Source organism: Pseudomonas sp. 86_A (assembly GCF_017491705.1).
GTDB classification, from domain to species: domain Bacteria; phylum Pseudomonadota; class Gammaproteobacteria; order Pseudomonadales; family Pseudomonadaceae; genus Aquipseudomonas; species Aquipseudomonas koreensis.
Window position 1 is genome coordinate 36830 of record NZ_JAFGYS010000006.1, and the last position, 57671, is coordinate 94500.

The 57671-nt window shown below is 61.2% G+C and carries 38 protein-coding genes and 1 pseudogene (1 of these 39 cut by a window edge); 21 read left to right on the plus strand and 18 right to left on the minus strand.

Annotated features, from left to right (window positions below):
- Positions 1-424 precede the first annotated feature (424 nt).
- Entirely contained in the window at positions 425-3058 is a 2634-nt protein-coding gene (locus tag J5M57_RS10645; RefSeq protein ID WP_207848578.1) for an excinuclease ABC subunit UvrA, read from the plus strand.
- A gap of 42 nt (positions 3059-3100) precedes the next feature.
- Here J5M57_RS10645 and J5M57_RS10650 read toward each other — a convergent pair whose 3' ends face one another.
- From J5M57_RS10650 to J5M57_RS10675, 6 genes are read right to left on the minus strand one after another with little or no spacing between them, the layout of a single operon-like run.
- Positions 3101-5023 carry a response regulator gene (locus J5M57_RS10650; protein WP_207848577.1) on the minus strand — a complete coding sequence of 641 codons (1923 nt, stop codon included), beginning with the start codon at positions 5021-5023 and terminating at the stop codon, positions 3101-3103.
- Complete coding sequence (locus J5M57_RS10655) at positions 5013-5888, minus strand: ATP-binding protein (RefSeq protein ID WP_207848576.1); 876 nt, start codon at positions 5886-5888, stop codon at positions 5013-5015. Before J5M57_RS10655 ends, J5M57_RS10650 begins: the two co-directional genes overlap by 11 nt.
- On the minus strand, positions 5881-6891 hold the full coding sequence (locus tag J5M57_RS10660) for an ATP-binding protein (RefSeq protein WP_207848605.1): 1011 nt from the start codon (positions 6889-6891) through the stop codon (positions 5881-5883). Before J5M57_RS10660 ends, J5M57_RS10655 begins: the two co-directional genes overlap by 8 nt.
- Complete coding sequence (locus tag J5M57_RS10665; RefSeq protein ID WP_064587766.1) at positions 6888-7292, minus strand: anti-sigma regulatory factor; 405 nt, start codon at positions 7290-7292, stop codon at positions 6888-6890. Before J5M57_RS10665 ends, J5M57_RS10660 begins: the two co-directional genes overlap by 4 nt.
- The gene (locus tag J5M57_RS10670) at positions 7289-7651 is read right to left on the minus strand and encodes an STAS domain-containing protein (RefSeq protein ID WP_207848575.1); all 363 of its coding nucleotides are present in this window, start codon (positions 7649-7651) and stop codon (positions 7289-7291) included. Before J5M57_RS10670 ends, J5M57_RS10665 begins: the two co-directional genes overlap by 4 nt.
- 4 nt (positions 7652-7655) lie before the next feature.
- On the minus strand, positions 7656-8507 hold the full coding sequence (locus tag J5M57_RS10675; RefSeq protein WP_169841516.1) for an STAS domain-containing protein: 852 nt from the start codon (positions 8505-8507) through the stop codon (positions 7656-7658).
- Between the two features lie 249 nt (positions 8508-8756).
- Between J5M57_RS10675 and J5M57_RS10680 the strand changes: the two genes are divergently transcribed.
- Positions 8757-9026: a hypothetical protein gene (locus J5M57_RS10680; protein ID WP_207848574.1), complete on the plus strand. Its 270-nt coding sequence runs from the start codon at positions 8757-8759 to the stop codon at positions 9024-9026.
- Between the two features lie 64 nt (positions 9027-9090).
- Here J5M57_RS10680 and J5M57_RS10685 read toward each other — a convergent pair whose 3' ends face one another.
- Entirely contained in the window at positions 9091-9612 is a 522-nt protein-coding gene (locus J5M57_RS10685; RefSeq protein ID WP_207848573.1) for a DUF4142 domain-containing protein, read from the minus strand.
- A 204-nt stretch (positions 9613-9816) separates the two neighbouring features.
- Here J5M57_RS10685 and J5M57_RS10690 point away from each other — a divergent pair, with 204 nt between their 5' ends.
- Entirely contained in the window at positions 9817-10059 is a 243-nt protein-coding gene (locus tag J5M57_RS10690) for a DUF465 domain-containing protein (RefSeq protein ID WP_064587756.1), read from the plus strand.
- A 109-nt stretch (positions 10060-10168) separates the two neighbouring features.
- Positions 10169-10333 carry a hypothetical protein gene (locus tag J5M57_RS10695; RefSeq protein WP_198402835.1) on the plus strand — a complete coding sequence of 55 codons (165 nt, stop codon included), beginning with the start codon at positions 10169-10171 and terminating at the stop codon, positions 10331-10333.
- Between the two features lie 133 nt (positions 10334-10466).
- Here the strand turns inward: J5M57_RS10695 and J5M57_RS10700 are convergent, their stop codons facing one another.
- The 4 genes from J5M57_RS10700 to J5M57_RS10715 all read right to left on the minus strand — a co-directional run bounded on the left by J5M57_RS10700 (position 10467) and on the right by J5M57_RS10715 (position 15670).
- Complete coding sequence (locus J5M57_RS10700; protein ID WP_207848572.1) at positions 10467-11522, minus strand: SMP-30/gluconolactonase/LRE family protein; 1056 nt, start codon at positions 11520-11522, stop codon at positions 10467-10469.
- Positions 11519-12664 (minus strand): SRPBCC family protein, encoded by a 1146-nt coding sequence (locus tag J5M57_RS10705; RefSeq protein ID WP_207848571.1) that lies wholly within the window; start codon positions 12662-12664, stop codon positions 11519-11521. The genes J5M57_RS10700 and J5M57_RS10705 overlap by 4 nt, the downstream gene beginning before the upstream one ends.
- A gap of 112 nt (positions 12665-12776) precedes the next feature.
- On the minus strand, positions 12777-13640 hold the full coding sequence (locus J5M57_RS10710) for a LysR family transcriptional regulator (RefSeq protein WP_045122483.1): 864 nt from the start codon (positions 13638-13640) through the stop codon (positions 12777-12779).
- A gap of 311 nt (positions 13641-13951) precedes the next feature.
- A complete protein-coding gene (locus J5M57_RS10715; protein ID WP_207848570.1) occupies positions 13952-15670 on the minus strand; it encodes a hydrogenase maturation protein in 1719 nt (572 codons plus the stop codon).
- Positions 15671-15965: 295 nt separating this feature from the next.
- On the opposite strand from J5M57_RS10715, the gene J5M57_RS10720 reads away from it, so the two are divergent.
- From J5M57_RS10720 to J5M57_RS10765, 10 genes and pseudogenes are all read left to right on the plus strand, one after another.
- Positions 15966-16475 (plus strand): sigma-70 family RNA polymerase sigma factor, encoded by a 510-nt coding sequence (locus tag J5M57_RS10720; RefSeq protein ID WP_083368932.1) that lies wholly within the window; start codon positions 15966-15968, stop codon positions 16473-16475.
- Positions 16472-17419 carry a FecR family protein gene (locus J5M57_RS10725; RefSeq protein WP_207848569.1) on the plus strand — a complete coding sequence of 316 codons (948 nt, stop codon included), beginning with the start codon at positions 16472-16474 and terminating at the stop codon, positions 17417-17419. The genes J5M57_RS10720 and J5M57_RS10725 overlap by 4 nt, the downstream gene beginning before the upstream one ends.
- Before the next feature lie 211 nt (positions 17420-17630).
- The gene (locus J5M57_RS10730) at positions 17631-20552 is read left to right on the plus strand and encodes a TonB-dependent receptor (protein WP_207848568.1); all 2922 of its coding nucleotides are present in this window, start codon (positions 17631-17633) and stop codon (positions 20550-20552) included.
- Between the two features lie 269 nt (positions 20553-20821).
- A complete protein-coding gene (locus J5M57_RS10735) occupies positions 20822-21298 on the plus strand; it encodes an antitoxin Xre/MbcA/ParS toxin-binding domain-containing protein (RefSeq protein WP_207848567.1) in 477 nt (158 codons plus the stop codon).
- Positions 21295-21798 (plus strand): annotated as a pseudogene (locus J5M57_RS10740) (RES family NAD+ phosphorylase). Before J5M57_RS10735 ends, J5M57_RS10740 begins: the two are co-directional and overlap by 4 nt.
- 117 nt (positions 21799-21915) lie before the next feature.
- Positions 21916-24558, plus strand: a complete 2643-nt coding sequence (locus tag J5M57_RS10745) for a TonB-dependent receptor (protein WP_207848566.1) — start codon at positions 21916-21918, stop codon at positions 24556-24558.
- Positions 24559-24782: 224 nt separating this feature from the next.
- Positions 24783-26633 (plus strand): extracellular solute-binding protein, encoded by a 1851-nt coding sequence (locus J5M57_RS10750; RefSeq protein ID WP_207848565.1) that lies wholly within the window; start codon positions 24783-24785, stop codon positions 26631-26633.
- Positions 26620-27684 (plus strand): microcin C ABC transporter permease YejB, encoded by a 1065-nt coding sequence (yejB, locus tag J5M57_RS10755; protein WP_207848564.1) that lies wholly within the window; start codon positions 26620-26622, stop codon positions 27682-27684. Before J5M57_RS10750 ends, yejB begins: the two co-directional genes overlap by 14 nt.
- Positions 27684-28706, plus strand: coding sequence for an ABC transporter permease (locus tag J5M57_RS10760; RefSeq protein ID WP_207848563.1), 1023 nt, complete (start codon positions 27684-27686; stop codon positions 28704-28706). The genes yejB and J5M57_RS10760 overlap by 1 nt, the downstream gene beginning before the upstream one ends.
- Positions 28707-28720: 14 nt before the next feature.
- Positions 28721-30292, plus strand: coding sequence for an ABC transporter ATP-binding protein (locus J5M57_RS10765; RefSeq protein ID WP_207848562.1), 1572 nt, complete (start codon positions 28721-28723; stop codon positions 30290-30292).
- A gap of 51 nt (positions 30293-30343) precedes the next feature.
- Here the strand turns inward: J5M57_RS10765 and J5M57_RS10770 are convergent, their stop codons facing one another.
- A complete protein-coding gene (locus J5M57_RS10770) occupies positions 30344-30658 on the minus strand; it encodes an SCP2 sterol-binding domain-containing protein (RefSeq protein WP_103302367.1) in 315 nt (104 codons plus the stop codon).
- A gap of 49 nt (positions 30659-30707) precedes the next feature.
- Positions 30708-31418 (minus strand): histidine phosphatase family protein, encoded by a 711-nt coding sequence (locus tag J5M57_RS10775; RefSeq protein ID WP_207848561.1) that lies wholly within the window; start codon positions 31416-31418, stop codon positions 30708-30710.
- Positions 31419-31623: 205 nt separating this feature from the next.
- Here J5M57_RS10775 and sohB point away from each other — a divergent pair, with 205 nt between their 5' ends.
- Both sohB and J5M57_RS10785 read left to right on the plus strand, forming a co-directional pair.
- Complete coding sequence (gene sohB / locus J5M57_RS10780) at positions 31624-32655, plus strand: protease SohB (protein ID WP_083368942.1); 1032 nt, start codon at positions 31624-31626, stop codon at positions 32653-32655.
- A gap of 250 nt (positions 32656-32905) precedes the next feature.
- Positions 32906-37684 carry a DUF6543 domain-containing protein gene (locus J5M57_RS10785; protein ID WP_243435155.1) on the plus strand — a complete coding sequence of 1593 codons (4779 nt, stop codon included), beginning with the start codon at positions 32906-32908 and terminating at the stop codon, positions 37682-37684.
- A gap of 68 nt (positions 37685-37752) precedes the next feature.
- On the opposite strand, the gene J5M57_RS10790 is transcribed toward J5M57_RS10785, so the two are convergent.
- Both J5M57_RS10790 and J5M57_RS10795 read right to left on the minus strand, forming a co-directional pair.
- Entirely contained in the window at positions 37753-38247 is a 495-nt protein-coding gene (locus J5M57_RS10790) for a DUF934 domain-containing protein (RefSeq protein ID WP_047598609.1), read from the minus strand.
- Positions 38231-39889, minus strand: a complete 1659-nt coding sequence (locus tag J5M57_RS10795; protein WP_207848559.1) for a nitrite/sulfite reductase — start codon at positions 39887-39889, stop codon at positions 38231-38233. Before J5M57_RS10795 ends, J5M57_RS10790 begins: the two co-directional genes overlap by 17 nt.
- A 524-nt stretch (positions 39890-40413) precedes the next feature.
- Between J5M57_RS10795 and J5M57_RS10800 the strand changes: the two genes are divergently transcribed.
- On the plus strand, positions 40414-41487 hold the full coding sequence (locus J5M57_RS10800; RefSeq protein WP_207848558.1) for an ABC transporter substrate-binding protein: 1074 nt from the start codon (positions 40414-40416) through the stop codon (positions 41485-41487).
- A 6-nt stretch (positions 41488-41493) separates the two neighbouring features.
- On the opposite strand, the gene J5M57_RS10805 is transcribed toward J5M57_RS10800, so the two are convergent.
- The gene (locus tag J5M57_RS10805; protein ID WP_064587742.1) at positions 41494-41712 is read right to left on the minus strand and encodes a DUF2970 domain-containing protein; all 219 of its coding nucleotides are present in this window, start codon (positions 41710-41712) and stop codon (positions 41494-41496) included.
- A 176-nt stretch (positions 41713-41888) separates the two neighbouring features.
- Between J5M57_RS10805 and J5M57_RS10810 the strand changes: the two genes are divergently transcribed.
- Entirely contained in the window at positions 41889-48929 is a 7041-nt protein-coding gene (locus J5M57_RS10810; protein ID WP_207848557.1) for an NEL-type E3 ubiquitin ligase domain-containing protein, read from the plus strand.
- Between the two features lie 67 nt (positions 48930-48996).
- Here the strand turns inward: J5M57_RS10810 and metH are convergent, their stop codons facing one another.
- Complete coding sequence (gene metH / locus J5M57_RS10815; RefSeq protein ID WP_207848556.1) at positions 48997-52707, minus strand: methionine synthase; 3711 nt, start codon at positions 52705-52707, stop codon at positions 48997-48999.
- A gap of 155 nt (positions 52708-52862) precedes the next feature.
- Here metH and J5M57_RS10820 point away from each other — a divergent pair, with 155 nt between their 5' ends.
- From J5M57_RS10820 to nfuA, 3 genes are all read left to right on the plus strand, one after another.
- Positions 52863-55145, plus strand: a complete 2283-nt coding sequence (locus J5M57_RS10820) for a fatty acid cis/trans isomerase (RefSeq protein WP_207848555.1) — start codon at positions 52863-52865, stop codon at positions 55143-55145.
- A 187-nt stretch (positions 55146-55332) separates the two neighbouring features.
- A complete protein-coding gene (locus tag J5M57_RS10825) occupies positions 55333-56358 on the plus strand; it encodes an acyltransferase (protein WP_207848554.1) in 1026 nt (341 codons plus the stop codon).
- Positions 56359-56415: 57 nt separating this feature from the next.
- A complete protein-coding gene (nfuA, locus tag J5M57_RS10830; RefSeq protein ID WP_007946504.1) occupies positions 56416-57000 on the plus strand; it encodes a Fe-S biogenesis protein NfuA in 585 nt (194 codons plus the stop codon).
- Between the two features lie 170 nt (positions 57001-57170).
- On the opposite strand, the gene cobM is transcribed toward nfuA, so the two are convergent.
- A protein-coding gene (cobM, locus tag J5M57_RS10835; RefSeq protein ID WP_064587736.1) for a precorrin-4 C(11)-methyltransferase crosses the window boundary here: on the minus strand, positions 57171-57671 show its 3' portion. Its footprint extends 246 nt past the window's final position; 501 of the gene's 747 nt are visible here — the last part of the coding sequence; its start codon lies off the right edge, out of view — the gene reads right to left on this strand; the stop codon is at positions 57171-57173.

Genomic DNA, 57671 nt, shown 5'->3' on the forward strand with positions numbered 1-57671 from the left:
CTTGCTCCCGCTCGGCTGCGCAGCAGTCGTAAATCCGGGAACCGCGGTTTATCTGCCGGGTTGATTCGACCGGGATTGGGGCCGCTTCGCAGCCCAGCGGGAGCAAGCTCCCTCGCCACAGGTTTTTTGTTCAACTCACATCACCAGTTGAGTGCGGACACGCACTTGCTGGGCAAACCGTACGGACCGGAAGCGTTGTTGCAGATGATTCGGTCGGTGCTCAGTGCCTAGCTGGCTAATTCCCAGGCCCCTGTGGCGAGGGAGCTTGCTCCCGCTCGGCTGCGCAGCAGTCGTAAATCCGGGAACCGCGGTTTATCTGCCGGGTTGATTCGACCGGGATTGGGGCCGCTTCGCAGCCCAGCGGGAGCAAGCTCCCTCGCCACAGGTTTTTGTTCGACTCACATTTTCCGATCAAGGCCCGCCAATGACTACCAAACGCACCTCCAAAGCACCCGCCGGCATGGTTCGGGTGCGTGGCGCCCGTGAACATAATCTGCAGAACGTCGACGTCGACATCCCGCGCGATGCGCTGGTGGTGTTCACCGGGGTTTCCGGTTCGGGCAAGTCGTCGCTGGCGTTCTCGACCTTGTACGCCGAAGCCCAGCGGCGCTATTTCGAATCGGTGGCGCCGTACGCGCGGCGGCTGATCGATCAGGTCGGCGTGCCGGATGTCGACTCCATCGAAGGCCTGCCGCCGGCCGTGGCCCTGCAACAGCAGCGCGGCACGCCGAGCGCGCGTTCGTCGGTGGGCAGCGTGACCACCTTGTCGAGCCTGATCCGCATGCTCTATTCCCGGGCCGGCAGCTATCCGCCGGGGCAGCCGATGCTGTACGCCGAGGACTTCTCGCCGAACACCCCGCAAGGCGCCTGCCCGCAGTGCCACGGGCTCGGACGGGTGTATGAGGTGACCGAAGCGCTGATGGTGCCCGACCCGAACCTGACCATCCGCCAGCGCGCCGTCGCTTCCTGGCCTCTGGCGTGGCAAGGACAGAACCTGCGCGACATCCTGGTGACCATGGGCATCGACGTCGATATCCCCTGGAAGAAGCTGCCGAAAAAACAGCGCGACTGGATTCTGTTTACCGAAGAAACCCCGACCGTGCCGGTGTACGCCGGGCTGACCCCGGAAGAAACCCGGGTCGCCCTCAAGCGCAAGATGGAACCGAGTTATCAGGGCACCTTCACCGGCGCCCGGCGCTACATCCTGCACACCTTTACCCATTCGCAAAGCGCGCTGATGAAGAAGCGTGTTTCGCAATTCATGCTCGGCAGCCCATGCCCGCTGTGTGACGGCAAGCGCCTCAAGCGCGAGGCGTTGTCTGTGACCTTTGCCGGTTACGACATTGGCGAGCTGTCGCAGATGCCGCTGCTGCAAGTGGCCGAAGCGTTGAAGCCGGTGGCAGCCGCAACCTACCTGGAGCACGCCGAGGAAACCGGCGAAACCTTGAGCCATGCGCAAACCCGCGAGGCTCGTCAGCAACGCGTCGCCCACGGTGCCAGCGGCCACGCCAGCGCGCCGGATGTGCGCCATACGCCGAACCTGTCGCTGGAGAAACGTCTGGCGGCGCAGCGCATTGCCGAAGATCTGCTGGAGCGGGTCAGCACCCTGACTGACCTGGGCCTGGGTTATCTGGCGCTGGAGCGCAGCACGCCAACGCTGTCATCCGGCGAGTTGCAGCGTTTGCGTCTGGCGACGCAGTTGGGTTCGCAACTGTTCGGCGTGATCTACGTGCTCGACGAACCTTCTGCCGGCCTGCATCCGGCCGATGGCGAGGCGCTGTTCGAAGCCTTGCAGCGCTTGAAGGCCGACGGCAATACGCTGTTTGTGGTCGAGCATGATCTGCAAACTATGCGCCGTGCCGACTGGCTGATCGATGTCGGCCCGGCGGCGGGCGAGAAGGGTGGCCGAGTGCTGTACAGCGGTCCGCCGGCAGGCCTGGCCGAGATCGACGAGTCGCAGACCCGCGCTTACCTGTTTGCCGACACCCAGGGCCCTTCGCGCAGCGCACGCCAGCCGAGCGGCTGGCTGAAACTCGAGGGCATCAGTCGCAACAACCTGAACCACCTCAGTGCCGAATTTCCCTTGGGCTGCTTCACCTCGGTGACCGGGGTCTCCGGCTCCGGCAAGTCGAGTCTGGTCAGTCAGGCGTTGCTGGAACTGGTGGGCGCGCACTTGGGGCGTCCGGCGGTTGAGCAGGAACCTGAAGAGCTCAGTCTTGAAGACGATGCGCCGCAGGCCAGCAGCGGTCAGGTGACGGCGGGGCTGGAGTCGATCAAGCGGCTGGTGCAGGTCGATCAGAAACCGATTGGCCGTACGCCGCGTTCGAACCTGGCGACCTACACCGGGCTGTTCGACAACGTGCGCAAACTGTTCGCCGCCACCCCCGAGGCGCGGGTGGCGGGATACGACGCCGGGCAGTTTTCCTTCAACGTCGCCAAGGGCCGTTGCCCGACCTGCGAAGGCGAGGGGTTTGTCAGCGTCGAGTTGCTGTTCATGCCCAGCGTGTACGCGCCGTGCCCGACCTGCCATGGCGCGCGCTACAACCCGCAGACGTTGGCGATTCAGTGGCAAGGCTTGAGCATTGCGCAAGTGCTGCAACTGACCGTAGACGAGGCGGTTGAGGTGTTCGCCGAACAGCCAGGGATTCGCCGTTCATTGGAGGTGCTGCGTGATATCGGCCTCGGTTACTTGCGTCTGGGCCAACCGGCCACCGAGCTGTCCGGCGGTGAAGCGCAGCGGATCAAACTGGCCACCGAGCTGCAACGCAATCAGCGCGGTGCGACCCTGTACGTGCTGGATGAGCCAACCACCGGACTGCATCCGCGAGATGTCGATCGGCTGCTGGAGCAATTGGACAACCTGGTCACGGCGGGGCACACGGTGATCGTCGTCGAGCATGAAATGCGCGTGGTTGCGCAGAGCGACTGGGTGATCGACATCGGCCCGGGGGCCGGGGATCAGGGTGGCAAGATCGTTGCCGCCGGTACGCCGCAGAAAGTCGCGGCGAGCAAGAAGAGCCGGACGGCGCCGTTTCTTGCTCAGGCATTGAGGCGATAGGCGAGCTGCCCCCATCGCCAGCAGGCTGGCGATGGGCGGCTGTCAGGCACCATCCAGGGTGCGGCGGACCTTGTCCAGCAGTTCGCTGATCTGGAACGGTTTGATCAGCATTTCCATGCCGTCGCCCAGGAACACCTGACGGTTGATCGCGTTCTGCGCATAGCCTGTCATGAACAGGATCGGCAGCTCTGCGCGCCAGCCACGGGCTACATCGGCCAGTTCGCGGCCGCTCATGCGCGGCAGACCGACATCGGTCAGCAGCAGGTCGATGGAGGGATCGTTCTGCAAATGCTTCAGCGCCGTTTCGATATCCGCCGACTGGGTGCAGCGATACCCCGCATCCTCCAGTACTTCGGTGACGAACAGCCGCACCGCAGGCATGTCCTCGACGATCAGCACATGCTCACCGCAACCCTGCGGATCGACCAAGGCCGGCGAAAGATCGACCGCCGTCGGATCGCTGGTGGCCGGCAGCATGATCGTCACTTCGGTACCGCGTCGTGCCACGCTGCGGATGTGCGCATCGCCTCCAGACTGCCGGGCGAAGCCGTAAATGGTCGACAAGCCGAGCCCGGTGCCCTGGCCCAGTGGCTTGGTGGTGAAAAACGGGTCGAAGACCTTGTCGATCACGTTGTGTTCGATACCGGTGCCGTCATCGCGCACGGACAAGGCCACATAGGCGCCATCCGCCAGATTCGGATCGCCATGGGAATACGCCGCATAGGTGTTGACCCAAATGTTGCCGCCCTTAGGCAAGGCATCGCGGGCGTTGATCACCAGGTTGAGCATTGCGCTTTCAAGTTGACTCGGGTCGACCAGGGCGATGGCCGGTTTGCTGGTCAGTTCAAGCTTGAGGGCAATCCGTTCACCAATGGTGCGCACCAACAGCTCTTCCAGCGAACGTACATGCTCATTGATGTCCACGGGGCGCGTGTCGAGTGGCTGCTGGCGCGCGAACGCCAGCAAGCGATGGGTGAGAGACGCCGCACTCATCGCCGAATTCAGCGCCGATTCGGCATACAGCCTGACCTTTTCCGGACGGTTGTCGGCGATGCGTTTCTGGATCAGCTCAAGGCTGGTGATGATGCCGGTCAGCAAATTGTTGAAGTCGTGGGCGATACCGCCAGTGAGTTTGCCCAGTGCGTCCATTTTTTGCACTTGCAGCAATTGCGATTCGGCGCGGGCCAGTTGCGAGGTGGTGTCGTCCAGCCGCGCCAGATGCGAGCGCTCACGGTGGCGATGCTCAGTCACGTCTTCGACGAACACCAGGCTCAAGTGCGGCGTGCGGTAAGGTGAAATCTGCCACAGGGTTTCACGAATCTCGCCCTGCACCCGCATGTTCAGCGTGCCTTTCCAGCGCTCGCCATCGACCAGGCGCAAGCGTAGTTCATTGAGGATGGCGCTCTGCTCGTCGGCGAAGCACTCCTTCAGGCCCTGCGGATCTCGGTTGTCCAGAATCAGTTGGGTAAAGGCGTGGTTGCATTCGTGCACTTTGAGGTTGGCGTCGAGCACCGCAATCGGTGCGGACACATTGACGAAAATCTCGCGGAATCGCGCCTCGCTCTCTCGCAAGGCATTTTCCGTGTCACGCACCCGCAGCAACGTGCGCAGGGTCGCCAGCAATACGTCCGGGTCCACCGGGTGAATCAGGTAGGCATCGGCGCCGGCGTCGAGGCCGGTGATGATATCGCCGGTCTGGATCGAGGCGGCGGACACGTGGATCACCGGCAGCAATGCGGTGCGCGCATCGGCGCGCAGGGTGCGCACGATGTCGAAGCCGCTCATGTCCGGCAGGTTGACGTCGAGAATCAGCGCATCGGGCGCCTCGCTCTCGATCAGTGCCAGGCCCTCGGTGCCGGTGCCGGCCTCCAGCACCCCATAATCGTGGCGTTCCAGACGCTTGCGCAAGGCATAGCGAGTGGCGACGTTGTCATCGACGATCAACAGGCGAATGTCACGTTTCATCGACGTTCTCCAGAGCGATCGCCAACGGAATGATCACGAAAAAGTTCGAACCGATCCCCGGCGCGCTGTCCATGCCGACCTCGCCACCCAGCAGGGCGGCAAAGCGTTTGCACAAAGACAGCCCCAGCCCGGTGCCGCGTAAGCGTTTCTGCAGCGGCGAGTCGACTTGGGAAAAGTCCTCGAACAATGCGCCATGCAATTCCGGCGCTATACCTATTCCTGTGTCGCTGACGGCAAAGCGCACCTTGTCGGCGCCTTCGAGTCGCGCAGAGACCCGCACTTCGCCACGGGTGGTGAACTTCAGCGAGTTGGAAATGAAGTTGCGCAGGATCTGCGCGAGCTTCTTGTCATCGGTATACAAACGCGGCAGGCCGACCGGCTCTTCGAAAATCAGATCGACAGCGCTGGCGTCGACAATCGGCCGAAACATCCCGCGCAGGGCAGAGAACAGATCGAACATGTCGAACCAGGCGGGTGAGATGCTGATCCGTCCGGCCTCGATTTTTGCCAGATCAAGCAGGTCATCCACCATGTCGCTGAGTTCGCGGGCGGCGCTGCTGACGAATGCCACCTGCTTGTGCTGCTCGGGGCTCAGCGGGCCGTCGATTTCGTCGGCGAGCAGGCTGTTGATGCTGAGGATCGAGCCCAATGGCGTGCGGAACTCATGGCTCATGTACGACAGAAAGCGGCTCTTGAGGTCCGACGCCTGGCGCAGCTCTTCGGCCTGGGTGTCGAGTTCGGCATACAGGGCCAGCACGCCCTGATTGGTCTCATCGAGTTCTTCGCGCAAGGCGGCGGTTTCGCTTTGCAATTGAGCGATAAGCGCGGCCTGTTCGGCACTGCTCAGGTCAGGCAATTCAGCCATGGGCGGCCTCCAGAGCGACAACCAGTACCGTGACATCGTCGCGCCCGCGACAGAAATCGCGGTGCAGGACGCTGGCGATGACGGCAGGATGGCGGTGCGCCAGCCCCGGGTAGTCTTGAAGGTTCCAACGGGACTGCAAGCCGTCGCTGTACATGATCAATAGATGTCCGTTCACGTGAGCGTAGTCAAAGGGCTGGGCTTTCCGGTACTGGCCACCGACGATACCCGGGTGCGAGGCCAGACCGCGGGATTTGCCGCCGGCAATCAGGCTCGCGCCAATGTTACCGACACCGGCGAACGTCAGGCTGGCCCGATCGGCGCGGAACTGGGCAAACGCCACCGCGCCACCGCGGGTGCCGATCATGTCGCGGTGCAAATCTTCCATCAACAGCGTCGGTGCGCTGAACGGTGCCCGGGCAAACGCGTCCTCTCCGGCTCGAGCCGCACGCTCGGCGTCTTCACCGTGACCGAGGCCGTCAATGATCATGGCGCTGATATCACCATTGTGATACGCCAGATGCCAGACATCGCCGCAAGCCGGGTCGTTATGCAGCGAATGCTGACTGACGCCATAGGCCAGATCCGGTTGACGGTCGCTGCGCGGATACAGACGAGCGAGGAGGACGGCGCCACGGTGATCGGCAAATGCGTCGAACACATCGGCCTGTCGGGCTACCGCACCCAGACCGATGCCCTGGGTGCCGCCAGTGGAAAAACCGTCGGTCAGACACGCGTCCAGATCGAAGCCTTGCGCCCGGTCGATCGCGATCATCTCGATACCGTTGTCGCCCTGGCGTGGCAGCACGCGCAAATGAATTTCACCGCGAAGGGCATGCTTGAGCACATTGCTTGCAAGCTCCGTGGCCACCAGGGCCACGCGGCCGGCATCACTCTCACCAAAGCCATTCTGTTCGGCGAGCCGCTGTGCCGTGCGCCGGGCAAAGCCGATCTGGCTGCTGTCTTCGATCAGCAGCACCTGGGTCAGTGACCCTGTGATATTCATGTCCATCGGGTGATCGTAATACGTGTGCCCTTGCCGGGCTCTGTGTCCAGTTCGAATTCTTCGACCAGGCGTTTTGCCCCGGTCAGGCCCAGGCCCATGCCGCTGCCGGAGGTCCAGCCGTCGGTCATCGCCAGTTTGATGTCGGCGATGCCCGGGCCTTCGTCGCGGAACGTCAAGCGCAGACCGACCTTGTGATCTTCATCGAGAATCTGCCAGTCCATGTCGCCGCCACCACCGTAAACCATGGTGTTGCGGGCCAGTTCACTGACCGCCGTGACCATTTTGGTCAGGTCGATAAGGCGCATCCCGCACTCGGTGGCCAGCTTGCGGGCGGTCTGGCGTGCGAGCACGACATCCTGCTCGATATTGATCGGTTGAGTACCGCTGCTGCGTACGGTCATTGCCGGTTCACTCGTTCCTGCAGCAGTTTCATCCCGCGCTCGACGTTCAGTGCGGTGCTGACACCCGGCAGGGTCAGGCCGAGTTCGACCAGGGTGATCGCCACCGCCGGCTGCATGCCGACCAGCATGGTTTCGGCGTCCATGATTTTCGACAGGCCGGAAATCGTGCTGATCATCCGGCCAATGAACGAATCGACCATGTCCAGCGCCGAGATGTCGATCAGCACGCCACGCGCCGAGGTCGTGCTGATGCGCTCGGACAAGTCGTCCTGCAACGTCAGGGCGAGCTGGTCATGCATGTCGACCTGAATGGTCACCAGCAGGAACTTGCCCATTTGAAGAATCGGAATGCGCTCCATCGGCTCAGACCGCTTTGCCGAGGCTGATGCCCAGGCGGGTGAGGGCGAGTTTCAGGGCGTCGGCCAGGTTGGCCTTGGTCACTACGCCTTGCAGGTCGAGACCCAGGTGCACGATGGTCTGGGCGATTTGCGGACGCACACCGCTGATGATGCAGTCGGCGCCCATCAGGCGGATTGCGGTCACGGTTTTCAGCAGGTGCTGGGCGACCAGGGTGTCGACCGTCGGTACGCCGGTGATGTCGATGATGGCGATTTCCGAACCGGTGTCGACGATACGTTGCAGCAGCGACTCCATCACCACCTGAGTGCGTTGCGAGTCGAGGGTGCCGATCATCGGCAGGGCAAGCACACCGTCCCACAACTTGACCACCGGCGTGGACAGCTCCAGCAGTTCTTCCTGCTGACGCTTGATCACCGCTTCCCGGGATTTCTGGAACGTGCGGATGGTGTGGAGGCCGAAGGCGTCGAGCAGCTCGGAGACTTCCCACAGCTGTTCGGCCAGCAGCGCTGGCTGCTCGCGATAGTGATTTTGCAGCAGTGAAAACAACGGGCCCTTGAGCGAGAAAATGAAACTGGCGGTCTGTTGTGAATCCTGACCAAGCTGTGCGCGGCTGTGGGACAGCTTTTCAAGGAACTGGCGAGTCTCCTCCCAGCCTGGTGCATTGACGTTATTGCCGTTGTCGTTTTCCAGACCGCTGACGATCAATTGCAGGAACTCGCTGGTCTGTTGCTGCAGGTCGTGATCCTTGAGGTTGCGGCTGGCACCGCTGGATTGCAGTCCGTTGATCCATTCGCCCAACAGTTGCGCCTGTTTGTTTTTCATCGCATCTAGTGTGCTGTTCTGCAATGCTGCCATGTGTCTGTTGCTCCGTAGCGAATTGGGGCCGGTTCTGCAAAAAATGACCGACGCGGAATCAGTGACATTTGCCGTTCGAAATAGTTGTTCGTGCCCGAAAGGATATTTTGATCGGGCACAAGGAACGCCCCGGTAACTGTAGTAGGCGTGTTTGAAAGCCGTGATGTTTTGAACGTTGGCGCCGCACGGGCTTCGAATCTTCAAGGCCGGACGGTATTGGTCTCGCCGGTTTTGAAAAACGAGGTGAGTATGAACGAGCAAACGAAACAGCAACAGAACCAGAGCACAGAATCGATCAATCGCAATGACCCGGCGATCGACCCGCAGGTGCCGGGGCAGAGCCCGGCCATGCCACCCTCGGGCAACACCGAACAGGCACAGAGTGCCGATCCGGCGGTGGATCAGAAGAACAAACACACCGACAACGACAACGAGTTCAGCCCGGGTTTCGAACCTGAGCCCGATCGTCCGAAGCCCGGTGAAGAAACCGATGCCGACATCGACACCGATGGCGGTTAGGTTGCACTGAAATGGAAAGAGGCCGCATTCACTGAATGCGGCCTCTTTTTATGCAGCGCCCGGTTTATTTGCTCGGGTGCTTGGCCTGCAGCTCTTTGGCGGCGGTCAGGTGTTTTTCCAGCGCCGGCAACATTTTTTGCGCGAAGGCTTTCAGTTCGGGAGCGCCTTTGACCTTGTCATCGGTTACGGTATTGGCTTCTTTCTTGAACAGTTCGATGGTCTCTTCGTGGGCCTTGACCTGGTTGTTGGCGTAGGCCGCGTCGAAGGAATCATCGCGCAGGTCGAGGATCTTTTCCTTGGCCTGCTTGACCAGGGTGGTGGTGTCCGGAACCTTGATGTCATTGGCCTTGGCAATGCTGGCCAGTTCATCGTTGGCCTTGCTGTGGTCGGTGATCATCATGTTGGCAAATTGTTTGATGTCGGCCGACTGGCTTTTCTCCAGGGCGAGGCGACTGGTCTCGATCTCCGAGATGCCACCGGCCGCTGCGTTGTCGACGAAATCGTTCGAAGTGGCGGCGAAGGCACTGCCCATGCCGCTGCTCAAAGCGACAGCCAGAACCAGATGACGCAGGTTGAATCCGTCCATTGGTGTTTCTCCACACAGGTTTTTGTTGACGATATTCAATGGAGGGAGCGAAGCGGGCAAAGGTTTGATCGCGTTTCCGACAGGGCGACGAACGGCAACCGCTGGTCTGACAGGTGGTCGACAGAACGGCGCAAGCAAGGCCATTCTGATACTGGCTGACGCCATCGGTCGCGTCGGCTGCCGATCAACTGACGGAGGTGTTCCATGCCGGTTTCCCATGACCTGTTTCAGGACTTGAGCTGCACGAAGGAAGAGATCCAGCAAAAACGCACCCAGGATCCACGACTGGATTCACTGATCAACAAGTACTCCCAGGCTGACGCCGAGGTGGTCAAGGCCGAAACGGCCAGCTCGGATGCACCCAGTGACGACGAACTGAAAAAACTCAAAGAGAAGCGTCTGAGGGTCAAGGACGAAATTGTCAGCCATTTGCAGGCGCCGTCCTGATAACCGGATGATCCGCCGACCCACGGTTGCGGATTGATTGGAACGACAACCACCCTCGGCACCTCGAATGTTCAGAGTCTTCATTCAGCGACTCTTTGCGAGGTGCCTCATGAACAAACCCAGATTCCCCAGTGAAGAGCAGGGCGCATTTGACCCGGTGCCGACGCATCCGGAGCCCAACAGCCCGGCGCACACCACGACCCTGCCCGAAGAGCCGGACCAGGATCTGCCTGACGACGAAGATCCCGACAAGTTCGACAGATCCGGTAACTGATAGTCCGCTATCGCTGGCAAGCCAATTCCCACGAAATTCTGGGTGTGCCCAAAAAATATCAGGCACTCGCAAGTCCTTTGGGAGCTGACCTGCCAGCGATGACGTCAGTCTATCCAGCAGCCATTTTGCGGCCTCACTTCAACGCATCCGCCAACGGCAACCGTGCCATGTGCGATGCCTTCAATGAGCCCAGATACAACCAGTCCCCATACTCGCGCGCCGTGGTGATCGGCGAGTAATTGCCGCTGCTGGCATCCTGCAGATTGGCAATCACCTTGCCCTGCAGATCCAGCCCGAGCACAAACCCGCGTTTCTCCACCGGTTTGGGCAGCACGGTCAATGCCCGCACGATCATCTTGCGCACCCACGGATGCCCGGCGGTGCCATCGAGCAAGGCACTGCGCGGTGCATAGAGCGCGACCCAGAAGCGGTTGCTGCCATTGAACGCGAGGTTGTCCGGCAGGCCCGACAGGTCGTGGGTGCCCGCCTTGGGGCCGCTCAGCCAGTAACGGCTGATACGGTAGGCGCCGGTTTCGTTGACCAGCACATAGGCGTCATCCGGGCCCAGGGTCACGCCGTTGGCGAACTCCAGCTTGTCCAGCAGCACGCTGGTCTTGCCGCTCTGAAAGTCGTAGCGCAACAGACGCCCGTCGCCACCGTGCTCGATGATTGCTTCGCCGTCATGGCCGTAGCCCCAGCGGCTGCTGGCATCGCTGAAGTAGGCGTAATGCCCGGACTGGTCGATGGCCACATCGTCGGTGAAGCCGAACGGCACACCGTTGGCCTCGGTGGTCAGCGCGGTCAACCGGCCCTGGGCGTCGAGCGACAACAAGCCCTTGACCCCGTCGGCGATCACCAGCAAACCGTTGGGATGCCGCGCCAGGCCCAGAGGGCGGCCGCCAGTGTCGCTGAGGACCTGGCGCTGCTTGCCGTCGAGGCTGCTGCGAAGCAGGCGTCCGTCATGCAGGCCGGTGATCAGGAAATCGCCTTCCAGCAGCAGGGCTTCCGGGCCATCGATGTCGCCCGGGCCGACCTGTTTGGCCGCCTTGAGCCGTTGGTTTTCGGCATACACCCCTTCACTCAGTGACGGTGCCGGTGGCGGCTTCCAGGCCACCGGTTGCACCTTGGTCGGCATCAGCAACAGAAAGCCGGTGACCAGAATGACCAGCAGCAACAGCACGCGCTTCATGGGTGTTGCTCCGTCAGCGCCAGGTGTTTGAGCGCCATCTCGCGCAGGGCTTGCATCGACGTGGCCGACTCACGCTCGATGCGGCGTTTGAGCAGCAACCGATTGGCAACGCGCATGCCCAGTCCGTCGAACTGATAATCCAGGGTACGTACGAACCGCGTGCCATCGGCTTCGGCCGCGCATTCGTAGGTCAGCAGCAGCGACAAACCATGATCGCCCCGCGCCCGTGCACACCAGCGCCGGCCCGGCAGGTATTCGCTGACTTCCCAACGCAAGTGACCGGCGCGGCCGCCGGCATGGATGTCTTCTTCAAAGCGCGCCCCGGCATGCAGCGGGCCTTGCGGGCCGTCGATCTTCAGCGACGACGGGTGCCATTGTGGCCAGTGATGGACGCTGGCGGCGTAGCGGAGCACGGCGATCGGTTCGCCGGCGATGTCGATCTGGTGCTGCATGCGGGTCATGGGCGGTCTCGAATAGCGCAACGGGGCGGGTTGCGGCTCCCAATACAAGGTGCCGAACAGGTAGTCCATCAGCGGAAAAACGATATTGAAATTGCGCTCCTGCATGCGCTCGCGACGGTGATGCAGCGCATGCAGATGACGCATCTGGCGAATCCACGGCAGGCGGGTCAGCGGATTGTTTGGCGGCAAATGCTCGCAGGCGTGAAACACCTCGTAGGTCAGGTAACCCAGCACCATGCAGCCGCCGAACAGTCCGGCGACATTGGCGTTGACCTGTGCGAACAGCCACCACAACGGCAGCGTGATGAGCAGCGTATGCACAACGATCAGCCACGCCGGAAACAGAATTACCCGCCAGTCGCGAGCACCGTCGTAGGTCATGTGCCCGGGGGTGAAAAAGCTGTGGTGGTCACCGGCATGCCGGGCGTAGAACAGCTTGGCGAAGGTCTTTTTGTGGTGGCCGAGATGGCGATGGACCATGTACACGCCAAAGTTGAAGAACAGTAACGTCAGCGGCACCGTCAGCCATTCCAGCGCGCCTACCTGCTGCACGCTGCTCCAGAACGCGCCGATCGCCAGCACGCCGAACAGCAGCACGAAAGCCCCGTGCAGCCACGGGTTGTAGCGCGGATGAATGGCCGCACGGTAGCGGCTGCGGAATGCCTCGGTGGTCTGCCTCACTGCGTTCACCTGTGGGTATTGTTGTTATACCCGGCAGATTAGCCGATCCGGCCGTTTGTGCAGCCCGGACCTTGAGGCCACTTGCGCCATGCTTCGGTGTAAAGCGGCCGATTCAGCTCAACGGGTTCCAGCGCTGTGACCAGTCGTCATCGGTCGCGATCACCTGACGCAGCAGGTCGAAGGCCTGCTGCAGCGTCGCCGAGTCACGTTCGCGGGCGTACACCAGATAGGTCGGGTAGCCGAATTCCGGGGCCTTGGTCACCGCTTCCAGCGCGCCGGTTTCCAGATAGCTGCGCACCACGCGCGTGCGGAAGTAGCCGCTGCCGCCGTGTTCGAGGATGTATTGCAGGGCCAGCGGGCCGAGGTTGAAACTCAGTGCGGCCTTGGCTTTGTCCGGCAGGGCGGCGTCGTGCTGACGGCGGAAGTCCGGCCCCCAGTCGATGTAGACGTAGGGATCGGGGCGGTTCGGCGCACGCACCAGAATCAGTTTTTCTTCCAGCACCTGCTCGACCTGCAGGCCGGGCCAGTATTCCGGCTGATAGACCAGCGCGGCATCGAGCACGCCGAGTTCGAGCTGGCGCAGCAGGTTTTCACCGTCGCGGATTTCCATGCGCAGGGCGTGACCGGGGATTTTTTCGCGCAGTTCGGCGGCCCAACTGAGCATCAACGGGTTGCACAGGCTGACTTCGCCGCCGATGTGCAGCACGTTGTGATAGCCGTCCAGCAGCGGCAGGTCGCGCCGCGCTGCTTCCCAGGTCTGCACCAGTTGATTGGCGTAGACCACGAAGGCTTCACCGTTGGCCGTCAACTTCGCCCCTGCCCGGTTACGCACGAACAGCGTACTGCCCAGCTGACTTTCGAGTTTCTGCACGCGAGCGGTGATTGCCGTTTGCGTGACAAACAGCTTCTGCGCAGCGGCGGCAAGACTGCCGTGGCGGACGATTTCCAGAAAGGTGCGGGCGAGGTCGATGTCCATGGGCGGGCCGGTATTTGAGGTGGGGGGCATTGTAAATGCCGGCTCGACATCCCGTCATCGTCCATCGCGAGCAGGCTCACGCCTGCAAGGTTCTGCAGTGGCCATCGATGTCGCGAACGACACAAACCCCCTGTAGGAGTGAGCCTGCTCGCGATGGCGGAATGTCTGTCAAATCAGTGCCGCCTGACACACCGCCATCGCTGGCAAGCCAGCTCCCACGGGTATCTCTGTTGCCCACAAGATTTGTGAACGCCGCAGAAACCTGTGGGAGTCTGGCTTGCCAGCGATGAGGCCGTGGTGGGCGGTGAAGATCAGCCCGCCAACTCAACCTTGCGCACCCGCGCCCAGTCCGCCACCAGCCGCGCCGGCGTGCCGCAGGCTTTGCGCTTGTAGACGAAGTGGCTGCACTTCTCGGCAAACTGGTTGCGGTTGTAGAGCATGTCCTCCTGCATTTCCTGCAGTTCGCTGTCCCGGCATTGCTCGATCAGCACCTGATCCACGCGCAACTTGCGTTCACGCACGGCGGCATAGGTCGGATCGCTCAGCACGGCGTTGGCGCGCTGCAGCAGCCACAGCGAAAACTCGTCCGGGCAGCGCGGGCCGATTTCCTGGACCATGCCCTGTTGCAGCGCCTGCGTGGCGCTGACCGGCAGACAGGCCTGGGTCAGTTGCTCGGCGAGCGCCGGGCCAACCGCGCGCGGCAGGCTGTAGGTCCAGTATTCCGAGCCATACAGGCCCATGCTCTTGTAATGCGGATTGAGCACGATATCGGCCCGGGCAAATACGATGTCGGCGGCCAGCGCCAGCATCACCCCACCAGCTCCGGCATTGCCGGTCACGCCGCTGACCACCAATTGCCGCGCACTGAGCAGTTCGGCGCAGACATCGTCGATCGCCTGAATATTCGCCCAGGCCTCGGCACCCGGATCCTGTGCGGCCTGAATCACGTTCAGGTGCACACCGTTGGAAAAGCTGCCGCGTCCACCCTTGATCAACAGCACGCGGGTATCCCGAGCCTTGGCCCAGCGCAGCGCTTCGACCATGCGCTGGCACTGTTCAGTGCTCATCGCACCGTTGTAGAACTCGAAGGTCAGCTCCCCGACATGCCCGGATTCGCGGTAGCGCAGCGGCTGATACGCCTCGTCGTTGAACGGCTGGCTGGCGATCGACCAGTCGAGGCTCGGCACACCGGCCAGTTGCCCGGCCAGCACATGCCGCGCCGGTTGCTTGAAGGTTTCTTCGCCAGGTTGCGGTTTGCGCCGCAGCGAGCCGATCCACAGGCTGTGATCGCCGGTGGCGACCAGCACGGCGTCGTCATGCACCGCGAGGATCTCGCCGGGAATGCCCGTGCGCTGATCGAGGTGCGCGTCGTACACGTAATACTGCCCGCCGGCCAGACTCGCCAACACCCCGGGCTGGCCGTCGGCGGCGTCGATGCAGCGTTTGATGAAGCGCGAGCAGTCGTGCCAGCTGAAGGTACGGTCGGCCTGCTTCATGTTCGGCTGCAGGCGGCCACGGACCTTGGGATCGGTGTAATCCAGCGCGACAGGCACAAAGCCCTCAATGAATTTTTCAACGACTTCGCGAATGCAACAGATCGCCGCATCGCTGACCCGACCGTTGTACAACTCGGACTTGCGCAAGTCCGGCGGCAGATTGAATTCGCAGGTCGCCCAGACCGGGCCGGCGTCCATTTCTTCCACCGCTTGCAGGGCCGTCACGCCCCAACGGGTCAACTCGTTGGTGATTGCCCAGTCCAGCGCACTGGCGCCACGATCGCCGACGATGCCCGGATGAATGATCACCACCGGACGCCGGGCATTGCTCCACAGCGCCTGGGGGACGCGATCCTTGAGGAACGGACAGATCACCAGGTCGGCACCGCTGTGTTCGATCTGCTCGCACACTGAGGCTTCGTCGGTGAACACCACGACACTGGGTGAGTGCCCGGCCTGACGCAGTTCCAGCCAGGCGCGTTGGGTCAGGCCGTTGAAGGCCGAGGACAGCAGAATGATCTTGAGTGATCGCATGGTTTTCTTCCTTGAAGGGGCAGCCGCGGGCTCTCGGTGAGCCGTCCCTGGCTTTCGATGGAGCGCGCAGATTAGTCAGTGCTTGCGGGCCGACCACTGACCGGGGTCAACGTTGTGTGAGTCAATATTTCTGCGGCGACGGAGCGCCTTATTCTTAATGGTTTGATTATCCTGATTTTTTATTACTTCAAATGTAAGCAGCGCTATTGCACAGTCGCCCCTGATCAAGAGCCGGACGATCCCGGCAGAACGATGGTTTTTCGCAGCGGGTGGACCCCGTTTCAGGGAGCAAGGCATGGGTGAGGGTCAGAACCCGCATTACCGGATGATTGGGCAAATGTTCCAAAAGGACTATCGCTGGCTGTGCGCTGCCGTTGGCCGCACGCTGGGTTGCCCGCACAGCGCACAAGACATCGCCTCGGAAACCTTTCTCCGGGTGCTGGCCTTGCCGGACCCGACCGCGATTCGCGAGCCGCGTGCGCTGTTGACCACCATCGCCCGGCGTCTGGTCTACGAAGGCTGGCGCCGTCAGGACCTGGAGCGCGCCTATCTGGAAAGCCTGGCGCTGGCACCGGAACCGGTGCATCCATCACCGGAAGAGCGGGCGCTGGTGATCGAGGCGCTGCTGGCGGTCGATCGCTTGCTAAACGGCTTGTCGGCCAAGGCCAAGGCGGCGTTTCTCTACCATCAACTGGACGGTTTGACCTACAGCGAAATCGGCGCACGCCTCGGCGTTTCCACCAGCCGGGTGCAGCAGTACATGGTCGAGGCGTTCAAGCGTTGCTATCAGGCGATGCAGGCATGAGGCCTGACGAAGCGGTGATCGATGAGGCGGCGCAGTGGATGGCGCTGTTGCAGTCCGGCGAAGCCAGCAGCGCTGAACGTGCAGCGTTCGAGGCGTGGCGGGCGGCAGATCCGCGCCATCAGCGGATCATCGAACAAATGGGTGGCGGCCTGAACCTGCTGCGCCATCCGACCTTGCGCGGGCTGCCGCGCAACAGTCTGCTGCACAGCCTGAATGCGCCGTCGAGTCGCCGGCGGTTTCTCAGCGGCAGCTTGAGTGTGCTCGGTATCGCCGTGCTCGCCGGTTTGCTCGGGCGGCGTTACGGCTGGTTGCCGGAGGCGGGGGAGTTGGCGACCGGCACTGGCGAGCGGCGCGATTTCACGCTCGAGGACGGCAGTGCGCTGAGCCTGAATGCGCGGACGCGGGTGGTGGCGCAGTTCGATGCGCTGCAACGCCTGTTGACGTTGCACACTGGCGAGTTGCTGGTGGATGTGGCCAAGGACCGTGCTCGGCCATTTGTGGTCGAGACGGAGCACGGCCGGATGCGTGCCTTCGGGACTAGATTCCTCGTGCAACAGCACGACGATTTTACCCGCCTGGTGATGCTGCATTCGCAGGTCGAAGTGGTCACGGCCGGCGGGGCGCGGCAAGTGGTCGAGGCGGGGGAGAGCCTGTCGTTCAACGCGCAGGACATTCTGTCCCTGGAACGCAGCAACGGCCAGGAAAGCGCCTGGGTGCAAGGTCGACTGGAAGTGCGCGACCGACCGCTGAGCGAAGTGATCGACAGCCTGCGCCGTTATCGCCGGGGCGTCCTGCACTTGAGTCCCGAGGTGGCCGATCTGCGTCTCAGCGGTCTCTATCCGCTCGACGACAGCGACCGCACGCTGCAACTGCTGGAGCGTTCGCTGCCGATCCGCGTCACCTGGCACAACCCGTACTGGGTCAGCATCGACCCCCGTTCTTGATTCCAACGCATATCCCTGTAGGAGCTGCCGCAGGCTGCGATCTTTTGATCTTGAAAAACAAAGTCAAAAGATCGCAGCCTGCGGCAGCTCCTACAAAAAGGTGCGTTTATTCCGGTTATAGGTTTATGACTTCTTGGCCTAATCGCCGCCCTATAAAAAGCGCCGGCCCGCTGCTCATTCCCTGCAGACGCCTTCAACAGGGAAGCCCTTGATGATTTCATTCAAACAACAATTACCGCGCCTGACCCTCGCCGCCGCACTGGCGATGGGGCTCGGACCGACAGTGGTTCATGCGCAGGATTCTGCCGCTCAAGTGTTCACCTTCGACATCGCCAGCGGCCCGCTCGATGAGGTGCTGCTGGATATCTCGCGCCAGACCGGCGTGCCGATTTCCTTCAGCCAGAACCTGGTGCAAGGCAAGCGCAGCCGTGCGGTGCGGGGTGCCTTGGGCGGGCGTCAGGCGGTGGAGAAGGCGTTGCTCGGCAGCGGCCTGCAAGTCGAGCAAAGTGCCCAGGGCCTGAGCGTGCGCGAAGGCGAGGCGAGCACGCCGGTGGCGGCCAAAGTCAGCGCCGTGGCGCCGGCGACCCGTGCCGATTACCGCATGGAAAAAGTCACCGTCACCGGCTCGCGAATCGCCCGTGCGCAGAGCGATGGCGCGACCCCGGTCAACGTCATCACCCACGAAGAGATGGAGGCCCGCGGTTATAAAAACGTCTACGACGCGCTGGCAACGCAGACGCAAAACACCGGCATGACTCAGGGCGAAGACTACGGCAATACCTGGCAACCGGCGGCCAGCGCGATCAACCTGCGGGGCCTCGGACCCAATCACACGCTGGTGTTGATCAACGGCCGGCGCGTGGCCGATTACCCGACGCCGTACGACGGCAAGGTCAACTTCACTAACCTTGCGAACATTCCTTCGGCGGTCATCGAGCGGATTGAAATTCTCAGCAGTGGTGCGTCGGCAATCTACGGTTCGGACGCGATCGCCGGGGTGGTCAACATCATCCTCAAGAAGCAGATCAATGGCATCGACGTCAATCTCAAGGGCGGCACCAGCGAGCGCGGCGGTGGCGACAACCAGCGTCTGCAAATCAGCGGCGGCGGCAGTTGGGGCGATTTCGACGGTCTGTTCGGCCTGGAGCTGACCAATCGCGACCCGATCTGGGCCGACGACCGTGGCTTCATGCAGAGCGGGCCGTTGGCGGACGTCGGTTACCGCCGCGACCTGAGCAACAACCGTTACCTCGGTCCCGGCTGTGGCGCCTATCAAGGCACCTTCGACAACAAGCTGTACAACAACGCCGGCCGCTGCCGCACCGACCAGATGTACAACGACTACTGGACCATTCAGACGCAAAAGGAAAACTACGACGGCTACACCCGCGGCACCTGGCATTTCAGCGACAGCGGCCAGGTGTTTGCCGACTTGATGTATGGCCTCGACCACATCCAGAACAACACCCGTGGCCCGACCTTCACCTCACCGGATTTCATCAACCAGAACAGCGGCAATCTGGAGCGTTGGTATCGGCGGTACGGCGAAGAAGAAATCGGCGGGCGCACCGGTAATAACAGCAAGTGGACCGACACCTCATGGACCGGCACCCTCGGCCTCTCGGACAAGATCGCCGACACGGGCTGGCGCTACGATCTGGCGGCCAACCGTTCGGAATACCGCAGCGTCAGAACCACGCGCTACACGCCGCTGTCCTCGATTCAGGATTTCTACCTCGGCCCGCAACTGGGCACCCGTGACGGCTACCCGGTGTTCGCCCCGGATGCGTCGCGCCTCGACCGCCCCCTGACGCCACAAGAGTGGGATCAGTTTCGCAGCAACCTGACCCAGCGCAGCAAATCGGTTTCCACCAGTTACAACGCTTCGGTCAACGGCGACTTGTTTGACTTGCCGGCCGGCCCGGTGGGGTTTGCCGGCGTGCTGGAGGCGGGCAAGCAGGAATATCGCGTCGACCCGGACGACGGTCTCAATGACGGCACGTTCTATGGCGTGAGCCCGGCACAAAGCTCCGGCGGTTCGCGCAAGCGTTATGCGGCTGGCGGCGAGTTCAGCATTCCGGTCACCGACACTGTGCTGGCGACCGCCGCCGGGCGTTGGGACCAGTACAAATTCAGCGGCCGCAGCGAGCAGCAGAAAACCTACAACCTCGGCCTGGAATGGCGGCCGATCAGCAGCCTGTTGCTGCGCGGCAGTTACGGCACCAGTTTCCGCGCGCCGGACCTGAACTACATCTACCAGTCCGACAGTAACGGCTATTACCCGGCGCAGATCGACTACTACGGCTGCAGTCAGGGCGTGCAGGGCGCGTGTGATCGCGGGCGGGTCGACTACACCCAGAGCGGCACCCCGGACCTTGAGTCCGAACGTGGCAAATCCTGGACATATGGGTTTGTCTGGTCACCGTCGCGCAACTTCGATTTCTCCACCGATTTCTGGCGCGTCGAGATCGACGACCTGCTGACCACCGTCGATGAAAACCGCCTGTTGCAACAAGAGAACGAATGCCGCAATGGTACCCAGGACATCAACTCGGCCAACTGCCAGTCGACCCTGGCACGCATCGACCGCAACCCGGGCAATGCCGCCATCGATCCCAATCAGTTGCAGCGAGTGCGGGTCAACGCGATCAACGCTGCCAGCGAGCGGGTCAGCGGTCTGGACTTCAAGAGCAACATCCGCTGGGGCGCCGGTCAGTACGGTGCGTTCAGTTCGGCGCTGGGTTACACCCTGGTGCTGTCGCATTTCTACAAGGAGTCGGACGAAGCGCCGACCCAGGACTGGCGCACATCGCGGACCAATTACGACTGGCGCAGCAAGGTCAACGCCAGCCTGACCTGGGATTACCAGAAGGCCACGGCAACGCTGATGGGCATTCGCTACGGTTCGGTCACCAACGGCGCGGGTGACGGGCGGCTGTCGCCATGGACGGTGTTCAATGCCAGTGCGCGCTACAAACTCAATGACCGCGCCAGCGTCGGCCTGACCGTGAACAACGTGCTCAACCAGATCAAGCACGATGATTCGGCTGGCTGGCCGTATTACCCGACCGGCAACTACGACCCGTACGGACGGCAGTGGTGGCTGGATGTGAGTTATCACTTCGGCAGTTGAGCACGCGGTATTCGTGAATAACGTCCTACGGAAACAGGTGGAGATTCAGCAAAAGTGGGGATATTTCCGACGACATTCTCAGGTTGGTCGTCGGAAGCATGATCTATAGCATCGGGCATGACATTGAAGTCGTAAACGGCTTGGACGCTCAGGCCTCTGCTAACGGATGGATTATGCGAACTCCCCACCTCGAATACGAAACGCCTGTTTATTCCCATCGCCTTCAATGGCGTGACGATCGTGCCAGATGCCCAGTGGAGGATGTCGCGATGCCCAGCGTCAAGGTACCCCGGCTGACGGGGGTGAAGAGGGCCGAGGGCAAACCTGTCGACGTGCTCGTGAATGGTCAGAACATCGGTGACGACGCCTTTCTGATCGTGCACCTTACCGACGCAGGTTTTGAGCTGAACGATGTCGTCAACATGCTTTCAACCTCTGAGCTTTATCTGCAAGGCGATATGGTCAAACGTATCACCGGCAAGTCGGTCAGAACCGTACGGCGATTACTGAAGGAAGGTAAAACGGTACGGCTTGATCCGCAGCAGAGCGTCGTCGCCTACCAATATGCGTTGGTGCTGGAAAAGGCCACTCGCGCCTTCGGGCGTCAGTCACGGGCCGAGGAGTGGCTGCGCAAACCCAGTACCTACCTGGGCGGTCGCGTACCCGTGGAGTTGATCCGACATTCACTGGGGTTTCAGATGGTGGAGCAGTATTTGGGGCAGCTGATATACGGGGTTTACCCATGAATCCCTTGCCCTGGGACGAGCACTGGTATGCCTGGAGGCTGGACCCCGAGGCTTAAGGAGGGACGTGGGACAGCGGGATGGGTTCCAACCTCAATGGTGGCCGATGGAACATACCCGGGCGGCGAGTCGTTTATGCATCAGTCGATCCGTCCTCGGCCATCCTGGAGGTGGCAGCCAATCACAGTTTTGATGCGCTGGACAGTGAACCTTATGTGCTCACGTGTTTTGAGGTCAAAAGCGAAGCAAAAGTGAAAATCGTGCAGCCGGAGGATGTGCCGAATCCTTACTGGTTGAGCCCCGCAAAGCCTTCACCCAATCAACAACTGTTTGCCGATGCGTTATTGGCAGAGCATCCGTTTGTACTGATCCCCTCGGCGGCAACCCGGCACTCGTGGAATCTGCTGGTGAGCTGCGAACTGGCAGAGGGGCAGTTCAGGATGATCTCTCAGGAACGTTTTGGACTGGATACACGGTTGCTGAGGGAGATGGCATTGGCTTGATGTGTTCTTGTCATTTTTTTGCATAACCTCATCACCCAACGGTCTAAATCGGCCTCTATAAAACACCGCTGTCCATTGCACATCCCTGCATAAACCAAAACGCAGGGATGGCTGTTCATGATCCATTTTTCACCCGTTAGATCCCGTTTGAGCCTGGCCTTGCTGCTGGCGATCAATACCTTGCCGGCAGTCGCTGCCGACGAGCCCACTACTCAGTTGCAACGGGTCGAGGTCACCGGTACGGCGATTCGCCGGGTCGATGCGGAAACCGCGGTGCCGGTCACCATCCTGCGAGTTGAAGAACTGCGCGAGCAGGGGGTGAGCACCACGGAAGAACTGGTGAGCCGGATTTCCGCCAACCAGTCCTCGGTTGGCTCCGGCCGTTCGGTAGGTTCGAGCAGCGGCGGGGCGTCGTATGCCGATTTGCGTGGTATCGGCCCGAACAAGACCCTGGTGCTGCTCAATGGCCGGCGGCTGAGCAACAACGCGACCAATGCGATCAATGGTTCCGGCGTTGACCTGAATACCATTCCGTTCGCCGCCATCGACCGCGTAGAAGTACTGCGTGACGGCGCGTCGGCGTTGTACGGCACCGATGCGATTGGCGGGGTGATCAACTTCATCACCAAGACCAGTCTTACCGAAGGCCAGCTCAGCACCAACTACGACACCCCGACCCATGCCGGCGGTGGTGAAAGTCGCAACTTCAGCGGCAGCTGGGGCTTTGGCGATTTACAGGATGATCGTTTCAATGTGTTCGGCGTAGTCAGTTATGACAAGCAGCAACGTCTGGCCGCCGAAGACCGTGGCTACACCTACAACTACCAGCCCGGACGTGGCCTGGATTACACCTCTGGCACTGCATCGCCGGCCAACTGGAGTCAGGGCAGCAACGCCACCAACCCGTTGGCCGGTTCCGGTTGCAACGCGCCGGGGCTGTTGGCGCGCAATGGCATCTGCCGCCAGAGCCTGTGGAATTATCTTGATCTGGTGCCGGAAACCGAGAAGACCTCGGCGTTCGCCAAAGCCACCGGCAAGCTCGCGGACGATCACAACGTCAGCCTCGAATACTTCTGGGCCCGCAACGAAAACCGCACGCAGATCGGCCCCGGCACGCTGATGGGTAATCAGGTCAATCCTGGCACCACGTTCTATCCCGGTAACGGCATTACCCCCGGGCCTAACGGTTTCGCCCTCGACCCGACGCAACCGGTGGACGTGAACTGGCGCGAAACCGCCGTCGGCGCCCGCCAGCATGAAGACGACAATACCGGCCAGCGCTTGCTGTTGAGTTTTGACGGCAGCGTGGTCGGCTGGGATTACAACGTCGGCGCGTCGTACAACCAGAACAAAGTGGTGAATGCCATCGAGGCCGGTTACGTCAACGACCGCGCGGTCAGCGCCGGTATTGCCAACGGCATCATCAACCCGTTTGGCGCGCAGACTGCTGCCGGGCAGGCGTTGCTGGCCGCCAACGCAGTGGACGGCGATTACTCGACGGCGGTAGGACGGGTCAAGGCGATTGACGGGCGTGTCAGCCGCGAGATCGGTGACTGGTTCGGTGCCGGCCCCTCGGCGTTGGCGCTGGGCGGCGAATATCGCAAGGAGGATTTCCATCAGGACTTCGCCCAATTCGCCGCCGATGTGCAAAGCCTGGGCGTCGATCCGAATGCCAGTGTCGCTGGCGACCGCAGCGTCTCGGCGCAGTACGCCGAGGTCAACGTGCCGGTGCTCGACAGCCTCGAATTGTCTGCGGCTGTGCGTCACGACAAGTACAGCGACTTCGGCAGTACCACCAACCCGAAATATTCGTTTCGCTTCCAGCCGTTCAAAGAGCTGGTGGTGCGGGGCGCCTACAGCGAAGGTTTCCGCGCGCCGTCACTGTACGAGTTGTACAACCCCAACTTCACCACCTTCACCGTTGCCAACTACAACGATCCACGGCTGTGTGCCGGCGGCAACCCGAGCAACGGCGGCATCGCCAACCGCGACTGCGCCCAGCAGTTCTACAGCCGCACCGGCGGCAACACGGACCTCAGCCCGGAAACCGCGCGCAACGTCACCCTCGGATTTGTTTACCAGCCGTTCGAGCGCCTGACCGCCGGGCTGGATTTCTGGTGGATCAACATTGCCAACCAGATCGCCGAATTTCCGGAGTCAGCGGTGTTCGAGAACCCGGAGCTGTACCCGGACCGCCTGATTCGCAAGCCTGATGGCTCCATCGATCACATCGTCACGGGCCTGGCCAACCTCGGCAAGATCAAGACCAACGGCGTCGACGTCAGCTTCGATTACCGCTTGCCGAGCACCCCGTACGGCAACTTCGGCATCGGCCTGCAAGGCACTTACGTCAGCCGTTACGAGTATCAGCAGCAGCTCAAGGGCGACTACATCGACAAGCTCGGCGATTTCCGTGGCGGCGACTTTTCCTCGGCCGGTGCCGTGGCGCGCTGGCGTCACAGCCTGACCGGCACCTGGAACTACGGCCCCTACGGTGTGGCGCTGACCAACCGCTACACCAGCGGTTACCACGACTCCGACCGCGAGACCCACGACTACGTCGGCTCGTACAACGTCTGGGACCTGGCCGGCACCTACACCTGGCGCAAGACCCTGAGCGTAACCCTCGGTGCGAAAAACCTGTTCGACCGCGAGCCACCGTTCAGCAACCAGACCTACACCTTCCAGAGCGGTTACGACCCGAAATACGCCGACCCGTTTGGGCGGACGCTGTACACGCGGGTCAATTACAAGTTCTGAAAATGCCCAGAGGGGGCGGGTTTTAGTCACTTATCGTTCTAACCCCCCCCCTATAAAAATCGCCGGCCTGTTGCACATCACAGGTAGGCAGGACGTTTAGTGATTGTTAGGGCCTTATCGCTGGCAAGCCAGCTCCCACACGCTTTGCGGTGTTCACAAATCCCTGTGGGAGCTGGCTTGCCAGCGATAGGGCCATTAGCAGCACTTTTGAAAAGGATCTGCCAATGTTCTCCAGGCTCATTCTGTTCAGCGCTTTTGCGCTGTTAAGCCCATTCAGTTGGGCCACCCCACAACCAGCCCTCACGGTCTACGGCGAAGCCCCGAAATACGCCCCGGACTTCCAGCACCTGGCCTACGCCAACCCCAACGCCCCCAAGGGCGGCACCCTGCGCCGCTCCTCGCTGGAAAGCGGCCCGTTCGACCACTTGATTCCCTACATCGATAAAGGTACCGGCGTGGCCGAGGTCGATGGCTGGCTCTACGCGCCGCTGGCCTATCGCAGCAAGGACGAACCCTACAGCGTCTACGGTCTGGTGGCGCAGCGGATGGAGCTGGATTCGGATCGCCGCTGGCTGCGCTTCTACCTCGATCCCAAGGCCCGGTTCGACGACGGCACGCCGATCACCGCCGAAGACGTGCGCTATACCTTCGAGCTTTTCACCACTCAAGGCAGCCTCAAATACCGCCAGCAGTTTCGTGACGTTGCCGAGGTCGTGGTGGAGTCGCCGACGCAAGTGCGCTTCAACTTCAAGAACAACGACAGCCGTACCTTGCCGCTGGATCTGGCGACGCTGCCGGTGCTGCCCGAACACTGGTGGCGCACGCGCAACTTCGCCGAGGGCGCTGGTTTCGAGATCCCGCCGGGCAGCGGCCCGTACCGCATCAGCGCGGTGGACGCCGGGCGCAGCGTGAAATTTCAGCGCGTCGCCGACTGGTGGGCCAAGGACCTGCCGATCACGCGTGGTTTGTATAACTTCGACCACTTGAGCGTGGAGTTCTTTGCTGACACGGATGTTTCCCGGCAAGTGCTCAAGGCCGGCGGCTTCGACTACAACCGCGAGTTCTCCGCGACCAGCTACACCATCGGGTATGCCGGTGCCGCTCTGGAGCAGGGCAAGTTGCTCCGCGAACATCTGGCGCCCGGTGCCGCGCAGGGCTCGCAAGGTTTCGTGTTCAACCTGCAGAAGCCCATGTTTCAGGATCGCCGGGTGCGTCAGGCAATCGCCATGCTCTGGGATTTCGAATGGAGCAATCGGCAGATGATGCGCAGCATGTACCTGCGCCAGCGCAGTTACTTCTCGCACAGTGCGTTGGCGGCCACCGAATTGCCGGACGCCGAGGAGCTGAAAATCCTCGAGCCGTGGCGCGGCAAGATTCCCGACGAGGTGTTCACCCAGGTATTTGAAGCGCCGAAAACCGACGGCAGCGGCAACGTTCGCGCCGAGCAATTGCAGGCGTTGAAACTGCTGGAATCCGCCGGATGGAAACCCCGTGGCGATCAGTTGGTGAACGCCCGTGGCGAGCCGCTGCAGTTCACCTTTCTCAACGGCCAGAAGGGCTTCGAGCGCCTGTTGCTGCCGTTCAAGCGCAACCTGGCGCAGATCGGCATCGGTTTCGATATCCGCCAGGTCGACACCGCGCAATACACCAACCGCGTGCGCAATCGCGATTACGACATGATCGTGGTCGGCTACCCGGTGAGTCAGGCGCCGGGGCGCGAGATGTTCAACTACTTCGGCGCCGACGGGGCGGACGATCCCGGCTCCAACAACTACATGGTGCTGCGCGATCCCGCCGTCGATGCCCTGCTCGAAGGGCTGGTGCAGGCTGACAATCGCGACAGCCTGTTGCGCCACGCGCATGCCCTGGATCGGGTGTTGCAGTGGGGCTATTACTGGATTCCCAACTACTACCCGCCGGGGATTTCCACGGTGTGGTGGAACCGTTTCGGCCGCCCGGCGACGGCGCCGCTGTACGACGCCGGGCTCGACACCTGGTGGGAAATCAGTCCCACCGCGCTGACTGCCGCGCAGATGCAGCAACAGCAAAAGGAGTACGCCCATGTGGGGTTATAGCCTGCGGCGTCTGCTGCTGATCGTGCCGACGCTGTTGGCGATTCTATTGGTCAATTTCGTGATTGTGCAGGCCGCGCCGGGTGGCCCGGTGGAGCAGGCGATTGCGCGCTTGCAGGGCATCGGTGTCGGCGCTGCGGTGGGCGGAGGCCATGTGGAAACCGTCGGCGGCGAATCCCGCGCCACCCGTGGCCTCGACCCGAAACTGGTGGCGGACATCGAGCGTCAGTACGGCTTCGACAAACCCGCCGGTGAGCGCCTGTGGCTGATGCTCAAAAGCTACGCGCAACTGGATTTCGGCCAGAGCTTTTTCCGCGGCGCCAGTGTCACCGCGTTGATCTGGCAAAAGCTCCCGGTGACGTTGTCGCTGGGCCTGTGGGCGACGCTGATCACCTACCTGGTTTCGATCCCGCTGGGCATTCGCAAAGCAGTGCACAACGGGTCGGCGTTCGATGTCTGGAGCAGCGTGGCGATCATCGTCGGCTACGCGATGCCGGGATTTCTGTTTGCGCTGCTGCTGATCATCGTGTTTGCCGGCGGCAGCGCGCTGGACTGGTTTCCGGTGCGCGGACTGGTCTCGGACAACTTCGTCGAGTTGTCGCCGTGGGCCAAGGTCGCGGACTACTTCTGGCATCTGGTGTTGCCGGTCACCGCGCTGGTCATCGGTGGATTCGCCACGCTGACCATCCTCACCAAAAACAGCTTTCTCAACGAGATCTCGCGGCTGTATGTGGTGACGGCGCGGGCCAAGGGCCTGAGTGAACGTCAGGTGCTGTACGGCCATGTGTTTCGCAACGCGATGCTGCTGGTGGTGGCCGGTCTGCCTCAGGCACTGGTGACGGTGTTTTTCGGCGGCTCGCTGCTGATCGAAGTGATCTTCTCGCTGGATGGCCTCGGCCGTCTGAGCTACGAAGCGGCGGTGTCCCGCGATTACCCGGTGGTGTTCGGTGCGCTGTTCATCTTCACCCTGTTCGGCCTGCTGATAAAACTGCTCGGCGACCTGTGCTACACGCTGGTCGACCCGCGCATCGACTTCACCGCGAGGACTGCCTGATGCTGACCTTATCTCCCATCGGCCAGCGTCGCTGGGCGCGCTTCAAGGCTCATCGGCGTGGCTGGTGGTCGTTGTGGCTGTTTCTGCTGTTGTTCGGCCTGAGCCTGGGCGGCGAACTGATCGCCAATGACAAACCACTGCTGGTCGAATATCAGGGCCAGTGGTATTTCCCGGCGTTCAAGCACTACACCGAGCAGGATTTTGGTGGCGAGCTGCCGTTCCAGCCGGACTATCGCAGCGTGCAGGTGCGGCAATTGATCGAGGGGCAGGGCGGGCGTCTGTGGTTTGCGCCCATTGCGTTCGGCTTTGATACGGTCAATTACGACCTGACGGAACCGGCACCGAGTCCGCCGAGCGGCGAGAACTGGCTGGGCACCGACGATCAGGCGCGGGACGTGCTGGCGCGAGTGATCTTCGGCACCCGGGTGTCGTTGCTGTTCGCTTTGGCGTTGACCGCCGCGAGTGCGCTGATCGGCATCGCCGCCGGTGCCTTGCAGGGCTATTACGGTGGTTGGGTCGATCTGCTCGGGCAGCGATTGCTGGAGGTGTGGTCGGGACTGCCGGTGTTGTACCTGCTGATCATCCTGTCCGGCTTTGTCGAGCCGAATTTCTGGTGGTTGCTGGGGATCATGGCGCTGTTTTCCTGGCTGAGTCTGGTCGACGTGGTACGCGCCGAGTTCCTGCGCAGCCGTGGCCTGGAGTACGTGAAAGCCGCGCGGGCGCTGGGGGTGGGTGATGCGCAGGTGATCAGCCGCCACATCCTGCCCAACGCGATGAGCGCCACCTTGACGTATCTGCCGTTCATTCTCACCGGGGCGATTGCCACGTTGTCGGCGCTGGATTTTCTTGGTTTCGGCATGCCCGCGGGCAGCGCTTCGCTGGGCGAACTGATCGGCCAGGGCAAGAGCAATCTGCAAGCGCCATGGTTGGGGCTGACGGCATTTTTTGCCCTGGCGCTGATTCTTTCTCTGTTGGTGTTCATCGGCGAAGCCTGCCGAGATGCTTTTGATCCGCGCGCTTGAGCCGAGGAGTTGATATGAGCGATAACCTGATCGAAATACGCGACCTGCGCGTTGCCTTCAACGGCCAGCCAGTGGTGCACGGCATCGACCTCGATATCCGCCCGGGCGAATGTCTGGCGCTGGTCGGTGAGTCGGGCTCGGGCAAATCGGTGACCGCGCACAGCATCCTGCAATTGCTCGACCCGAATATCACGCGGATCGACGGCAGCATTCGATATGCCGGTGAAGAACTGCTCGGCGTGCATGAGCGTTATCTGCGCCAGTTGCGCGGCAACCGCATTGCGATGATTTTTCAGGAGCCGATGAGCTCGCTCAATCCGCTGCACACGATCGAACGGCAACTCGGTGAAAGCCTGGCGCTGCACAAAGGCCTGGCGGGCGTGCAGGCCCGTGAGCGCATTCTCGAATTGCTCGAACTGGTCGGCTTCCACAAACCCCGTGAGCGCTTGAAAGCCTATCCGCATCAGCTCTCGGGCGGCCAGCGCCAGCGGGTGATGATTGCCATGGCGCTGGCCTGCGAGCCGCAATTGCTGATCGCCGACGAACCCACCACGGCGCTGGATGTGACCGTGCAGCGCCGGATTCTGCTGCTGCTCAAAGAGCTGCAACAGCGGCTCGGCATGGCGCTGCTGATCATCAGCCATGACCTGAATCTGGTGCGCACCATCGCCCAGCGGGTGGCGGTGATGCGTGGTGGACGGATCGTCGAGCAGGCATCGTGCGAGCAACTGTTCCGCGCACCGCAGCATCCTTACAGCATCGAGTTGCTCAATGCCGAGCCCGGCGGGCATGCCTTATGCCTCGACGCGACCGAGGACTTGCTGCAGGTGCGCGACCTGAACGTGCGTTTTCGTCTGGGTGGGGGGGGGTGGCGGCCAAAGACCTACCTGCAGGCGGTCAAGGGCATCGATCTGAATCTGCAGCGTGGCAAGACGCTGGGGATTGTCGGCGAATCGGGGTCGGGCAAGTCGACATTGGGGCAGGCGATTTTGCGCCTGATCGACGCCGAGGGCAGCATTCGCTTTGCCGGTGAGGCGCTGGAGCCATTGGGTGGCAAGCAGCTGAGGCCGCTGCGCAAACGCCTGCAAGTGGTGTTTCAGGATCCGTTCGGCAGCCTCAGCCCGCGCCTGTCTGTGGCGCAGATCATCGCCGAGGGTTTGCAGGTACACAGCGAATTGAACGCGGCGCAGCGTGAGCAGGCGGTGATCGATGTGCTGCGTGAAGTCGGTCTCGATCCGGCCACACGGCATCGCTATCCCCACGAATTTTCCGGTGGGCAGCGGCAACGCATCGCGATTGCCCGGGCGCTGGTGCTCAAGCCCGACCTGATCCTGCTCGATGAGCCGACCTCGGCCCTGGATCGCACGGTGCAAAAACAGATCGTCGCGTTGTTGCGGCGCTTGCAGGAGGAGCACGGCCTGACCTACCTGTTCATCAGTCACGACCTGGCGGTGGTAAGGGCGCTGGCCCATGACCTGATTGTGATGAAGGAGGGCGAGGTGGTGGAACGCGGCGAGACCCGCGAGCTGTTCAGCGCTGCGAAACACCCTTATACGCAGGAGTTGCTGGCAGCTTCTTTCGCCTGAACGCAAAAATCCCGCCACCAGGGCGGGATTTTCTTTAAACCGAACGACGTCTTACGACGGGAACAGTTCGGACAGTTTCATTGCCAGCATCATGTCGCCTTCAGCGCGCAATTTGCCGCCCATGAACGCTTGCATGCCGTCGGTCGAACCGTCGACGATGCCTTCCAGGGTTTCGCCGTCCATCACCAGAGTGACCTGAGCGTCCGGGTTCTCGCCTTCTTGCAGTTCGCAGGTGCTGTCTTTGACGATCAGCGAGAAGTTTTTGGTCTCGTCGATGCGGAAACCGAAGACCAGATCCAGACCGGCAGCAGCGGCTGGGTTGAACTTGGCTTTCATTGCTTGTACGGCATCAGCTACGGAGGTCATGGTTCGATCCTTATTGGGTTGATTGCAGCAGGGTCACAGTTACCCGGACTCAGCGGAAAGTGATGAGTTCCGGAGCCTTCAGCAGCTGCAGATGTGCATGACTGTTGAAGGAAGCCAAAACCACCTCGCGACCGCGGAACTTCAGCTGGTTGAGCGAGGTGTTGACGATTTGCCAATTCAGTTCAAAGGCCTGTCTGGCAGGCATTCGGGTAATCAGGTGGAGCAGGGCGGTGATGGTGCCGCCAGAGGTGAACACAGCGATTTTCTGCTGGCCGTCGGCCTGTTCGAGGATGCGCTGCAGCCCGGCCTGAACCCGCTCGACGAAACCCAGCCAGCTTTCCAGGCCAGGGGTGTCGTACGTGCCGGCCAGCCAGCGCTCGATGACCAGGGCGAAAATGCGCTGGAATTCGGCGCGGTTCTGCGCCGCGTTGCGCAGGATATCGATGGCTTCCGGTTCGTCCGCGAGCATGGCGGGAATCAGCGCGCGGATCACCGCGTCGGCATCGAACTCGTTGAACGCAGCGTCGGTTTCCAGGGGCGGTACCGGCAGACCCTTGGCGGTGAATTGCGCCAGCGCGCTGGTGGCCGTGTGTTGCTGACGACGCAGGTCGCCCGCCAGGCAGCGATCGAAGCAGATTCCCAGCTCGGCCAGGTGCTGACCGAGGATTTCTGCCTGGCGCACACCGATCGGCGAGAGGACGTCATAGTCGTCTGCACCAAAGGAGGCCTGGCCATGTCGAATCAGATAGATGCTGCCCACGTCCGCGTCATCCCGGTACGTTGAAGGTTGTGGCGAGGTTATGAGGATGACGGAGTGCTGTCAATGAAAAAACATACGCTTGTTTGAAATGCTCGTTACAGGCCTGTTGCCAGAGGTTTCACGGCTGGTCGACAAGGCGGCGCATGAGTATGCTGGGACCATCCCGCGCGTGTTATGCATCCGCGCATTGTTTTAAGGAGTCGCTGTGGAGTTTTTCACCGAATACGCCAGTTTCCTGGCCAAGACCGTAACCCTGGTGGTCGCCATTCTGGTGGTGCTAGCCAGTTTTGCTGCATTGCGCAGCAAGGGCCGGCGCAAGTCGGCAGGGCAGTTGCAGGTCAGCAAGCTCAACGATTTCTACAAGGGCTTGCGTGAGCGCCTGGAGCAGACCCTGCTCGACAAGGATCAACTCAAGGCCTTGCGCAAGGGCCAGGCCAAATCGGAAAAGACCGAGAAGAAGCAGAAGAACAAACCCGAGGCCAAATCCCGGGTGTTCGTGCTGGATTTCGACGGTGACATCAAGGCCTCGGCCACCGAAAGCCTGCGCCATGAAATCACGGCGCTGCTGACCCTCGCCACGCCGAAGGACGAAGTGGTGCTGCGTCTGGAAAGCGGCGGCGGCATGGTCCACAGCTATGGTCTGGCGTCGTCGCAACTGGCGCGTATCCGTGAGGCCGGCGTGCCGTTGACCGTGTGCATCGACAAGGTCGCGGCCAGCGGCGGCTACATGATGGCGTGCATCGGCGAGAAGATCATCAGCGCACCGTTCGCGATTCTCGGTTCGATCGGCGTGGTCGCACAGCTGCCTAACGTCAACCGTCTGCTGAAGAAGCACGACATCGATTTCGAAGTGCTGACCGCCGGTGAGTACAAACGCACCCTGACCGTGTTTGGCGAAAACACCGAGAAGGGCCGGGAGAAGTTCCAGGAAGACCTGGACATCACCCATCAGTTGTTCAAGAACTTCGTGGCTCGCTATCGGCCACAGCTGGCCATCGATGAAGTGGCGACCGGGGAAGTCTGGCTCGGTGTTGCGGCGCTGGACAAACAATTGGTCGATGAGCTCAAGACCAGTGACGAATATCTGGCTGACAAGGCGAAGAAAGCCGAGGTCTACCATCTGCATTACGCCGAGCGCAAAAGCCTGCAGGAACGCATCGGCATGGCGGCCAGCGGTTCGGTGGATCGGGTGTTGTTGAGCTGGTGGAGTCGCTTGACCCAGCAACGCTTCTGGTAAACGAGTTAAAAAGGCCCTTCATTGTTTTGCAATGAAGGGCCTTTTTTATTGCGGGTGGTATATATGTATTTTATAAGTTTGAAATGTTGATTGTGTCGCCGTTGGTTTGATCTGTTATTCGCGCTTTTATAAAAGAAGATGCTCGTTAAGCTGATTGTTCCTTTCAGCACTCGAGATCATCATGTCTTCTTTGCCTGCCGCAAAAGCAATAACCGTTCCAACCTCTGAACAAAAAGGCGTGTTCTTTGATTTGATCAAAAAGAATGCACCTCCCTGGGTGTTGGCGGCCTCGGAAGAGTTGCGCCGCGAACTCTACAACAGCCTGATGGCCAGTCATCGCACGCGCAATGCCGCAGGCGTATTGATGACGAAACTGCAGTCGCCGGAGCAGTTCTGCGCACCCTTGCTGGCCAAGGCCATGTCCGACAAGTTGTCCAGTCCGCTGGACGTGACCGGTGTCGTGTTTCAGCACGTGCGCTCGACGTCGAGCCTGCTGGGGCTACGCAAAAAACTGGTGCTGCCGATCAATCGGGATCTGCTGGCCGCCGCGTGCGAGAACTTCGAATCCAGCGAAACCGAGGCGGGCAACTACAGCGATACTTCACTGATCTATATCCCGGAAAAATTAACCGGTACCACCGCGTCGGTATTGCCGATACAACCCCATGAGTTTGCGCAGTTGTGCCGGACACTGGACTTGGGCAAACAGTATCAGGCTCATCTCGAATCGGTATTTGAACCCAAGGCCGAATCAAGCAACGTGCGCAACCAGTGCGTTGCCCATGTGCGAAGTTGTTTTGAGGTGGATCGGCATATTGCCCTGATGAGAAAACATATCAGCGAGCCGGTTTACCAAATGTTGAAATCGGTAAAGGACGGTGCCAGCCCGATCAAACTGGGGAAAAACACCCTGGGGTATCAGAGTCTGGAAATGTTCGATATGACCCTGCATGGCCCGTTGTTCATCGGGCCCGTCAGTGAACACGCCGACGATGATTATCGCTGCGTGGTTTACCTGCCGGGGGATCCGTTGCACCCGCTGAAAGAATACGCCTCGTTCACCGACTTCGAGGTCGAGTTGAGCAAGCGCCTGAAAAATCCTCCATTCAAGGCGTTTTTCATGGAATTCCTGAAGATGAGCGATCGGGCGGCCTTTCAACAGGAACTTGACATTCGCTTTTACCCCAGTGGCAGTTCACCGCTGCCCAGTGCCGTCATCTACGCGACATTGACTGGCGTCGATGTGGAGGGAGACCCTTTTGCGCTGATACACCGTCAGCAGGTCGCGCGGACGCTGGCAGACGCCCGACTTCTGGTGGTGCCCACCGATGATGAAGACGAGAAAACACGCCTCGCGCGCCTGGAAACCTACAAGGAAATCGGTATCGATCTGCTATTGGTCGCGGTGTCGTTTCTGCCGGTGATAGGTGAAGTGCTGTTGACGGTGGGGGCTCTGCACCTGCTGTCGCAAGTGTATGAAGGGGTCGCAAGCTGGACCCGTGGCGAGCAGGAAGAGGCGACGGATCACCTGTTCGATGTCATTGAAAACCTCATTCTGATGGCCGCTTTCGCAGCCGGTGGCAAAGCCATCGGGGTCACCTATAAAACCGTCAGGTCGTCGGCATTCGTCGAGCGTTTGATAGCGGTCAACCCGGGTGGTGGACGCCTGCGTCTGTGGAAGCCCGATCTCAAAGCCTACCGCCAGCCCCGACGGTTGCCGAAAGGTTTACCCGTTGATGAGCGCGGATTGCGTTGGCTCGAAGGGCAGGCTTACGTCACCCTCGACACCGATCGGTACGCGGTGCGTCAGAAATCCGAGACTGAGTTGTGGGAAGTGTTGCCACCCACGGGCGCAGCGGACAGCTATCGTCCATTGCTCGAAACCAATGGCCGCGGCGCCTGGCGTCATGACTCGGAACGTGTGCAGGAATGGGGACGGCTGACCTTGTTCCGCCGCTTCGGCTACAGCAGCGAAGCAATCCCGGACACCACCGCAACGCGGATTCTGGCGGTCAGTGGGCTTGAAGACAGCGTGTTGCGTCAGGTGCATATCGATCAAGGGCAAACCCCGGCATTGCTGGTCGATACTGCACGACGTTTCATGGCGGACGCCGCAGTCAGGGAATTCATCGGGCAGTTGCAATCCACGGCCTCAGCGGCGCTGGCCGACCCCGATCTGCAGATGCACTTGCTCACCGCCGCTGTGAAATGGCCGTCCGACAGCTCGATCAGCGTGGTCAATGCACTGGATCGGCAGGTCAGCCGTTATGGCCCGGAAACAGCCAAGAACGTGATCCGCCTGACTGAGCAGGCGTTGCACAAAGGTCAGTTGCACGATTCGCTGTTGTCAGGTCTTGCGCAACATCAGCGAGAAAATCTGCTCGGTTCGGCGTCCACGGATACGGCAGTGCAAGCGCGGGAACTGACGCGGATCATCGCCGCACAGGCTGAAGCCGCACGCCCCGGTCTGTTTCGGCGGGTTTACCAGCGTAGCGAAGCTCCGGGCCATCCGCGGGTCGCGGTGTTGATGGAGAACTTTACCGATTTGCCCGCCAGTGTGGCCGAGGAACTGGTGAACAACGCCTTCAGTGGCGAATGGCGGGAACTGGACGCGAAACGGGTGCCTTTGCGCCTGGCGGAGGAAGCCCGGCGTTACCAGCAGATGATCCGTGTGTGTCGCGCGTACGAAGGTTTGTATCTCGACGGGGCGGGAGGACAGTACACCAATCGGCTGGTGCTCGATGCACTCGAACACCTTCCGGGCTGGTCGGACTCTGCGTTCGTGCAAATACTCGAATGGACCAATACCCATGGTTCCGCGGCCGCGATTGGCTCGGCGAAAGCGAGCGAACGGACGGTGGTCAGCGTGTTCTCGGATCGAATCAACGTCATTCAGGGCGCCGACGCGCCGCTGGTGTCCTTCACCAGGCGCACCCGTGAGCATTATTTCCGCGCGCTGTGGATGGGACTCTCGACGCAACGCAAGACCGCGTTGGGCGTTCAAGCGGAAAACGGTGCCGCCACCCTGCAGGCGAAGATTACCCAACTGGCGCTGGAGCGCCGGGCGATTTTCGCGCCGACTCTGGGGGCGCGGCCGGGAAGTCTGTCGCCAATGGGTCTGAGCGAGCGTCCTGCTGTCCTTTACGGCACGGAATCCGGCGAGGCCAGCAACGCCATGGTGCGGCGGGCCCAGGCGCTTTATCCCCTGCACACCCCGGCGCAGATTCACCGTTTGCTCAATGCCCTGGGCACAGACGAAGTCACGGTGCTGAGGAAGCTTGAAGTGTTGCGACTGGAATTTTTTGGTCTCAGGGAAACCTTGAGTCGCTGGGTCAGCCGTCAGACCTGGCATTTGACGGCCGCTGGCGTGCGGCAGTTGACGCCTCGGGCCAGCAAGCTGCGCGCCATGCGCGCGATCATTCGCAGCTGGCGCCGGGAGCCGGGAAGTGTTGCTGCAGACAGAAGTTTATACGCCACATTGCGATTCGCGCCGGAGCCTTTGGGCGAGCTACCGCTGATAGACGCCGATTTCAGCCATGTCGGGCGGGTGATCATGGACGGCGTAATGCCCCATGCCGGGCTGAGCGCGTTTCTGCGTCACTTCAGCCAGTTGCGCAGCCTGTCGCTGTGTGACAATCAGCTCAGCCAGCTTCCGCAATCGCTGGAGCGGATCCGCTGGCTGACGCACCTGGACCTGAGCAGTAACCGTCTGCTGTCCTCCGAGGCATCGCTTGCTCAACTGGGGCGAATGAAAGACCTGCGCGTGCTGCACCTGGATTTCAACCCGAACCTGGCGCAGGTTCCCGATCTCGGTGCGCTTGAGCATCTCGAACAGCTGACCGTACGCGGCAGCAGGATTGCGCACTGGCCACAGGGGCTTTCCGGTCTGCGCCGATTGCAGTTGCTGGATCTGCGCGACAACCGGATAGAGACCCTTCCGGCGCAGGTGTTCGACACTGCCCACGCGCAGCAGATGATTCGGATGCACGGTAATCCGTTGTCCTCCGAAACGCTGAAAAAGATTGCCACGACTCAGCAGACCCTGGGTGCCCGTTTCGGCGTGACCCCGATGGGGACGCGGAAAGCTTCACTGGAGACGGCGGCCCAGGAAAACCAAAGCGTGCAGTGGCTGGCCGGCGAAAGCGCCAGCGTGGCGTCGTCCCGGCGCAAGGTGTGGGACGCCTTGCGAGCGCAGCCCAATTCCACTGATTTTTTCCATGTGCTGTTGCAACTGGTGCACAGCGCAGAATTCACCCGGGTTTACCCGCACTTGCGCCAGCGTGTCTGGAATGTCGTGGATGCGGCTGCCGGCAATCAGCGTCTGCGCCGTTCATTGTTCAATGCGGCGCGCAGCGCCAGGGTCAGTGTCGACGGCTACAGCGCACTGTTCAGCGAAATGGAGGTGCTGGTCTTGTGTGCCCAGGCGCGGGAGGCGACCACCACCGGGGTGCAGGCGCTAGAAGAGCAACTGGTGAGTCTGCTCAAGGGCCTGTTCCGATTGCACGAAGTGGAAAGCCTGGCCCTGGTCGACATCAGCGCACGCTTTCACACCGCGCCTATGCAATACGATCAGGCGCTGGAAGTCAGTCTGGCTTATCGGGTGGGTCTGGCGCAGCGTCTGAGCCTGCCGGCGCAGCCCCGGACGCTGAGCAACCCCTTGAGTGTCGAGGTGTCAAAGAGCGCGCTGGATAAGGCCTATCAACAGGTGGTCAAGATCGAAAACAGCGGCGCCTTGCGTGACTGGAGCATGGCGCAGACATTCTGGATCGAGTATCTGGAATCGGCCCACGGTGAGCGGTTTTCCGCCGTGAGCGAACAGACGGCGCAGGCGATGGCACAACTGGAGGGGCAAATCGAACTGACGCGGGAGGCGGCCTCGACGCAGATGAATGCCATCCTCGACAACTTCAATAACCAGCGGCGGGAATTGATTGGCGAGTTGACCGATCAGGCGTTGGCACGCCATGTCGTTCCCGCGCTGTCGACGACGCCAGTGGCTGAAAAGGCTGGAAGCTCAAGCAAGCGCTGACGTTTTAAAGGGTCAGCCGGGAATGAACAACGCCTTGAGCCCGATGACAGGCTCAAGGCGTTTTTCGATCAGCGACGACGGAACAGCGGCAGCGGTTCGTCGGTGGCGGCCTGGTAAGTGACCGAGAAGTCCTTCAGGCTTTCGAGTGCATCGTACGGGTCTTTGTCGGCGCGCAAGGCGAACGCATCGAAACCGCAACGGCGCATGTAGAACAGCTGGTCGCGCAGCACATCGCCAATCGCCCGCAGTTCGCCTTTGAAACCGTAACGGTCGCGCAGCAGACGTGCGTTGGAGTAGTTGCGGCCATCGGTGAACGCCGGGAAGTTCAGGGCGATCACCTGGAACTGCGCGACGTCGTCACCGATTTCCTCGGCTTCTTCATCGGCGTCCAGCCACACACCCAGGCCGCCGTCGCGGGCCTTCAGGGCGTGAGCATGATCACGCCACAGGGCCAGCGGCACGATCAGGTCGTCGCAGTTGGAAATACCGTCGAGGGTCGCGTCCTTGGGCAGCAGGTGCCAGGTTTCGTCGACAACCTCGTTGTTCTTAATGATTCGCTGCATAGACGCGTTCCTTGAAGAGGTCGATGCCAATACGCTGGTAGGTGTCGATGAAGCGCTCGTCTTCGGTGCGTTGTTCAACGTACACGTCGATCAGCTTCGAGATCACGTCCGGCATGTCGTCCTGGGCGAAGGACGGGCCGAGGATCTTGCCCAGGCTCGCGTCACGGCTGGCGCTGCCACCGAGGGACACCTGGTAGAACTCCTCACCTTTCTTGTCCACCCCGAGGATGCCGATGTGGCCGACGTGGTGGTGACCACAGGCGTTCATGCAACCGGAGATGTTCAGGTCCAGCTCACCGATGTCGAACAGGTAGTCCAGGTCGTCGAAACGGCGCTGGATCGATTCGGCGATCGGGATCGACTTGGCGTTGGCCAGCGAGCAGAAATCACCGCCCGGGCAGCAGATGATGTCGGTCAGCAGGCCGATGTTCGGCGTGGCGAAACCGCTTTCACGCAGTTCGCCCCACAGGGTGAACAACTGGCTTTGCTCGACGTCGGCAAGAATGATGTTCTGTTCGTGGGACGTGCGCAGTTGACCGAAGCTGTAACGCTCGGCCAGGTCGGCGACGGCGTCGAGCTGCTTGTCGGTGATGTCGCCCGGGGCAACGCCGGTCGGCTTCAACGACAGGGTCACGGCGACATAACCCGGTTTCTTGTGCGCCAGGGTGTTGCGGCTGCGCCAGCGGGCGAAACCCGGATGTTCTTTATCGAGTTCGGCCAGGGCGGCAGTCTCGTTGTCCAGCGCCTTGTAGTCGGGGTCGACGAAGTGCTTGGCGACGCGATGCAGTTCGGCTTCGGTCAATGTGGTCTGGCCACCGCGCAGGTGTTCCATTTCCGCATCGACTTTCTGCGCGAAGACTTCCGGCGTGAGGGCTTTGACGAGGATCTTGATCCGCGCCTTGTATTTGTTGTCGCGACGGCCGTAGCGGTTGTAGACCCGCAGGATGGCGTCGAGGTAGCTCAGAAGGTCCTGCCACGGCAGGAACTCGTTGATGAACGCGCCGACCACCGGGGTACGGCCCAGACCGCCGCCGACCAGCACGCGGAAACCCAGCTCGCCGGCTTCGTTGTGTACGGGCTCAAGGCCGATATCGTGAACTTCGATGGCTGCACGGTCACCGGTCGAACCGTTGACGGCGATCTTGAATTTGCGTGGCAGGTACGCGAATTCCGGGTGGAATGTGGTCCACTGACGAACGATTTCGCACCACGGGCGCGGGTCGATCAACTCGTCGGCCGCGACACCGGCGAACTGGTCGGTGGTGACGTTGCGCAGGCAGTTGCCGCTGGTCTGAATCGCGTGCATCTGCACGGTGGCCAGTTCCGCGAGGATGTCCGGGATGTCTTCCACCGCCGGCCAGTTGAACTGCACGTTCTGCCGCGTACTGATGTGGGCGTAGCCCTTGTCGTAGTCGCGGGCAATCTTGGCCATCATGCGGGTCTGACGCGAAGTCAGTTGGCCGTAAGGCACCGCCACGCGCAACATCGGCGCGAAGCGCTGGATGTACAGGCCATTTTGCAGGCGCAGGGGGCGGAATTCTTCTTCGCTCAGCTCACCTGCCAGATAGCGTCGGGTCTGATCACGGAACTGCTTGACGCGGTCCTCGATGATCCGCTGATCGTACTCGTCGTATACGTACATATAAGTCCTGTTCTCAGGCTTTGGGCTACTCGGAAAACGCTGCGTTTTCGCTTGCTGGAGTCCGATGGTGCCTCTGCAATTACGCGCGCACGGCCGCGCACTCCCTAACGGAGCCGGGGCAATATACCCGTTTGCAGTTATGCGCAAAAGTGATGTTTGAGTATATGTAAAGAACCAAATCGCCTAACGAGAATAGTTGTTGATTAACCCACATTTGTCGCGGGGACAATCATCGTCTTAACTGTGATCGAGTCTTTCTGCAATCACCGATAAAACCGACAAGAGGCGATGCAATGAGCAACCCGACCAAGGCAAAAAAAAGCGATAGCAGTGTCGATGCGTGGGCCATTTTGTTCCTGATCATTCTCGTTGTAGGAACAGCGGTATTCTGGGTCAGTCATCAGTAAACGACCGATTCGGGCCCGCTTCCGACGATTGTCGGACAAAAAACGGGATCAGGCGTCAGTAGCCGCTGATTCGGGGGCTATAATGCGCGGCCATTTTTCCCCGGGCCCGAATCATTCATGTTGAAGTTTTTCCACCTCAGCCTCCTGCTGCTCGGCGCGGTTTTCGGACCCGCGGCCCGGGCCGAGTCGGTGCTGTTCCTCAATCCGGGTACCACCCAGGAAGCGTTCTGGGTCAGCTATTCGCAATTCATGCAGGCGGCGGCCCGGGACCTGGGCGTCGACTTGCAGATTCTTTATTCCCAGCGCCAGCCCGAACTCACCGTGGCTCAGGCGCGAGTCGCTCTGCAGGGGCCGAATCGGCCCGACTACCTGATGTTCGTCAACGAACAGTACATTGCCCCACAGATCCTGCGGCTGGCCGAAGGCAGTGGGGTCAAGCTGTTCATGGTCAACGCGGTGCTGACCGCTGATCAGCAGACCCTGGTCGGGGAGCGACCCGATCGCATCGGCAGCCTGGTGCCCAATGACGAGGAGGGCGGCTACCTGATGATGAAGGAGCTGATTCGCCTGCATCCGCCCGTGGCGCGGGGTGAGTCGATCGAGGTGCTGGCATTCTCCGGCCTGAAGATCACCCCGTCGGCGCAATTGCGCGAACGGGGCATGCAGCGTGCCCTCGCCGAACATCCCCAGGTGCGGCTGCGGCAACTGGTCTACGGCGAGTGGACACAGCAGCGCGCCTACGAACAGGCACGGCAACTGGTCGGCCGTTATCCGAACGTATCGCTGGTGTGGTCGGCCAATGACGAAATGGCGTTCGGCGCAATGCGCGCGTTCGCCGAGGTGGGCAAGGTAGCGGGCAAGGATGTGCTGTTCAGTGCGGTCAATACCTCGTCCGAGGCGTTGCGCGCAGTGGTCGATGGACGTTTGAGCGCACTGGTGGGCGGCCACTTTACTCTCGGCGGCTGGGCACTGGTGGAATTGCACGACTATGATCAGGGCGTCGATCTGGCCCGATATGGCGGGCGTGATCGCCAGTTGCCGCTGCTGCAACTGATCGACAAGAGTCAGGCCCAGCGGATGCTGGCCATGGGCTCAGCGCCGGGTTATGGCGTGAATTTTCGCAAACTGTCAGCCAAGGGCCGTCCGGCCTCGTATCGTTACCCGTTCGACCTGCAGACCCTCATGCACTGACAGTCATCAGACTCCGGCGAAATGCAGCACCAGTTTGACGATGGCAAACAGCATCAGGGCGAACACGGCGGTAAAGCCGATCCCCAGAATCACGAAGTGGCTGGGCTTGCCATGGGTGAAGTCCCTTGCCCGATTCTTCCCGCTCTGAACCCCGAACGCCGCGGCCATCACGCTGTGCAGCATCTGCCAGAAGCTTGGCGGTTTGTTGTCGACTGGATCGTCCATAAATCCCCCGTCTGAAGGTCTGTCCGCAAAGCATAGCCAATCCGCCGCCATGTGCCGGTCAAACCCCGATTCGCCGACTTGATTGGAAACAAACTGCTGCCGATGCGATAACTATGTACCGCAGATGCGCTGTCCGGAGATGGTTTGCTGTTTTTCCATTTTTCCGGAGAGACAGGATGTCCACTCAGCTCCCCCCAAAAACGCTGCGCCTCGAAGACGCGATCAGCGCCAATGACAGTCTGCACAGCCAGCATCTGGCCCAGACGACACCGGCCTGGCTGGTCGAGGCCGCCCCGGCAAGGCGTGCCGCCATGAAGGCTGTGGGTACGCAGTTGCCCGACTGGTACCAGGCGCTGCCCGCCAACCGGCAACGCACCCTCCAGGCGCAATTGATCACCGGTCTTACCGCCCAGTCGGTGCTGGATAAAACCATGAGCGACCTGGAAAGCGTCGAGGCGTTCGCCGAGGCGCTGCTGGTCAAGGCACTCAAGGAGCAGTTCAACGTTGAGGTCGACGTCAACAAGACCCTGTTATGCCTGAAACGTCCGCTGGCAATCAGCGTGCTGGAAGTCGAGCTGTCGTCCTTTGAAGTGTTGAAGCTGCCGTTGTTGCAGGCCGCGCTGCATAACTTTGAAGCGTCGGAGTGCACCGAGGGTGCCTATCATCGTCAGTCCGGATTCGTGCAGGAAACTTCAACGTCCGGCACGTTTGAGGCGGTCGAGCTGAGCATGACCGTCAGCGAGTTTCTCTCGTTGTGCCGCACGCTCGACGTCGGTGCCCGATATCAGGAACGGCTGCAGGCGTTTCTGCAATCAACGACTGAATTGCCCGAGCAATTCATCACCAGCCAGAAAGCCGCGTTGCGCGCCGCTGCAGAACTGGCCTTGCTGAAAAAGGACATCGAGCCTGACGACTACAGCATGATCCTGTCGGTGGTCGACGGTGAAGTGCATCCGCGCCTGGGCGGCAAACCGGTGTGGTTTCGTGATCTGAGCCTGATGAAACGCCGGATGACCGGGTGTGTCGTCTTCAGTGTCAGTGAGCGCTATCGCTACACCAGCGAGTTCATTGTCTACATCCCCAACGATTCCGAGCAGCCGCTCAAGCGTTGTAACGGGGCGCAGATGACCGAGATGTTCAAGCGCCGCTTTACCGCCACTGACGACGCACCAGGCCCTGGCGGAACGACCGCGTACCAGCGGTTTTTCAGCCAGTTCGTGGCGTATGCCGAGCGCCCTTATTATTTCAGCCAGTTCAGCGAGCCTGCGCCGGACGCACCGTCCGATCCGTTGCATTCGATCTGGGTGAAAGCCATACGGATCATTCCGCCGATCTCCACCCTGGCCGGGCTCAAGGAACTGCCCCCCGAAACTCAAGGCACGCGCCAACCGGTGAAAGACCCTTATCTGAACCCCTTTGGCATCACCCGCGAGGGCGTGGCCGGAATCTGGTCGGCCAACACCGACCTGTGGCAGTACCTCTACGAACAGCACCGGACGAAACTGCTGGCCGACACTCGCGCCCACGCCGTGCCCACGGCGGACGCGGATGCCAAGGCGCGGGCGCAAAAACTCGCGCATCTGCTGGAATTCGGCATGTTGGCCTTGAATCTGGTGTCGATGTTCGTTCCGGTGCTGGGCGAGATCATGATGACGGTCATGGCCGGACAGCTGCTGTACGAGTCGTTCGAAGGGGCGATCGAGTGGTCCGAGAATGATCGCCAGGCGGCCAAGGCGCACCTGATCGATGTGGCGGAGAACCTGGCGTTGATCGGCGTGATGGCCGGTGTCGGCAAAGGAATGGGGAAACTGACTGCGATCAAGGCCCCGCCGATGATCGACGCGCTGGAGCCCGTTACGCGGCCGGATGGCAGCTCCCGGTTGTGGAAGCCCGATCTGACCGCGTATCAAAGCGATGTCGCGCTGGCCGCAACGTCTGTTCCCGACGCCCAGGGCATTCATCGGCTCAATGGCAGCACTTACATCCGCTTGCAGGACAAGGTCTACCAGACGCTTTTCGATCAACAACTGAAGAAGTGGCGCATCCTGCATCCGAGTGACACGGCTGCCTACCGCCCGATTCTCGAACACAACGGTCTGGGCGCCTGGCGCCATGCTCTCGAGCGCCCGCTGACGTGGGACCGGTTGACCCTGTTGCGGCGCATGGGGCATTCGACCGAAGCCTTTTCCGATGAACAATTGCTGCAGATCGCCGATGTCAGCGGCGTGGGGGATGACGCCTTGCGCCAGATGCATCTGGACAACGCCCCGGCCCCTCTGCCGTTGGCCGACACGCTGCGCCTGTTCGACACGGAACAGCGGGTCGCGCGCCTCATCGATCAGGTCGAGCGCTCGGCCCCCCTGGAAGAGCAATACCTGCTGACCCTGCCATTGCTGACCGAGATGCCCCGCTGGCCCAGCGGACGTGTGCTTGAGGTTTTCGACGATCCGGACCTCGCGGGTGCAAGCGAGCGCTATGGCGCCGCCGAGGCGCAATTGCCCGGTGACAGTGCCAAGGCACCGATTCGCTTGACCCGTGGCGAGGTGCTCGGCGGCCAGATGCCGGCACGGATTCTCGCGGGTCTGGAGGAGGCGGAAACGCTCAGGCTGCTGGGCGCCGAGCCGGCCCGGGTCGTCGAATCCAGGCCGCAGGAGTTCAGCAAGCAGATGGCCGACTTCCTGAAAACACGCCAGCCGGCCCTGTTCGAGCAGCTTTACGCCGAACCTGCGACGAAAGATCCGCGAATTGCCCTGCTGCAAAGGATGACCCCGGGACTTGGCAACGATGCCGCGATCCGGGTGCTGCTGGAGGCCAATGCGGAGGAGCTCGCCCGTCTCGATTCAAGCCGGCATGTACCGTTGAAGTTGCTGGAGCGATCACGCGAATACGCCCGCCAGCGGCGATTCGATCATGCGCTGGCCGGTCTGCACATGGAGCACTTCAATGCCCGCGACAGCCACTGGCTGGCGCTGCGCGCCCTGGAAAATCTGCCCGGGTGGTCGGGTGATGTGCGTCTGGAGCTGCGTGAGGGCGGCGTCGATGGGCCGTTGCTCGACAGTGTCGGCAGTGAACAGGCCGGGCAGTTGAAGTATCTGGTCAAGCAGGGGCCAGCCATCCAGGCATTCGATGAGGCGGGCGAGGCGCTCAATAGTGTGACGCATCAGGGTGACAATTTTTTCGCCTCGATCATGCATGCCTTGCCCGACGAATCCCGCCAGGCCCTTGGCTTTCCCGGTGTCGGGCAGAGCGCCGGACTGCGCCGCGCGGTGCTTGATCAGGTCAGCCGGAACCGCACCGAGCTGAGCCGCCTGGCCGGCAAACGTTATGGCACATTCAAGGGCTTCAAAGCGCCGGTGCGGCTGTCCGGTGGTACGTTGGGTTATTACGCCAGCGGCCGAGGTCATGGCGTCAATCCGTTGTTGGTCACCCGGGTCCAGGATGTCTATCCGGCGCTGACCGATCAACAGGCCGGTGGCTTCATTCTCACGCAGATGGCGTCGGGCAAGAGCGATGCGCAGATCTATGAGCTTTTGCAGCGCCGCCAGCGTGAATGGCAGGCGCTTGAGTCCACGCTCGCCGAGTGGGAAGGGGACGCAGCACCCGAGCCGGCGCTGGCATCGCTGATCGGTGGCAAATCGAGTGTCGTGCGCAACCTCAAGCAGTCCTGGCACGCGGCACCGCTGAGCGAGTATCAGGCCGCAGCCCGGCGTTTGGACATCGTCTGTGACGACCCGCTGCCCGCATTGCCGGCGGACTTTTCCCACGTGCGGGACCTCAGCGTGAGAGGGCTCTGTATTACCGATGCCAATGCAGATGCGTTGCTCGGTGCTTTTCCCAAGCTGCAGTCGTTGCGCATCAATGCCACCAGCGAATCGTTCAGCAACCTCCCGCTAGTCTTGCAGCAGATGTCGCAACTGATGGACCTGACGCTGTACAGCGTGACACCTTTTGCCGACGCCATGCCGCAGCGCCTGAGTCAGTTGACCCGGCTTGAAGGCTTGACCCTGTGCACCGCCAGCTATCAGCCGATTGCGTTTGACGTCAGTCGGATGCGCCATCTGCGCAGGCTGGACATCGTTGCCTATTCATTGCTGGACTGGCCGACCGGTGCGCTCGACCTGCCCGATCTTGAACGCCTGAACCTTAGAGACACAGGGATCAGTTCAGTCCCGCCGGGAATGCTCGAAGGGCATGAAAAAATCTGGTCGGGCTTGTCGCTGGACTGGTCGCGTTTCTCGCGCGAGTCCTTCAAGCCTGCGTACGAGTACGTCAAGACCCAACCTGGGCACCTGGTCGATCGGGAGATGATGGTCCGGGATTATTGCCGGGGTGAACTGACGCGCCTGTGCAGTGGCGTGAATGAATCGTTGGAGAACCTGCAGAACCGGTTTTTCCAGCAATGGGCTGATGGCGATCAGCGATTCACTGCCATCGAAGCCTTGAGCGAACAATACGCAACGCTGGACGGGCAGTTGCACGAATGGTCGCAACGTGTGAAGCCTGTCCAGGAAAAAATGCTGGAGGTGATTCATCGATCCGATGCCGCGCGTGCCCTCAGAACCAATTGGCGCAAGGGATTGTTTCAACGTTATGGCTCGACGATCAGCGCCTCGACCCTGGACTTGTCGGGACTGATGCTCAGTGAGCTGCCGGCGTTGCCGCCCGAGGCGTTCTCTCATGTACGCAACTTGCTCTTGCAGGGGCAACGGGCAGGCGCCACGCAGGTCCGGCGTTTTGTCAGTGCTTTCAGCGGTGTACAAAACCTCGATTTGAGCGACAACGCCTTGGGCGAATGTCCGATTGAACCCGGAACACTGCCGCGGCTTTCCCGTCTCAATCTTGCGGGCAACCTGCTGACCGGCTCGCGGGGATTGCAACAGTCTCTGGAGACGTTGCCGGCGCTTGAACATCTGGACCTGCACAGCAATCCGCTGAGAGAACTGAAGGTCAGTGGCATGTCGCGCCTGAGGGGCCTGAATCTGCAGGGCACGGCGCTGCACACCTGGCCGGCGGGCGCCGAAGCGTTGCAGCAACTGACGTGGCTGGATCTGCGCGACAGCAGGATTTCCACCCTGCCAGCGAGCGTGCTGGAGAGCAAGGCGCTGCTCCACACCAACCTGACGGGGGCGCCGCTCACACCTGAAGCGGTTGCCGCGCTGCAGACGGCGCAGCAGCGGATCGAATTTGAAATCGGCCTGCCGGACGGTGCCTTGCAAGCATTTGCCGCTGAGCCCGTCCCGGCTGATTTTCCGCCCGCCGAAGATGGAGTTTCTGTTGCCCGGCATCTACTGCCACTGCCGCCGGCACCGGTCGGTGAAGGGCCGGCGTTGCTGATCAGACAACTGCAGCGCATGCAGCCGGGGCTCAGCGACGAACACGCCGTGCAGGCCATCGAACAGTTGCGCGGGAGCGGGCTGTCGGAGGTTGAAACAGCCGCGCGGATCAACGCCTGGAGCCAGACCTTCGACACCTTGGTACGACGCCTCAATGGCTGGCTGTATACCCGCGAAACCCACGGTAGCGGCTGGGTGATCTCCTCGCAAAACCGCAGCCTGGCAGCCTGGCGCATTCTCAGTTGCTGGCGGGCGAAACTGCCCGGTGCCGTTGAAGCGACGAATGTCGTGCTGGACCTCAACGGCCTGCAACTGGGGGATCTGCCGCCGTTGCCAGACGATTTTGCGCATGTCACCACGCTGAACCTGACCGGCACCCGAATCACCGCCGAGGGTTCCGACGGCTTTCTCACCGTGTTCCGTCAGGCACGAGCGCTGGCGCTCAATGGCAACGACTTGGAGACATTGCCGCAAGCGATCATGCACATGGCGGCCATGGAGCGCCTGGAGCTGTCCAGCAATCGCTTCTACGATCCGGAAGTCTTGTACCAGACCTTGTCCGGCCTTGAACAATTGAGCTGGCTGGACCTGAGCTACAACAGTCTTGAGTCGTTCGACCTCAGCCATTTCGAACGACTGCAGACGCTTGATCTGAGCAGCAACAATCTGTTCGAGTGGCCGGCCGGCGCGTTCAATGCCGAGCATTTGCAGACGCTGAACCTCAGCCGTAATGACATCACTACGATTCCCGAAGGGGTGTTTGACGGTGACCACGAGTTGCTGCTGGACGGCACCGACCTGACTGACAATTACTATCTGACGGAGGATACCCTCGAGCGGCTTCGCGCCTATCAGGCAGCAACCGGGCGGGAGCGTGTGCTGGGGCTCACCCATTCCGAACTTGAGGAAATGGTCGACGACTTGGCCACCGGACTCACCGAAACCACCGACAGCATCGAGTCGGATGAACTGCTCCCGGACGTGCAGGCGCATGCCCGGCAAAAAGCCCCCTGGCTGGCCAACCTGGCCCCCGAAGAATTGACCGCCCATGACAAACTCTGGGATCAACTGGTCGCAGAACCGGACAGCGGCGCCTTCTTCCACCTGCTTGAGCGGTTGCAGGACACCCGCGAATTCCGGGTAGCCAATGCTGACCTGACACGCCGGGTGTGGGTGGTCATGGAGGCCGCTGCCGCCAACACCGAACTCAGGGAAATCCTCTTTGCCGGCTCCACGACCCACGGCACCTGTGTCGACGGGCGCATCCTGACGTTCAGTGGTCTGGAGAGCAAGGTGTTTACCCACAATGCCCTGCTCGATCTGAGTGAAAGTCGCGCTGCGGTCCGGGGCCAAGCGTTGCTGGCGTTGTCGCGGCAACTGTTCCGGCTGGACAAGGTCGACGAACTGGCGAAAGCCGCGTCTGCACGCAGCGGATTCGACGAAGCCGAGGTGCGCCTGGGTTACCGTATTGGTTTGACCGGCGGCTGGGAGGACGGACTGGAACTGCCCGGGCAGCCGAAGAACATGTCGTTCGCCTCGGGTGTCACGCCGCAACAACTGCTCGACGCACGCGGCGAAGTGCTCAAGGCGGAACGCTCCGATCGGTTTCTGGAAGACCTGATCCAGCGTGATTACTGGTTGGACTTTCTCAAGGAGCAACAGCCCGACGCGATCCGGGAGCTGGATGAGGCGCCGTTGCTGGAGGAGGGGGAGGATGACGCCTTGCCCGCCGACGATCCGGAGTATCTGAGCCGGTTGTTCGACCAGACGGCAGCGCGTAATGCCCGGTTGATCGAACTGACGCGCGAGGAGATTGAACGTATCGGCGAGGCTACTGACAACGCAGCCGTTGCCGGCTCGTCAAAACAGCCGACAGGCGGCTGAGCCATAACGATCACTCACCCTGCGACGCCGGATTGCCCGGCGCCGCAGATTGTCGATCAGTGTCGGGTCAGTTGTCGTAACCCAGGTTCGGTGCCAGCCAGCGTTCGGTCACGCTCAGGTCCTGACCCTTGCGCGAGGTGTAGCTCTGCACCTGATCCTTGTCGACCTTGCCCACGGCAAAGTATTGCGCCTGCGGATGGGCGAAGTACCAGCCGCTGACCGCGGCCGCCGGGAACATCGCGTAATGTTCGGTGAGGAACACGCCGCTGCGGCCCGCGCGCATTTCGCTGGCTTCAGGATCGAGCAGGGTGAACAGCGTGGCTTTTTCGGTGTGATCCGGGCAGGCCGGGTAGCCCGGTGCCGGACGAATACCGGAATACTGCTCTTTGATCAGTGCGTCGTTGTCCAGCGCTTCGTCCTTGGCATAGCCCCAGTGTTCTTTACGCACCTGCTGGTGCAGCCACTCGGCGCAAGCCTCGGCCAGACGGTCGGCGAGGGCCTTGACCATGATCGAGTTGTAATCGTCGCCAGCGTCCTGATACGCCTTGGCCACTTCTTCGGCGCCGATACCGGCGGTGGTGATGAAACCACCGACGTAGTCGGTCACTTCGCTGTCTTTTGGCGCGACGAAGTCGGCCAGCGAGAAGTTCGGTTTGCCGTCGGTCTTGATGATCTGCTGACGCAGGTGATGCAGGCGCGCCATGGGCTTGCCGTCATCGCCGTACAGCTCGATGTCGTCGTCATGCACCTGATTGGCCGGCCAGAAACCGAACACCGCACGGGCGCTGATCAGTTTCTCGTCGATCAGCTTGGTGAGCATCTCGCGGGCGTCCTTGTACAGCGCGGTGGCGGCTTCACCGACCACTTCGTCTTCAAGGATGCGCGGGAACTTGCCGGCCAGGTCCCAGGAAATGAAGAATGGCGTCCAGTCGATGTACTCGGCCAGGACGTTGAGATCGATGTTGTCCAGCACCCGAGTGCCGGTGAAGGTCGGTTTGACCGGGGTGTAACCGGCCCAGTCGAACTGCGGCTTCTTGGCAATCGCCGCCGCGTAGCTCAGGCGCTCGGTACGGGCGCTGCGGTTGGCGGTGCGCTCGCGCACATCGATGTATTCCAGACGGGTCTTCTCGACGAAACCGGCCTTGAGTTCCTTGGACAGCAACTGCGTCGCCACACCCACGGCGCGCGAGGCGTCCGTGACGTAGACCACGGCGTCATTGCTGTACTTGGGCTCGATCTTCACCGCGGTGTGCGCCTTGGACGTGGTCGCACCACCGATCATCAGCGGCAGATGGAAATCCTGACGCTGCATTTCACGGGCAACGTGAACCATTTCGTCCAGCGACGGGGTGATCAGACCCGACAGGCCGATGATGTCGCACTTCTGCTCTTTGGCCACCTGAAGGATTTTTTCCGCCGGGACCATCACGCCGAGGTCGACAATGTCGTAGCCGTTACAGCCCAGCACCACGCCGACAATGTTCTTGCCGATGTCGTGCACGTCACCTTTCACGGTGGCCATGAGGATCTTGCCCTTGGCTTCCGGCTTGTCGCCTTTTTCCAGCTCGATGAACGGGATCAGGTGCGCCACGGCCTGCTTCATCACGCGGGCGGATTTCACCACCTGCGGCAGAAACATTTTGCCGGCGCCGAACAGGTCGCCGACGATGTTCATGCCGGCCATCAGCGGGCCTTCGATGACTTCGATCGGACGGCTGAACGACTGGCGCGATTCTTCGGTGTCTTCAACGATGTGGGTGGTGATGCCCTTGACCAGCGCATGCTCCAGACGTTTGTTGACGTCCCAGTTGCGCCACTCTTCGGTCTCGGCTTCCTTGACGCTGCCGTCGCCCTTGTACTTGTCGGCGATGGCGAGGAGGGCGTCGGTGCCTTCCGGTGTGCGGTTGAGGATCACGTCTTCGACAGCGTCGCGCAGTTCCTGCGGGATCTGGTCGTAGATCTCCAGCTGACCGGCGTTGACGATGCCCATGGTCAGGCCGGCGCGGATCGCGTACAGCAGGAACACCGAGTGGATCGCCTCGCGCACCGGGTTATTGCCACGGAACGAGAACGACACGTTGGACACGCCGCCGGAGCTCAGGGCATACGGCAGTTCGTCGCGGATGTAGGCACAGGCGTTGATGAAGTCCACAGCGTAGTTGTTGTGTTCTTCGATGCCGGTGGCCACGGCGAAGATGTTCGGGTCGAAGATGATGTCTTCTGGCGGGAAGCCGACTTCGTTGACCAGAATGTCGTAGGAGCGTTTGCAGATTTCTTTCTTGCGCGCTTCGGTGTCGGCCTGGCCGGCTTCGTCGAACGCCATCACCACCACGGCGGCGCCATAGCGCTTGCACAGTTTGGCGTGATGGATGAACTGCTCGACGCCTTCTTTCATGCTGATCGAGTTGACGATGCCCTTGCCTTGAATGCACTTCAGACCGGCTTCGATCACTTCCCACTTCGAGGAGTCGATCATGATCGGTACGCGGGAGATGTCCGGCTCACCGGCGATCAGATTGAGGAAGGTGACCATGGCCTTCTTCGAATCGAGCATCCCTTCGTCCATGTTGATGTCGATCACCTGCGCGCCGGCTTCGACCTGCTGCAGGGCGACTTCCAGGGCTTCGGTGTAGTTGTCTTCACGGATCAGACGGGCGAATTTGGCCGAACCGGTGATGTTGGTCCGCTCGCCGACGTTGACGAACAGCGAGCTGCGATCGATGGTGAACGGCTCCAGACCCGACAGGCGGCACGCCTTGGGAATGTCCGGAATCTGCCGCGGTGCATAACCGGCCACGGCCTTGGCGATGGCTTCGATGTGCCCCGGGGTGGTGCCGCAGCAGCCGCCGACGATGTTCAGGAAGCCACTCTGGGCGAATTCTTCGATGACCTTGGCGGTGTCCACCGGCAGTTCGTCGTACTCGCCGAACTCGTTCGGCAGGCCGGCGTTCGGGTGCGCCGACACGTGGGTGCTGGCCTTGTCCGACAGCTCTTCCAGGTACGGCCGCAGTTCACGGGCGCCGAGGGCGCAGTTCAAACCGACGGAAATCGGTTTGGCGTGAGCCACGGAGTTCCAGAACGCTTCGGTGGTCTGGCCCGACAGGGTGCGGCCGGAAGCGTCGGTGATGGTCCCGGAGATCATGATCGGCAGCTCGAAACCCAGCTCTTCGAACACGCCTTGCACGGCGAAGATCGCCGCTTTGGCGTTGAGCGTGTCGAAAATGGTTTCGATCAGGATCAGGTCGGCGCCGCCTTCGATCAGGCCTTTTGTGGCCTCGGTGTAGTTCTCCACCAATTCATCGAAGGTGACGTTGCGGTAGCCAGGGTTGTTGACGTCAGGCGACAGCGAGCAGGTGCGGCTGGTAGGGCCGAGCACGCCCGCGACGAAACGAGGCTTGGCCGGGTTCTCGGCGGTCTTGGCGTCGGCCACCTTGCGCGCCAGGCGCGCGCCTTCTACGTTTAATTCGTACGCCAGCGCTTCCATGCCGTAGTCGGCCATGGAAATGCGCGTGGCGTTGAAGGTGTTGGTTTCAAGGATGTCGGCGCCGGCATCCAGATAGGCTTTCTCGATACCGCCGATCACGTCCGGACGGGTGATCACCAACAGGTCGTTGTTGCCCTTGACGTCACTCGGCCAGTCCGCGAAGCGCTTGCCGCGATAATCCTGCTCCTCGAGCTTGTAGCTCTGGATCATCGTGCCCATGCCGCCGTCGAGAATCAGGATGCGCTCTTTGAGGGCTTGCTTGAGAGCTTGAAGGCGGACGCTGCGATCGGACATTTGGACTACTCGAAAAGACCATTACGAAGGGCCGGGATCATAACAAACCTGTGCGCTTTTGGAGCATGTCAGGCTTTTTCATGAATATCGTTCATGTTGGTACGGACGTCATACTGTAGAATCGCGGCGTTTTTTTCAGGATCGGGATCAAGGGCATGTCGTACCGCGTCATCAGCATTTTCTTGCTGTTTTTAAGCTTTGGCGCGGGAGCCCAAGAAGCCTCGATTTCTTATACCCGAGACATCCAGCCAATCTTCACCGAGAAGTGTGTGGCCTGCCATGCCTGTTACGACTCGGCCTGCCAGCTCAATCTGGGCAGCGGCGAAGGTGCTGGCCGGGGCGCGAGCAAGATGCCGGTCTACGACGGTGAACGGACTCAGGCTGCGCCGACCACACGACTGTTCTATGACGCCTTCGGCAAACGCGCCTGGCAGCAGAAAGGCTTTTATTCGGTGCTCGACGCTCAGGGCAGTCAGGCGGCGTTGATGGCGCGCATGCTGGAGCTTGGGCACAAGACGCCGCTGACCCCTAATGCCAAGTTGCCGCAAGACATCGTCCTCGGCTTGCAGCGGGAAAACATGTGCGCGATGCCCGCCGAGTTTGAAGGCTATGCCGGCGCCCATCCGAAAGAAGGCATGCCGCTGGCGGTGACCGGCCTGACCGATCAGCAATATCAGACGCTGCAGCGCTGGCTGGCGTCCGGCGCGCCAATCGACGAGCAGGGCCTGGCCCCGAGCGCCAAAGAGGCCATGCAGATTGTCCAGTGGGAAAACCTGCTCAACACCCCGGGCGCACGGCAGAGTCTGGTCGGGCGCTGGTTGTTCGAGCACTGGTACCTCGCGCACATCTATTTCAAGGACGGCGAGCCGGGGCACTACTTCCAGTGGGTGCGTTCGCGCACGCCGACCGGCCAGCCGATCGACCTGATCGCCACCCGACGCCCGAATGACGACCCGGGCACGCAGGTGTATTACCGCTTGTGGCCGGTGCAGGGGGTGATCGTGCACAAGACCCACATCACTTATCCGCTGAGTGCGGCGAAGATGGCGCGGGTCAAGAGCCTGTTCTATAGCGGCAACTGGCAGGTCAATGCGCTGCCGGGCTACGGTCCGCAGAGCCGGGCCAACCCGTTTGCCACCTTCGAGGCGATTCCGGCCCAGGCGCGTTACCAGTTCATGCTCGATAACGCCGAATACTTCGTGCGAACGTTCATTCGTGGGCCGGTGTGCCGTGGGCAGATCGCGACCGATGTGATCCGCGACAACTTCTGGGCGCTGTTCCAGGCCCCGGAACATGACCTTTACATCACCGATCCGATCTATCGCGGTCAGGCCACGCCGCTGCTGGCGATGCCGGGGCAGAACGACGACGTCGGCAGTGTCCTCAGCCTGTGGCACAACTACCGCAACAAGCGTAATGAATACGAAGCCCTGCGCCGCGACAGCTATGCCGACCTGCCGGCACCGAGCTGGTCGACGCTGTGGGCCGGCAACGACAACGCGCTGCTGAGCATCTTCCGCCACTTCGACAGCGCCTCGGTCACCAAAGGCCTGATCGGCGAAGTGCCGCAAACCCTGTGGCTGTTCGACTACCCGCTGCTGGAACGCACCTATTACCAGCTGGCGGTCAACTTCGATGTGTTCGGCAACGTCTCCCATCAGGCGCAAACCCGCCTGTACTTCGACCTGATCCGCAACGGCGCCGAGCAGAACTTCCTGCGCCTGATGCCCGCCGATTCCCGCGAGGGCTACCTCGACGATTGGTACCAGAGCAGCGGCCAGTTCAAGATGTGGCTCGATTACGAGGCCATCGATGACGACAAGCCGACGGCGTTGAAGCTCGACCCGAAAGACCCGAAATACGACTTCGCCATGCAGCTGCTGGCGCGCTATGGCGACCTCAATGCGCGGCCGGATCCGATCAACCGGTGTGACGGTGCCTACTGCTCGCGGCCGAATATCGACCCGGGGCTGCAAGGCGCCGAACAAGCGCTGAGCCGCCTGACCTCGCGCCCGGCCGCGGGTCTGAAGGTCATCGACCAATTGCCGGAAGCCACCCTGCTGCGCATCGAGACCCGCAGCGGCAAGCGTGAGGTCTACAGCCTGCTGCGCAACCGTGCGCACAGCAACGTGGCGTTCCTGTTGGGCGAGTCGCTGCGCTATCAGCCGGGGCTGGACACCTTGACCATCTACCCGGGCGTGCTCAGCAGTTACCCGAACTTCATCTTCAACATTCCCGCTGAACAATTGCCGGAGTTTGTCGATGCCATGGAAAACGCCAAGGACGCCGATCGCTTCGAGAAAATCGTCGAACGCTGGGGCATCCGCCGCAGTCATCCGCAATTCTGGTTCTATTTCCACGATCTGAGCCAATACATCCACGAAACCGATCCGGTGGAAGAGGGCGTGCTGGACATGAACCGCTACGAGAATCTTTGATCGACTTTTGATCGAGGGCTGCTGTCCCACCTCTTAGCAACACCGCAAAACCCTTGTAGGAGTGAGCCTGCTCGCGAAAGCGTCAGTACATTCAGAATGGATGTCGCCTGACATGCCGCAATCGCGAGCAGGCTCACTCCTACAAGGGATCGGCGGTGGTTCTGAGAGATTTGGACGGGAGCCATCAATGTTGATTTCAGTGCAGGCCCTGCGGGCGCTCGCCGCGTGGACGGTGGTCTGTCACCACTTCATGCAGATTTTCTTCGACTTCAAGGCGCGCGGCCCGATCGGCCAGTTGTTCATCGACAAAGGCGCGGTCGGGGTCGACATCTTTTTTGTCATCAGCGGCCTGGTGATTTTTCTCTCCACCGAAGACAAGGTGCTGCGGCCGGGGCAATTTCTGCTGTATCGCCTGTGCCGCATCGTGCCGGCGTATTGGCTGTACACGCTGCTGATGGCGCTGCTGGTGTGGTTCGCCCGGCCAGTGTTACCGGACCAGACGCTGGACGCCGGGCACCTGTTGCTGTCGCTGTTGTTCATCCCGGCGCAGAATCCCGGCGGTTATGGCCTCTACCCAACCCTGAACGTCGGTTGGACCCTCAACTACGAAATGCTGTTCTACGTGCTGTTCGCCTGTGCGCTGGTGTTCCGCTGGCAGGTGCGCCTGTTGGTGGTCGCGGCGTTGCTGTTTGCCACCTGTCAGGCGTTTGGCTGGGTCAGTGAGTTCTATCGCTCGGACATCGTCTACGAATTCCTGCTGGGGATCGGTATCGGCCTTTTGTATCGTCGGGGCTGGATCGGGGCTGGCCTGTGGTTGCCGTTGTTGGGCATCGGCGCTGCATTGCTGGCGATCTATCAACTGACGCCAGCGCCAAGGCTGTTGAACTGGGGCGTGCCGAGTGCGGTGCTGGTGATGGCCTGCATGGCGCTGGAGCGTTATGTCGAGCGCAGCCGGTTGCTCAAGCTGTTGGGCGACTGTTCGTATTCGGTGTACCTGATGCATGTGCTGGTGCTGTCGGCCGGTGGATTTATCGCGCGGCAGTACGGGATCAACCCGTACCTGATGTTCATCCTCTGCGCGCTGGCCATAGGTGTTGGGTCGTGGATGAGCTACGAATGGGTGGAAAAACGCAGCTATCAGTGGCTTAAAGCACGGATCGATCGCGAACCTGCCGGTCAATCGGTTGCCGAGCTTTTCCGACAAAAATACTAGGACTTTGTACGGCGCGATGATTGGCGTAAACTGCGCCCAAGCCTGCGAGGAGTTTCCATGACCGCTATTACCATTACCGACGCCGCCCACGATTACCTGGCCGATCTGCTCTCTAAGCAGAACACCCCGGGTATCGGTATCCGCGTCTTCATCACCCAGCCTGGCACCCAGTACGCCGAAACCTGCATTGCCTACTGCAAGCCGGGCGAAGAAAAACCTGAAGATACCGCGCTGGGGCTGAAAAGCTTCACCGCTTACATCGACTCGTTCAGCGAAGCGTTCCTCGACGATGCTGTCGTCGACTACGCCACCGACCGCATGGGCGGCCAACTGACCATCAAGGCGCCAAACGCCAAAGTCCCGATGGTCAACGCCGACAGCCCGGTCAACGAGCGCATCAACTACTACCTGCAAACCGAGATCAACCCGGGACTGGCCAGCCACGGCGGTCAGGTCAGCCTGATCGATGTGGTCGAAGACGGTATTGCCGTGCTGAAGTTCGGCGGCGGCTGCCAGGGCTGCGGCCAGGCCGACGTGACCCTGAAGGAAGGCATCGAGCGCACCTTGCTTGAGCGCATCCCTGAGCTCAAGGGTGTTCGCGACGTGACCGACCACACGCAGAAAGAAAACGCCTACTACTGAGTAAGGTGTTCACTGCGATGTAAAACGGCGCTGTGGCGAGGGAGCTTGCTCCCGCTTGACTGCATAGCAGTCACAATCCGGACAACGTATTTTCCCGTGATGAATGGGTTGTCCGGTTTTGGGATCGCTCCGCGATCCAGCGGGAGCAAGCTCCCTCGCCACAATTGCTTTCAGGGCCTGTACAAGTGCGCATGCCCCGCACGATAAAGCGACGATTCACTGAACACCTCACTGCCCAGCACCCGCCCAACCAGAATCAACGCCGTACGCCGGAACCCCTTGGCCGCCACCTTTGCGGCAATGTCCTCAAGCGTCCCCACCACCCAGTCCTGATCCGGCCACGTCGCTCGGTGAATCACCGCAATCGGGCAATCCGCGCCGTAATGCGGCAGCAATTGCTCGATGATCTTCTGCAGATGATTGACCCCCAGATGAATCGCCATGGTCGCGCCATGCTGCGCCAGATTGCCGAGTTCTTCGCCGACCGGCATCGCAGTCTTGTCGGCATAGCGGGTCAGGATCACGCTTTGCGATACATCCGGCAGCGTCAGCTCAGCGCCAAGCAACGCGGCGCAGGCCGCAGTGGCGGTGACGCCGGGGATGATTTCGAACGGAATATCCAACTCGCGCAGACAGCGAATCTGCTCGCCAATCGCGCCGTATAGGCTCGG

Bases quoted from the DNA above. Each gene is read 5' to 3' on its own strand.
- J5M57_RS10730 (WP_207848568.1), top strand. From the start codon at position 17,631: ATGATTTCATTCAAACAACAATTACCGCGCCTGACCCTCGCCGCCGCA.
- J5M57_RS10750 (WP_207848565.1), top strand. From the start codon at position 24,783: ATGTTCTCCAGGCTCATTCTGTTCAGCGCTTTTGCGCTGTTAAGCCCA.
- J5M57_RS10720 (WP_083368932.1), top strand. From the start codon at position 15,966: ATGGGTGAGGGTCAGAACCCGCATTACCGGATGATTGGGCAAATGTTC.
- J5M57_RS10795 (WP_207848559.1), bottom strand. From the start codon at position 39,889: ATGTACGTATACGACGAGTACGATCAGCGGATCATCGAGGACCGCGTC.
- J5M57_RS10715 (WP_207848570.1), bottom strand. From the start codon at position 15,670: ATGCGATCACTCAAGATCATTCTGCTGTCCTCGGCCTTCAACGGCCTG.
- J5M57_RS10735 (WP_207848567.1), top strand. From the start codon at position 20,822: ATGCCCAGCGTCAAGGTACCCCGGCTGACGGGGGTGAAGAGGGCCGAG.
- J5M57_RS10725 (WP_207848569.1), top strand. From the start codon at position 16,472: ATGAGGCCTGACGAAGCGGTGATCGATGAGGCGGCGCAGTGGATGGCG.
- J5M57_RS10690 (WP_064587756.1), top strand. From the start codon at position 9,817: ATGCCGGTTTCCCATGACCTGTTTCAGGACTTGAGCTGCACGAAGGAA.
- metH (WP_207848556.1), bottom strand. From the start codon at position 52,707: ATGTCCGATCGCAGCGTCCGCCTTCAAGCTCTCAAGCAAGCCCTCAAA.
- J5M57_RS10810 (WP_207848557.1), top strand. From the start codon at position 41,889: ATGTCCACTCAGCTCCCCCCAAAAACGCTGCGCCTCGAAGACGCGATC.
- J5M57_RS10680 (WP_207848574.1), top strand. From the start codon at position 8,757: ATGAACGAGCAAACGAAACAGCAACAGAACCAGAGCACAGAATCGATC.
- J5M57_RS10665 (WP_064587766.1), bottom strand. From the start codon at position 7,292: ATGACCGTACGCAGCAGCGGTACTCAACCGATCAATATCGAGCAGGAT.
- yejB (WP_207848564.1), top strand. From the start codon at position 26,620: ATGTGGGGTTATAGCCTGCGGCGTCTGCTGCTGATCGTGCCGACGCTG.
- J5M57_RS10645 (WP_207848578.1), top strand. From the start codon at position 425: ATGACTACCAAACGCACCTCCAAAGCACCCGCCGGCATGGTTCGGGTG.
- J5M57_RS10820 (WP_207848555.1), top strand. From the start codon at position 52,863: ATGTCGTACCGCGTCATCAGCATTTTCTTGCTGTTTTTAAGCTTTGGC.
- J5M57_RS10790 (WP_047598609.1), bottom strand. From the start codon at position 38,247: ATGCAGCGAATCATTAAGAACAACGAGGTTGTCGACGAAACCTGGCAC.
- J5M57_RS10700 (WP_207848572.1), bottom strand. From the start codon at position 11,522: ATGAAGCGCGTGCTGTTGCTGCTGGTCATTCTGGTCACCGGCTTTCTG.
- J5M57_RS10760 (WP_207848563.1), top strand. From the start codon at position 27,684: ATGCTGACCTTATCTCCCATCGGCCAGCGTCGCTGGGCGCGCTTCAAG.
- J5M57_RS10655 (WP_207848576.1), bottom strand. From the start codon at position 5,888: ATGGCTGAATTGCCTGACCTGAGCAGTGCCGAACAGGCCGCGCTTATC.
- J5M57_RS10710 (WP_045122483.1), bottom strand. From the start codon at position 13,640: ATGGACATCGACCTCGCCCGCACCTTTCTGGAAATCGTCCGCCACGGC.
- J5M57_RS10670 (WP_207848575.1), bottom strand. From the start codon at position 7,651: ATGGAGCGCATTCCGATTCTTCAAATGGGCAAGTTCCTGCTGGTGACC.
- J5M57_RS10745 (WP_207848566.1), top strand. From the start codon at position 21,916: ATGATCCATTTTTCACCCGTTAGATCCCGTTTGAGCCTGGCCTTGCTG.
- J5M57_RS10675 (WP_169841516.1), bottom strand. From the start codon at position 8,507: ATGGCAGCATTGCAGAACAGCACACTAGATGCGATGAAAAACAAACAG.
- nfuA (WP_007946504.1), top strand. From the start codon at position 56,416: ATGACCGCTATTACCATTACCGACGCCGCCCACGATTACCTGGCCGAT.
- J5M57_RS10770 (WP_103302367.1), bottom strand. From the start codon at position 30,658: ATGACCTCCGTAGCTGATGCCGTACAAGCAATGAAAGCCAAGTTCAAC.
- J5M57_RS10805 (WP_064587742.1), bottom strand. From the start codon at position 41,712: ATGGACGATCCAGTCGACAACAAACCGCCAAGCTTCTGGCAGATGCTG.
- J5M57_RS10650 (WP_207848577.1), bottom strand. From the start codon at position 5,023: ATGAAACGTGACATTCGCCTGTTGATCGTCGATGACAACGTCGCCACT.
- J5M57_RS10685 (WP_207848573.1), bottom strand. From the start codon at position 9,612: ATGGACGGATTCAACCTGCGTCATCTGGTTCTGGCTGTCGCTTTGAGC.
- J5M57_RS10800 (WP_207848558.1), top strand. From the start codon at position 40,414: ATGTTGAAGTTTTTCCACCTCAGCCTCCTGCTGCTCGGCGCGGTTTTC.
- J5M57_RS10660 (WP_207848605.1), bottom strand. From the start codon at position 6,891: ATGAATATCACAGGGTCACTGACCCAGGTGCTGCTGATCGAAGACAGC.
- J5M57_RS10695 (WP_198402835.1), top strand. From the start codon at position 10,169: ATGAACAAACCCAGATTCCCCAGTGAAGAGCAGGGCGCATTTGACCCG.
- J5M57_RS10825 (WP_207848554.1), top strand. From the start codon at position 55,333: ATGTTGATTTCAGTGCAGGCCCTGCGGGCGCTCGCCGCGTGGACGGTG.
- J5M57_RS10765 (WP_207848562.1), top strand. From the start codon at position 28,721: ATGAGCGATAACCTGATCGAAATACGCGACCTGCGCGTTGCCTTCAAC.